This is a genomic window from Rahnella sp. ChDrAdgB13 (assembly GCF_017655185.1).
Classification (GTDB): Bacteria; Pseudomonadota; Gammaproteobacteria; order Enterobacterales; family Enterobacteriaceae; genus Rahnella; species Rahnella contaminans.
Map to the genome: position 1 here is coordinate 1 of NZ_JAEMGT010000005.1, position 57671 is coordinate 57671.

54 protein-coding genes and 1 pseudogene (1 of these 55 running past the window's edge) are annotated in these 57671 nt (G+C 52.1%); 17 read left to right on the forward strand and 38 right to left on the reverse strand.

Annotation, left to right across the window (positions count from 1 at the left end):
- Positions 1-57: 57 nt before the first annotated feature.
- From J8X26_RS02530 to dnaA, 10 genes and pseudogenes are all read right to left on the reverse strand, one after another.
- Positions 58-546: pseudogene (locus J8X26_RS02530) on the reverse strand (MFS transporter); the annotation flags it as partial.
- A gap of 218 nt (positions 547-764) precedes the next feature.
- Positions 765-1913 (reverse strand): galactonate dehydratase, encoded by a 1149-nt coding sequence (gene dgoD / locus J8X26_RS02535; RefSeq protein ID WP_208950077.1) that lies wholly within the window; start codon positions 1911-1913, stop codon positions 765-767.
- Positions 1910-2527, reverse strand: a complete 618-nt coding sequence (locus tag J8X26_RS02540; protein WP_152323737.1) for a 2-dehydro-3-deoxy-6-phosphogalactonate aldolase — start codon at positions 2525-2527, stop codon at positions 1910-1912. Before J8X26_RS02540 ends, dgoD begins: the two co-directional genes overlap by 4 nt.
- A complete protein-coding gene (locus J8X26_RS02545; RefSeq protein WP_152323738.1) occupies positions 2511-3401 on the reverse strand; it encodes a 2-dehydro-3-deoxygalactonokinase in 891 nt (296 codons plus the stop codon). The genes J8X26_RS02540 and J8X26_RS02545 overlap by 17 nt, the downstream gene beginning before the upstream one ends.
- Positions 3398-4096 (reverse strand): FadR/GntR family transcriptional regulator, encoded by a 699-nt coding sequence (locus J8X26_RS02550; protein ID WP_152323739.1) that lies wholly within the window; start codon positions 4094-4096, stop codon positions 3398-3400. Before J8X26_RS02550 ends, J8X26_RS02545 begins: the two co-directional genes overlap by 4 nt.
- Before the next feature lie 255 nt (positions 4097-4351).
- A complete protein-coding gene (gene yidA / locus J8X26_RS02555; RefSeq protein ID WP_208950078.1) occupies positions 4352-5167 on the reverse strand; it encodes a sugar-phosphatase in 816 nt (271 codons plus the stop codon).
- Between the two features lie 143 nt (positions 5168-5310).
- Complete coding sequence (gene gyrB, locus J8X26_RS02560) at positions 5311-7725, reverse strand: DNA topoisomerase (ATP-hydrolyzing) subunit B (protein ID WP_165060661.1); 2415 nt, start codon at positions 7723-7725, stop codon at positions 5311-5313.
- A 19-nt stretch (positions 7726-7744) separates the two neighbouring features.
- Entirely contained in the window at positions 7745-8833 is a 1089-nt protein-coding gene (recF, locus tag J8X26_RS02565; protein WP_152323742.1) for a DNA replication/repair protein RecF, read from the reverse strand.
- Between the two features lie 9 nt (positions 8834-8842).
- Positions 8843-9943 carry a DNA polymerase III subunit beta gene (gene dnaN / locus J8X26_RS02570; RefSeq protein WP_013573353.1) on the reverse strand — a complete coding sequence of 367 codons (1101 nt, stop codon included), beginning with the start codon at positions 9941-9943 and terminating at the stop codon, positions 8843-8845.
- Between the two features lie 4 nt (positions 9944-9947).
- Positions 9948-11339: a chromosomal replication initiator protein DnaA gene (gene dnaA, locus J8X26_RS02575; protein ID WP_208950079.1), complete on the reverse strand. Its 1392-nt coding sequence runs from the start codon at positions 11337-11339 to the stop codon at positions 9948-9950.
- A 685-nt stretch (positions 11340-12024) separates the two neighbouring features.
- On the opposite strand from dnaA, the gene rpmH reads away from it, so the two are divergent.
- The 5 genes from rpmH to mnmE all read left to right on the forward strand — a co-directional run bounded on the left by rpmH (position 12025) and on the right by mnmE (position 15875).
- Positions 12025-12165 carry a 50S ribosomal protein L34 gene (gene rpmH, locus J8X26_RS02580; RefSeq protein ID WP_009637487.1) on the forward strand — a complete coding sequence of 47 codons (141 nt, stop codon included), beginning with the start codon at positions 12025-12027 and terminating at the stop codon, positions 12163-12165.
- Between the two features lie 18 nt (positions 12166-12183).
- On the forward strand, positions 12184-12543 hold the full coding sequence (gene rnpA / locus J8X26_RS02585) for a ribonuclease P protein component (RefSeq protein WP_071823635.1): 360 nt from the start codon (positions 12184-12186) through the stop codon (positions 12541-12543).
- The gene (gene yidD, locus J8X26_RS02590; protein ID WP_095924029.1) at positions 12507-12764 is read left to right on the forward strand and encodes a membrane protein insertion efficiency factor YidD; all 258 of its coding nucleotides are present in this window, start codon (positions 12507-12509) and stop codon (positions 12762-12764) included. Before rnpA ends, yidD begins: the two co-directional genes overlap by 37 nt.
- 2 nt (positions 12765-12766) lie before the next feature.
- A complete protein-coding gene (gene yidC, locus J8X26_RS02595) occupies positions 12767-14401 on the forward strand; it encodes a membrane protein insertase YidC (RefSeq protein ID WP_165060657.1) in 1635 nt (544 codons plus the stop codon).
- A gap of 109 nt (positions 14402-14510) precedes the next feature.
- Positions 14511-15875: a tRNA uridine-5-carboxymethylaminomethyl(34) synthesis GTPase MnmE gene (mnmE, locus tag J8X26_RS02600; protein WP_208950080.1), complete on the forward strand. Its 1365-nt coding sequence runs from the start codon at positions 14511-14513 to the stop codon at positions 15873-15875.
- A 70-nt stretch (positions 15876-15945) separates the two neighbouring features.
- Here mnmE and J8X26_RS02605 read toward each other — a convergent pair whose 3' ends face one another.
- Positions 15946-16545, reverse strand: a complete 600-nt coding sequence (locus tag J8X26_RS02605; RefSeq protein WP_208950081.1) for a short chain dehydrogenase — start codon at positions 16543-16545, stop codon at positions 15946-15948.
- Positions 16546-16645: 100 nt separating this feature from the next.
- Here J8X26_RS02605 and J8X26_RS02610 point away from each other — a divergent pair, with 100 nt between their 5' ends.
- Positions 16646-17521: a LysR family transcriptional regulator gene (locus J8X26_RS02610; protein ID WP_208950082.1), complete on the forward strand. Its 876-nt coding sequence runs from the start codon at positions 16646-16648 to the stop codon at positions 17519-17521.
- A gap of 68 nt (positions 17522-17589) precedes the next feature.
- On the opposite strand, the gene J8X26_RS02615 is transcribed toward J8X26_RS02610, so the two are convergent.
- Positions 17590-19485: a methyl-accepting chemotaxis protein gene (locus tag J8X26_RS02615; protein WP_208950083.1), complete on the reverse strand. Its 1896-nt coding sequence runs from the start codon at positions 19483-19485 to the stop codon at positions 17590-17592.
- 323 nt (positions 19486-19808) lie between these two features.
- Between J8X26_RS02615 and J8X26_RS02620 the strand changes: the two genes are divergently transcribed.
- Together J8X26_RS02620 and J8X26_RS02625 are read left to right on the forward strand one after the other, a co-directional pair.
- Positions 19809-20534, forward strand: a complete 726-nt coding sequence (locus J8X26_RS02620) for a 4'-phosphopantetheinyl transferase superfamily protein (RefSeq protein ID WP_208950084.1) — start codon at positions 19809-19811, stop codon at positions 20532-20534.
- A gap of 93 nt (positions 20535-20627) precedes the next feature.
- The gene (locus J8X26_RS02625) at positions 20628-21197 is read left to right on the forward strand and encodes an NADPH-dependent FMN reductase (RefSeq protein WP_152323751.1); all 570 of its coding nucleotides are present in this window, start codon (positions 20628-20630) and stop codon (positions 21195-21197) included.
- Positions 21198-21287: 90 nt separating this feature from the next.
- Here J8X26_RS02625 and J8X26_RS02630 read toward each other — a convergent pair whose 3' ends face one another.
- Positions 21288-22625 (reverse strand): NCS2 family permease, encoded by a 1338-nt coding sequence (locus tag J8X26_RS02630; protein ID WP_165060642.1) that lies wholly within the window; start codon positions 22623-22625, stop codon positions 21288-21290.
- Positions 22626-22777: 152 nt separating this feature from the next.
- On the opposite strand from J8X26_RS02630, the gene yieH reads away from it, so the two are divergent.
- Complete coding sequence (gene yieH / locus J8X26_RS02635; RefSeq protein WP_152323753.1) at positions 22778-23443, forward strand: 6-phosphogluconate phosphatase; 666 nt, start codon at positions 22778-22780, stop codon at positions 23441-23443.
- Here the strand turns inward: yieH and J8X26_RS02640 are convergent.
- On the reverse strand, positions 23433-24263 hold the full coding sequence (locus J8X26_RS02640; RefSeq protein WP_208950085.1) for a sugar phosphate isomerase/epimerase: 831 nt from the start codon (positions 24261-24263) through the stop codon (positions 23433-23435). The genes yieH and J8X26_RS02640 overlap by 11 nt on opposite strands.
- Positions 24264-24373: 110 nt before the next feature.
- Between J8X26_RS02640 and J8X26_RS02645 the strand changes: the two genes are divergently transcribed.
- Positions 24374-25066 carry a TetR/AcrR family transcriptional regulator gene (locus J8X26_RS02645; RefSeq protein WP_152323755.1) on the forward strand — a complete coding sequence of 231 codons (693 nt, stop codon included), beginning with the start codon at positions 24374-24376 and terminating at the stop codon, positions 25064-25066.
- Between the two features lie 80 nt (positions 25067-25146).
- Here the strand turns inward: J8X26_RS02645 and phoU are convergent, their stop codons facing one another.
- The 23 genes from phoU to ravA all read right to left on the reverse strand — a co-directional run bounded on the left by phoU (position 25147) and on the right by ravA (position 49275).
- Positions 25147-25878 (reverse strand): phosphate signaling complex protein PhoU, encoded by a 732-nt coding sequence (gene phoU / locus J8X26_RS02650; protein ID WP_152323756.1) that lies wholly within the window; start codon positions 25876-25878, stop codon positions 25147-25149.
- A gap of 10 nt (positions 25879-25888) precedes the next feature.
- Entirely contained in the window at positions 25889-26656 is a 768-nt protein-coding gene (pstB, locus tag J8X26_RS02655) for a phosphate ABC transporter ATP-binding protein PstB (RefSeq protein WP_013577692.1), read from the reverse strand.
- Positions 26657-26756: 100 nt separating this feature from the next.
- Positions 26757-27644 carry a phosphate ABC transporter permease PstA gene (gene pstA, locus J8X26_RS02660; protein ID WP_152323757.1) on the reverse strand — a complete coding sequence of 296 codons (888 nt, stop codon included), beginning with the start codon at positions 27642-27644 and terminating at the stop codon, positions 26757-26759.
- Position 27645: 1 nt separating this feature from the next.
- Complete coding sequence (pstC, locus tag J8X26_RS02665) at positions 27646-28602, reverse strand: phosphate ABC transporter permease PstC (RefSeq protein ID WP_152323758.1); 957 nt, start codon at positions 28600-28602, stop codon at positions 27646-27648.
- A gap of 94 nt (positions 28603-28696) precedes the next feature.
- On the reverse strand, positions 28697-29737 hold the full coding sequence (gene pstS / locus J8X26_RS02670) for a phosphate ABC transporter substrate-binding protein PstS (protein ID WP_152323759.1): 1041 nt from the start codon (positions 29735-29737) through the stop codon (positions 28697-28699).
- A 216-nt stretch (positions 29738-29953) separates the two neighbouring features.
- Positions 29954-30826: a 23S rRNA pseudouridine(2604) synthase RluF gene (gene rluF / locus J8X26_RS02675; RefSeq protein WP_208950086.1), complete on the reverse strand. Its 873-nt coding sequence runs from the start codon at positions 30824-30826 to the stop codon at positions 29954-29956.
- 154 nt (positions 30827-30980) lie between these two features.
- Positions 30981-32810, reverse strand: coding sequence for a glutamine--fructose-6-phosphate transaminase (isomerizing) (gene glmS / locus J8X26_RS02680; RefSeq protein WP_152323761.1), 1830 nt, complete (start codon positions 32808-32810; stop codon positions 30981-30983).
- Positions 32811-33038: 228 nt separating this feature from the next.
- The gene (gene glmU, locus J8X26_RS02685; protein ID WP_152323762.1) at positions 33039-34409 is read right to left on the reverse strand and encodes a bifunctional UDP-N-acetylglucosamine diphosphorylase/glucosamine-1-phosphate N-acetyltransferase GlmU; all 1371 of its coding nucleotides are present in this window, start codon (positions 34407-34409) and stop codon (positions 33039-33041) included.
- A 271-nt stretch (positions 34410-34680) separates the two neighbouring features.
- Complete coding sequence (locus tag J8X26_RS02690) at positions 34681-35103, reverse strand: F0F1 ATP synthase subunit epsilon (RefSeq protein WP_101077831.1); 423 nt, start codon at positions 35101-35103, stop codon at positions 34681-34683.
- A 27-nt stretch (positions 35104-35130) separates the two neighbouring features.
- Entirely contained in the window at positions 35131-36513 is a 1383-nt protein-coding gene (gene atpD / locus J8X26_RS02695) for a F0F1 ATP synthase subunit beta (protein ID WP_101077832.1), read from the reverse strand.
- A gap of 32 nt (positions 36514-36545) precedes the next feature.
- Positions 36546-37409: a F0F1 ATP synthase subunit gamma gene (gene atpG, locus J8X26_RS02700; RefSeq protein WP_152323763.1), complete on the reverse strand. Its 864-nt coding sequence runs from the start codon at positions 37407-37409 to the stop codon at positions 36546-36548.
- A 71-nt stretch (positions 37410-37480) separates the two neighbouring features.
- Positions 37481-39022 carry a F0F1 ATP synthase subunit alpha gene (gene atpA, locus J8X26_RS02705; RefSeq protein WP_152323764.1) on the reverse strand — a complete coding sequence of 514 codons (1542 nt, stop codon included), beginning with the start codon at positions 39020-39022 and terminating at the stop codon, positions 37481-37483.
- Between the two features lie 12 nt (positions 39023-39034).
- On the reverse strand, positions 39035-39568 hold the full coding sequence (gene atpH / locus J8X26_RS02710; RefSeq protein WP_208950087.1) for a F0F1 ATP synthase subunit delta: 534 nt from the start codon (positions 39566-39568) through the stop codon (positions 39035-39037).
- A gap of 14 nt (positions 39569-39582) precedes the next feature.
- Positions 39583-40053, reverse strand: coding sequence for a F0F1 ATP synthase subunit B (gene atpF, locus J8X26_RS02715; RefSeq protein ID WP_104923890.1), 471 nt, complete (start codon positions 40051-40053; stop codon positions 39583-39585).
- Positions 40054-40118: 65 nt separating this feature from the next.
- Positions 40119-40358, reverse strand: a complete 240-nt coding sequence (gene atpE / locus J8X26_RS02720; protein WP_004093904.1) for a F0F1 ATP synthase subunit C — start codon at positions 40356-40358, stop codon at positions 40119-40121.
- A gap of 49 nt (positions 40359-40407) precedes the next feature.
- Positions 40408-41190 carry a F0F1 ATP synthase subunit A gene (gene atpB / locus J8X26_RS02725; protein WP_208950088.1) on the reverse strand — a complete coding sequence of 261 codons (783 nt, stop codon included), beginning with the start codon at positions 41188-41190 and terminating at the stop codon, positions 40408-40410.
- 22 nt (positions 41191-41212) lie between these two features.
- Complete coding sequence (atpI, locus tag J8X26_RS02730) at positions 41213-41611, reverse strand: F0F1 ATP synthase subunit I (RefSeq protein ID WP_152323768.1); 399 nt, start codon at positions 41609-41611, stop codon at positions 41213-41215.
- A 649-nt stretch (positions 41612-42260) separates the two neighbouring features.
- Complete coding sequence (gene rsmG, locus J8X26_RS02735; RefSeq protein WP_152323769.1) at positions 42261-42881, reverse strand: 16S rRNA (guanine(527)-N(7))-methyltransferase RsmG; 621 nt, start codon at positions 42879-42881, stop codon at positions 42261-42263.
- A gap of 130 nt (positions 42882-43011) precedes the next feature.
- Positions 43012-44901: a tRNA uridine-5-carboxymethylaminomethyl(34) synthesis enzyme MnmG gene (gene mnmG, locus J8X26_RS02740; RefSeq protein ID WP_208950089.1), complete on the reverse strand. Its 1890-nt coding sequence runs from the start codon at positions 44899-44901 to the stop codon at positions 43012-43014.
- Between the two features lie 379 nt (positions 44902-45280).
- Positions 45281-45724 (reverse strand): FMN-binding protein MioC, encoded by a 444-nt coding sequence (mioC, locus tag J8X26_RS02745; RefSeq protein WP_152323771.1) that lies wholly within the window; start codon positions 45722-45724, stop codon positions 45281-45283.
- 88 nt (positions 45725-45812) lie between these two features.
- On the reverse strand, positions 45813-46274 hold the full coding sequence (asnC, locus tag J8X26_RS02750; protein ID WP_095924057.1) for a transcriptional regulator AsnC: 462 nt from the start codon (positions 46272-46274) through the stop codon (positions 45813-45815).
- A gap of 20 nt (positions 46275-46294) precedes the next feature.
- Positions 46295-47764: an ATPase RavA stimulator ViaA gene (viaA, locus tag J8X26_RS02755; protein WP_208950090.1), complete on the reverse strand. Its 1470-nt coding sequence runs from the start codon at positions 47762-47764 to the stop codon at positions 46295-46297.
- A 2-nt stretch (positions 47765-47766) separates the two neighbouring features.
- The gene (gene ravA, locus J8X26_RS02760) at positions 47767-49275 is read right to left on the reverse strand and encodes an ATPase RavA (protein ID WP_208950091.1); all 1509 of its coding nucleotides are present in this window, start codon (positions 49273-49275) and stop codon (positions 47767-47769) included.
- A 267-nt stretch (positions 49276-49542) separates the two neighbouring features.
- Here ravA and kup point away from each other — a divergent pair, with 267 nt between their 5' ends.
- The 7 genes from kup (at position 49543) to rbsR (ending at position 57451) form a co-directional block, all read left to right on the forward strand.
- Positions 49543-51411, forward strand: coding sequence for a low affinity potassium transporter Kup (kup, locus tag J8X26_RS02765; RefSeq protein ID WP_208950092.1), 1869 nt, complete (start codon positions 49543-49545; stop codon positions 51409-51411).
- 214 nt (positions 51412-51625) lie between these two features.
- Positions 51626-52045 carry a D-ribose pyranase gene (rbsD, locus tag J8X26_RS02770; protein ID WP_152323775.1) on the forward strand — a complete coding sequence of 140 codons (420 nt, stop codon included), beginning with the start codon at positions 51626-51628 and terminating at the stop codon, positions 52043-52045.
- A gap of 7 nt (positions 52046-52052) precedes the next feature.
- Positions 52053-53558 carry a ribose ABC transporter ATP-binding protein RbsA gene (gene rbsA / locus J8X26_RS02775; protein ID WP_152323776.1) on the forward strand — a complete coding sequence of 502 codons (1506 nt, stop codon included), beginning with the start codon at positions 52053-52055 and terminating at the stop codon, positions 53556-53558.
- A 6-nt stretch (positions 53559-53564) separates the two neighbouring features.
- Positions 53565-54536, forward strand: coding sequence for a ribose ABC transporter permease (rbsC, locus tag J8X26_RS02780; RefSeq protein ID WP_208950093.1), 972 nt, complete (start codon positions 53565-53567; stop codon positions 54534-54536).
- A gap of 23 nt (positions 54537-54559) precedes the next feature.
- Positions 54560-55450: a ribose ABC transporter substrate-binding protein RbsB gene (rbsB, locus tag J8X26_RS02785; protein ID WP_152323778.1), complete on the forward strand. Its 891-nt coding sequence runs from the start codon at positions 54560-54562 to the stop codon at positions 55448-55450.
- 60 nt (positions 55451-55510) lie between these two features.
- Positions 55511-56440: a ribokinase gene (rbsK, locus tag J8X26_RS02790; RefSeq protein WP_165060610.1), complete on the forward strand. Its 930-nt coding sequence runs from the start codon at positions 55511-55513 to the stop codon at positions 56438-56440.
- Positions 56441-57451 (forward strand): ribose operon transcriptional repressor RbsR, encoded by a 1011-nt coding sequence (rbsR, locus tag J8X26_RS02795; RefSeq protein WP_152323780.1) that lies wholly within the window; start codon positions 56441-56443, stop codon positions 57449-57451.
- Here rbsR and J8X26_RS02800 read toward each other — a convergent pair.
- Positions 57434-57671, reverse strand: the 3' end of a protein-coding gene (locus tag J8X26_RS02800; RefSeq protein WP_152323781.1) for a FadR/GntR family transcriptional regulator. 452 nt of this gene lie beyond the right edge of the window; 238 of the gene's 690 nt are visible here — the last part of the coding sequence; its start codon lies beyond the right edge, outside the window; its stop codon occupies positions 57434-57436. The two genes, rbsR and J8X26_RS02800, sit on opposite strands and share 18 nt — an antisense overlap.

A 57671-nucleotide genomic window follows, 5' to 3' on the forward strand; every position in this document is an offset into this window, starting at 1 on the left:
GCTACAGGATCGGGAATGTGGTGATCTGATCCTGATTACGGCCAAAAGTTCGATTTATTCAACAAAGCCCAGCAGCGGCGTCAGGAAGGCTAATCCGACAAACTGGCCGGAGGTGTAAAAGCCCACGGCAGACGCACGCTCCTGTTCCGGGAACCAACTGGTCACCATGCGGTTATTAGTCGGGAAAGCGGGTGCTTCAAACATGCCCGTCACGGCGCGCAGGCCAATCAGTGACGCTAATCCGCCAGCAAATCCCTGTAAAAGGGTGACGACTGACCAGCCGAAAATGGCGATGAAATAGGTCATCCTCGAACCAAACCGGTCAAGGAACCATCCGCCTGGGATCTGGCAGGCGGTATAGGTCCATGCAAAGGCGGAGAAGATATATCCCATCTGCGTTTTGCTTATTCCGAATTCCTGCTGAATATGGGAAGACGCGACAGCCAGATTCGCGCGATCGACATAACAAATAACTACTGTAATGAATATCATGAATAAGGTGACGTAACGTCTTTTTGTCGGTCTGACTTGTAGGGTGGTATCCATTTTTATTTCCTGGTAATGGTTATTCTGACTAACAGGCGTAAGGGTGACTCAGAAATTGCCCTGATTATTTAATGTTTGTAATCACTTAAATTATTACCTTAAATCATTCGAACGTTATCAAGGCGGCAATGGAAAGAATCCCCGGAAACTTACTTAAGTAATTGACCTGGGTGAATGAAAGCAGCCAACGCAGAAAACGTTTGAAAGATGACAGGTAATTACCATTCAGCGACGGCACCGTCAGGATAACGCCACAACGGGTTACGCCAGTCAGGAGCATTTTTACTGCGTTCAATCACTAACTCTTCATTTATTTCCACGCCCAGACCGGGTTTATTTAACGGATAGAAATAACCGTCGGTCATTTTAAAATCGTCTTTATTAATGACGAAATCGAGTAATTCAGCGCCCTTATTATAATGAATGCCCATACTTTGTTCCTGAAGCACGGCATTGCGGGAGACGAAATCAAGATGCAGACAGGAAGCCAGCGCAATCGGCCCGAGCGGACAATGCGGAGCCAGCGCGACATCGTAGGATTCGGCCATCGCCGCAATTTTGAAGCATTCGGTGACCCCGCCAGCGTGCGAGAGATCAGGTTGCACGATCGCCAGACCACCATCGGCCAGCACACGTTTGAAATCGAAACGGGAGAACATGCGTTCACCGGCCGCAATCGGAATATGCGTTTGTGCGGCAAGACGCGGGTAATATTCGGCCTGCTCGGCCAGCACCGGTTCTTCGATAAATAACGGGCGATACGGTTCGAGTTCTTTGATCAGGATTTTCGCCATCGGCGCACTGACACGACCATGGAAATCCAGACCAAACTCAATTTCATTGCCGAACTCAGCGCGAATTTGCGCAGCCTGTGCGACGGCAGCATCCACCTGACGGGCGTTTTCGATAATGCCCATTTCTTCACAACCATTCAGTTTGAAGGTATCAAATCCGATGGCGCGCAGTTTGTTGATGCCATCAATCAGCTCTGATGGCCGGTCACCGCCCACCCAACTGTAGGCTTTGATTTTATCGCGCACCAGACCGCCCAGCAGCTGATAAACCGGTACGCCCAGCGCTTTACCTTTGATGTCCCACAGTGCCTGATCGATACCTGAAATCGCACTCATCAGGATCGGGCCGCCACGGTAAAATCCGCCACGATACAACGTCTGCCAGATGTCGTTAATACGCGCCGGATCCTGCCCGATAACGTATTCACTCAATTCATGGACCGCCGCTTCAACGCTGCGCGCACGCCCTTCGATAACCGGTTCGCCCCAGCCCGTTATACCTTCATCGGTTTCAATCTTCAGAAACATCCATCGCGGTGGCAGGCGGTAAGTGGTCAGTTTGGTGACTTTCATTGTCTTGCGTCCTTATAAGCCTGGATAAATGCTTTGGCCTGGAGCGACGTCGTTTCTGGCGTCTGCCCTGCGCGGTATAAATCGCTGCCGAGTCCTGCTCCGGCGCAGCCCGCATTGAGATAGATCGCCAGATTTTCAGGCGTCACACCGCCGACGGCAAATACCGGAACACGTGCGGGCAGCACCGCTTTCAGGGCTTTGATGTAGTCGGGGCCGAAAGCCGATGACGGGAAGATTTTCAGCGCCTGCGCACCGGCTTCCAGTGCTGTAAACGCTTCGGTGGCGGTCGCGCAACCGGCGCAAACCGTCATCCCCAGTTCGACCGCCCGGCGAATGACCTGCGGATTGATATTCGGCGTGACCACCAGTTTGCTGCCAAGCGAATGAAGTACATCAACCTGCTGCGGTTCCAGCACGGTACCCGCACCCAAAAGCGCCTGCGCGCCAAACGTGCTTACTGCCAGCCGGATACTTTCCTGCCAGTCCGGTGAATTGAGCGGGATTTCTACCGCGTCAAAACCGGCCTCCAGCAGGACGGAAATATGCTGATTCACTTCCTGCGGACGAATGCCGCGCAGAATGGCGATAAGCGGGATTTCAGTTGTCCATTGCATTTACGATCCTCCTTATTCCTGATTGAAAAGCCTGATCGCCGTCGAAAGCCTGCCAGCTGACTCCCGCCAGACGGAGTGCCTGCGCGTAACGCTCAGTCAGCTGCGGATTTCCGATGAGGGTGACCGAATGATGATGGCCAAAAAGCCTGAGCATCTGCGCGACTTCACTGCCAATCAGTAAGCCGGAAAGCCAGTCGCTGACGGCAGATTTGTCCAGCCGGTTCAGCACATGCGCCGCGCGCACTTCAAATAAGCGACCGGTGATGTCCGGCTGGCTGAAACCTTTGCTGAGCCCTTGCAGGAAGACATCGGCGGCAGGTTGCTGCGCGGGTAAACCTTTGCCGATCAGCGAATGATTCATCAGAAGATAGTGAAGTTCGCCGGTCATGGCTGTCCGAAAATCAAGAACCTGACTGCCGTCAGTCTCAACCCATTTACTGTGGGTGCCGGGCATCAGATACACGGAGGCAGGAGAATCATGAACCGCGCCGAGCAGCTGAGTTTCTTCGCCGCGCATCACGTTGCAGTTGTCGTCACGACTGACGCTGATCCCCGGCACAATCCATGCTTTTACCGGCAATGCGGCGTGGACAGGGTAAAGATGTTGCCCGAGCGCATCGAGGGAAAACGGTGCGGCAAGATAAGGTACATCCACCCAGCCAGCGTTACTGCCAATCATCCCCGCCATAATCACGGGGAGATTTAAGGATTGCCACGGCGCAATCACGTCGTTGAATACCTGCTGTGGCGTGGTGCCTTCCAGCCGGGTAATTCCCCGTTCTGAACGGACTTCTGCGGTGCATTCTCCCTGCTGATACAAAAAAGCGCGCAGGTTGGTGGAACCCCAGTCCAGCGCGATATAGCTTGCTGTCATGTAATGTCCTTGAGTCGTTTCGTCGAAGAGGCAATCATTTTCATGGCCGCCTGCTCCGCCGCGTTGGCATCCTGATGCCGGATTGCGTGGAACAATTCCTGATGTTCCTGCAAGGTGACCGGCATGTTGTTGTCATCTGGCATGTAGGTTCTTTCAAATACCGCACGTTGCAATGAGCTGATAGCAACACTCAGCTGCTGTAAAACCGGGTTATGTACCGCCGCCAGCACCGCTTCATGGAAGCCAATATCCGCTTCGTTAAACGCATCGCGGTCCTGATGATTAGCGATCATGTTGTTCAGCGCTTCTTCGATCACCGCCAGTTCACCGGAGGTCGCCCTTTCGGCTGCCCAGCGCGCAATCGCCGGCTCCACCAGATTACGTACTTCACTCATGGCAGCGATCAGTCGCGGGTCGTAATCACTGGCCAGTACCCACTGCAAAACGTCGGTATCGAGGTAATTCCACTGATTTCGCGGACTGACAAAAGCGCCGCGATAACGTTTGATTTCGACCAGCCGTTTCGCCGTCAGCGAGCGCAGCACTTCGCGGATAATGTTGCGCGACGTCTCAAACTGCTCGCAAAGTTCCATTTCTGAAGGCAGTGCCGCGCCGGGGATGTATTTTCCGCTGACAATTTGCTGGCCCATTTCCAGGACCAGACGGTCGGTTTTACTGAGTTCATGTGAAGGCATAACTTCTCCGGGGCTGAAGGATAAAACCCTACTTTACCGCTCAGACGCTTGCCGGTCTCTGGATTGCTGCACAATCTTATAAGCTTCCCTGCAGAATGCATGAGCATAGTAGTACCAAACAATTACTTTGTACTACAATCCAGATCACAAAACAGACAATCCAGGTATATTCATCAGGAAGGAAGGGATCAGGAGGGGGAGATGGTCGTGAACGGCCTGGTTTCAGAAAGACAGGCCGGGGATATCAGGAAGGATTTACTGACCTAACACGAACTTATTCACCGCAAACGCGACACCGTCTTCGGTGTTGGTTTTGGTGACGAACTGGCTGACGGCTTTGACGCTGTCCAGCGCATTGCCCATCGCGACGCCGATTCCGGCGTATTCCAGCATCGCAATGTCGTTTTCCTGGTCACCCAGCGTCATCACGCTTTCGCGCGCGATACCCAGTTTTTCCGCCAGCACTTTCACGCCTTCGCCTTTGTTGACGCGCTTATCGAGAATTTCGAGGAAATACGGCGAGCTTTTCATGATGGTGTAGTTTTCTTTTGCTTCTGCTGGCAGCTGGCTGATGGCGCTGTCCAGCAACTCGGGATCATCAATCATCATGACTTTCGGGAAGGTCAGCGCAGGATCCATTTCCTCTGCCGGACAGAATTGCAGCGGAATGCCCGTAGTGAAGGACTCGTGCACGCTGTATTTGCTGATAAAGCGGTTGGCAGTAAACAGGTCGGTTTTAGTCAGCGCATGGAAATGCACACCCAGCTCACGTGCCAGTTGTTCAAAGTAGTGATAATCTTCAATTGTGAGGGATACTTCGGCAATCACGCTGCCATCTTTCGCATTATGCACCAGCGCACCGTTATTGGTGATGCAGTAGCATCCGTCCTGCTGCAAATCCAGTTCCATCAGATAGCGCTGTACACCGACGAAGGGACGTCCGGTTGCCAGAACGATTTGCACACCTTTCGCCCGCGCTTCTGACAACGCTTTTTTAACGGCCGGTGTCACTTCATGCTGCGGATTGAGCAACGTCCCGTCCATATCAATTGCAATTAATTCAATAGCCATAGCATCCTCAGAGTTTGAAAAGTCTTCATCAATGCTAACGCGATTACCCGCTGTAAAGCCAGCCGGAATGCGGGCTGCGTCAGACGAAAAAAAAAGTCCGAAGCGGTTTCCCGGTTCGGACTCTTTATCAGCTTATGCCGTTATCAGATATCGATGTTGGCAGCTTTCAGGGCGTTCTCTTCGATGAAAGCGCGGCGCGGTTCAACCGCATCGCCCATCAGCGTGGTGAACAACTGGTCAGCGGCAATGGCGTCTTTAACGGTCACACGTAACATGCGACGTTGCTCAGGATCCATTGTGGTTTCCCACAGCTGATCAGGGTTCATTTCGCCCAGACCTTTGTATCGCTGAATCGACAGACCACGACGGGACTCTTTCACCAGCCATTCCAGCGCCTGCTCAAAGCTGGTCACTGGCTGACGGCGTTCGCCACGTTCGATGAAGGCATCTTCTTCGATCAGGCCGCGCAGCTGTTCGCCGAGCGCACAGATTTTGCGGTATTCGCCGCCCTGAATGAAGTCTGCATCTAAATCGTAATCGGTATCGACGCCGTGCGTACGGATACGCAGAACCGGTTCGAACAGCTGATGCTCACGGTTTTCACGGACGATCGCGCTGTAAGAACTGCCATGCTGCTCTTTCTCGTTAAGGCGCGCCACCAGCGATTCCATCCAGGCCTGAACTTTCGCCTGATCGGTCAGATCCGCGCCCGGCAGGGTCGGCTGATAAATCAGGTTATTCAGCAGCGCACGCGGATAACGACGTTCCATACGGCCAATCATTTTCTGCACGCTGTGATGTTCAGCCACCAGTTTTTCCAGCGGTTCACCCGCCAGGGCTGGTGCATGGGCGTTGGCGTGTAACGTTGCCCCGTCCATCGCAATGGAAATCTGATACTGATCCATCGCTTCGTCGTCTTTAATATACTGTTCCTGCTTGCCTTTTTTGACTTTGTACAATGGCGGCTGTGCGATAAATACATGGCCACGTTCTACAATTTCAGGCATCTGACGATAGAAGAAGGTCAGCAGCAAGGTACGGATGTGTGAACCATCGACGTCGGCATCGGTCATGATGATGATGCTGTGATAGCGCAGTTTGTCCGGGTTGTATTCGTCACGGCCAATGCCGCAACCGAGCGCGGTAATCAGCGTTGCCACTTCCTGAGAAGAAAGCATTTTGTCAAAGCGCGCTTTCTCGACGTTGAGGATTTTACCTTTGAGCGGCAGAATCGCCTGGTTCTTACGGTTACGGCCTTGTTTTGCAGAGCCGCCCGCTGAGTCCCCTTCCACTAAGTACAGTTCGGAATGAGCCGGGTCGCGTTCCTGACAATCTGCCAGTTTGCCTGGCAAGCCAGCCAGATCCAGCGCGCCTTTACGACGGGTCATTTCGCGGGCTTTACGCGCCGCTTCACGGGCACGCGCCGCATCGATGATTTTGCCGACAACGATTTTGGCGTCTGACGGGTTTTCCATCAGGTAATCCACCAGCTTCTCGTTCATCAGCGTTTCAACAGCCGTTTTCACTTCAGAAGAAACCAGTTTGTCTTTGGTCTGGGAAGAGAACTTCGGATCCGGAACCTTCACAGAAACCACAGCAATCAGGCCTTCACGGGCATCGTCACCGGTGGCGCTGATTTTGGATTTCTTGCTGTAGCCCTCTTTATCCATGTACGCGTTCAGGGTACGGGTCATTGCCGAACGGAAACCGGCTAAGTGAGTCCCGCCATCACGCTGTGGAATGTTGTTGGTGAAACAGTAAATGTTTTCCTGGAAACCATCGTTCCACTGCAACGCCACTTCAACGCCAATGTCATCTTTTACCGTGGAGAAATAGAACACGGTCGGATGAATTGGGGTTTTGTTTTTGTTCAGATATTCCACGAAAGCTTTGATACCGCCTTCATAATGGAAGTGATCATTCTTACCATCACGTTTATCCAGCAGGCGGATTGCCACGCCGGAGTTCAGGAATGACAGTTCGCGCAGGCGTTTCGCCAGAATGTCATACTCGAATTCGGTGTGATTGGTGAAGGTGTTAAAGCTCGGCCAGAAACGCACCGTGGTACCGGTTACGTCAGTATCGCCAATAACTTTCAGCGGATCCTGCGGCTCACCGTGTACGTAAGTCTGGGTATGGACTTTACCTTCGCGGCGGATAACCAGTTCCAGTTTTTCCGACAGGGCGTTAACGACGGAAACACCCACGCCATGCAGACCGCCGGAGACTTTATACGAGTTATCGTCAAATTTACCGCCGGCGTGAAGAACGGTCATGATGACCTGCGCAGCAGAAACGCCTTCTTCTTCGTGAATACCGGTCGGAATACCACGACCATCATCCTGTACGGAAACAGAGTTATCCGCATGGATCGTGACCTGAATCTCTTTACAGTGGCCCGCGAGGGCTTCGTCGATAGCGTTGTCCACAACCTCGAATACCATGTGGTGCAGACCAGTGCCGTCATCGGTATCGCCGATATACATGCCGGGGCGCTTACGCACCGCGTCCAGCCCTTTTAATACCTTGATACTTGAGGAGTCATAAGAATTCGACATCAACGTTTCTCGCTCATTTTTAGTCCTGTGATAGAACGGCTATTTTACCTTGTTCCACGCGGAACATCTTGCCCTTTTCACCCATCATGTCGGTCACTTGTTCAGCGCTAATCGCACTGACAAAAACCTGTGCCTGGGTGGCTTTAAGGCGATCGGCCAGCAACCGACGTCGGTCGGCGTCCAGCTCAGAGGCAAAATCGTCAAGAAGATACAGGCAACGCCGCCCGCTCTGTCGGGTGAGAAACTCACCCTGCGCCAGTCTCAGCGCACACATCAGTAATTTCAGCTGCCCTCTGGACAGTAAATCTTCCACCGGCGTGCCGTCGGCACGAATGCGGAAATCCGCCTTATGCGGGCCTGATGCGGTATAGGTTAAGGCTCTGTCGCGCTCAAAATTACGCTCCAGCAACTCGCCATACTCCGTTTCCTTGTCCCATCCACGCTGGAAAGAAAAACTGAGGGCGAATTCAGGCAGGAATTGCGCGCAGGTCGCGCTGATATCAGCCGCGATCGCGTCGCTGTATGCTGCCCGCCATTCGCTAATGCGCTCGGCTAACGGGATCAATTCCTGATCCCAGGCACGAATTTGCGCATAACGAGTCACCTGTCGCAGCGCGGCGTTGCGCTGCTTGAGTAACCGTCGCAGGTTGCTCCAGGCGATAAAAAAACCGGGGTCGTGATGAAAACAGCCCCAGTCGATAAATGCCCGCCGGTATTTCGGCCCGCCATTGAGCAGGGTGAAACCTTCGGGTGTGATCAGTTGCATCGGCAGCATTTGTGCAAGTTCAGACACTTTGTGGCCGTCACTGCCATCAATACGCACTTTGCTGTCACCCTGGCGGCTTTTGCTCAAGCCAATCGACAGCTCACGATCACCGCCATCATCCACACGGGCATGAAGAACAAACTCCGGCTGATCGTGACGGATAACACGTCCGGCCTGCAAACTGCGAAAAGCGCGGCCATGCCCCAGCGTATAGACCGCTTCGAGCACGCTGGTTTTACCGCTGCCATTGGGACCGACCAGAAAGTTAAAACCGGGCGACGGATCTAAATCCGCCGCCTCGATGTTGCGGAAATCTTTTATCAGTAAGCGCGTTAAGGCCATTAATTCAGACTAGAGCCTCATAGGCATAACAACGTAGGCCGCTGACTGACTCGCAGCGTCTTCGATCTGCACGCTGGAGACGGAGTCTGTCAGCAGCAGATTAACGTCTTCGCACTTGAGGGCATTGAGCACATCAAGTACGTAACTGACGTTAAAGCCGATTTCCATTTCGGTGCCTTCGTAACCGACATCCAGAATTTCTTCTGCTTCTTCCTGTTCCGGGTTATTCGCAGTGATTTTCAGCTGGTTATGGCTGACGTACAAACGCACACCACGGAATTTTTCGTTAGAAAGAATGGCCGCACGGGCAAAGGCCTGTTTCAGCAGGTCACAACCTGCCTGCAACGTTTTGTCCGGATTCTTCGGCAATACGCGGCGATAATCAGGGAAACGGCCATCAACCAGCTTGGAAGTGAAAATGAAGTCACCGACGTGCGCACGGATGTTGTTGCTGCCGATTTGCAGTTGCAGCGTGGTGTCGCCGCCGTCAAGCAGACGAACCAGTTCCATCACGCCTTTACGCGGCACGATCACCGAATGCGATGGCAGAGACTGGCCGATTGGCATAGAACAGACGGCCAGACGGTGACCGTCGGTCGCCACGGTACGCAGTTCTTCACCTTCGGTTTCAAACAGCATGCCGTTTAAATAATAACGAACGTCCTGATGTGCCATAGAAAACTGCGTGGCTTCAATCAGACGTTTCAACGTGGCCTGCGGCAAGGTGAATTCCACCTCGCTTTGCCAGTCGTCGAGATTAGGGAAATCTGTGGCCGGTAAGGTCGACAGCGAGAAACGGCTGCGGCCTGATTTTACCAGCATGCGGTCGCCATCAAGAGCGACGGAAATTTCCGCGCCTTCCGGCAATCCACGGCAGATATCAAAGAATTTACGCGCCGGTACGGTGGTGGCACCCGCTTCATGTGGCTGAGACAGCGCAACTTTCGCCACCATCTCCATTTCCAAATCCGTCCCGGTCAGCGACAGCGCGCCATCCGTCACCTGTAATAACAGGTTACCCAGAATAGGCAACGTCGGTCGTCCACCCAGCGGGCTACTGACCTGTTGCAGTGGTTTCAGCAAATGCTCACGTTCAACAATAAATTTCATAGCGCTAGGAAGATAATGTTCTGATTAAGTTGGAGAAATCTTCTTTGATGTCGTGACTTTCTTCACGCAGCTGCTCGATTTTACGGCAGGCGTGCAACACCGTGGTATGGTCCCGACCACCGAACGCATCGCCGATTTCTGGCAGGCTGTGGTTGGTCAGCTCTTTCGCCAGCGCCATCGCCATCTGGCGTGGGCGGGCTACCGAACGGGAGCGCCGTTTGGAGAGCAGGTCAGCGACCTTGATTTTATAATATTCGGCCACTGTTTTCTGAATATTATCGATAGTGACCAGCTTCTCCTGAAGCGCCAGCAAATCGCGCAGTGCTTCACGAACGAAGTCGATGGTAATCGCGCGGCCGGTAAAGTTGGCATTGGCGATCACGCGGTTCAGTGCGCCTTCAAGCTCACGCACATTAGAACGCAGACGTTTAGCAATAAAGAAGGCAACTTCGCCCGGCAGACGGATATCGTTCTCGTCGGCCTTTTTCATCAGGATCGCCACGCGGGTTTCTAATTCAGGCGGCTCGATCGCCACCGTCAGGCCCCAGCCGAAACGCGATTTCAGACGATCTTCAACACCGTTGATCTCTTTTGGATAGCGATCCGAGGTCAGGATGATCTGCTGATTGCCTTCCAGCAGGGCATTAAAGGTGTGAAAGAACTCTTCCTGTGAACGTTCTTTATTAGCAAAGAATTGAATGTCATCGATGAGCAACGCATCGACAGAACGGTAGTAACGCTTGAACTCTTCAATGGCGTTGTTTTGCAGGGCTTTTACCATGTCCTGCACAAATCGCTCCGAGTGCATGTACACCACTTTTGCATTGGCTTTACGCGCCATGATGCCGTTACCGACTGCATGCAATAAGTGGGTTTTACCCAGACCGGTGCCACCATAAAGGAAAAGCGGGTTGTAGGCGCCGCCCGGATTATCCGCCACCTGACGCGCCGCCGCGCGGGCCAGCTGGTTAGACTTACCTTCGACGAAGTTATCAAAAGTGTGTTTCGGATTGACGTTCGAGCGGTAGGAAAGCTCGGGCTGAGCAGGCGAACTGTCCCAGCTTGGACGTGAAGGTGCCAGACGCGGAATAGCGGGCGCAGCCTGAGAGCTGACGCTGGCCGCAACGGGCTGACTGGCGCGTTGCATCACCGGTTTGCTGCCGACTTCAAAACGGAGCAACGGTGCATCCGCCCCACAGAAATCGTTGAGCAAGCCGTTAATATTGTTTAAGTATTTGTCACGAACCCAATCAAGGACAAAACGATTCGGGGCGTAAAGCGCCAGCGTATTGTCGTTGAGTTCCGCCTGTAGGGGGCGTATCCACATACTGAATTCTGTGGCAGGTAGTTCATCCTGCAAACGGGCAAGACATTGCTGCCAAAGCGAAAGTGACACGGCGGACTCCACTCGAACAAGTATCAAAAAAGAAAAGGATCAGGATATTTTTTAAATCATGATTTTTGGCACACGTTCCGCCCATATAAGGGGGAAATTTCTCTCACCACCCTGTCAGTGGCGTAAAGTCACGTGCGAACCGCTTTTTGCGGTTTTTGTCGAAAGCCACCCAGCCGGGATCGCGATCGGAATGGCGGATCATAACGCAATCCGGCACAGAGATCCTCCCCTTCCTGACAGTTTAGATCCTTTTTATCCACAGGCAGCAGTCAGCGAGTGGGTAAGCTTAGCCGATCCTTTTAAAATTAGGCGATGTAATCATCACTCTGCTGAAAAAATAGGAGTCCGCTGAGCTAATTTTCATCACATTGAGAGAAAGATCTCAGCCCTGTGGATAAGGATCAGGCGAGGATCCTTGCGATTTGCGGCAGAGTCCGTATAATCCTCAGCCCTACGTGTGAAGCCTGTGTTCCTGATGGTCATAACCAGATGGATATTGCGGTGTGACCACGGGCAATTCTGGTAAACACTTGAACCATTTCTGGCAATGTAAATTGACTCAGGACTGTACAGTTATTACAATCCCGCTTCTTTATATGTTGCGACAAAGGCACCGGTCGTTTTTTCGCCGAAATGTCTTCGCGTTTACTGATCAGTAATAATTTAAGTTTAGGTAGAAATCGCCATGAAACGCACTTTCCAACCGTCCGTATTGAAGCGCAACCGTAGCCACGGCTTCCGTGCTCGTATGGCCACCAAAAATGGTCGTCAGGTTCTGGCTCGCCGTCGTGCGAAAGGCCGTACCCGTCTGTCAGCTTCTAAGTAATAAAAGCTAACCTATTTAGTGGTTAAGCTCGCTTTTCCCAGGGAGTTACGTTTGTTAACTCCCCGTCATTTCACTTTCGTCTTCCAGCAGCCACAACGGGCTGGCACGCCGCAAATTACGATACTCGGCCGCCTGAACGAGCTGGGGCATCCCCGCATCGGTCTCACCGTCGCAAAAAAACACGTCAAACGCGCACATGAACGCAATCGGATTAAACGCCTTACCCGCGAAAGTTTCCGGTTGAATCAGCATACGCTGCCGTCGATGGATTTTGTGGTTGTGGCCAAGAAGGGTGTCGCCGATTTAGATAATCGCGCGCTGACGGAAGCGTTGGAGAAATTATGGCGTCGACATTGCCGACAGGCTCCCGCATCCTGATAAAGCTGATACGTGGTTATCAGTTGTTCATCAGTCCGTTGCTCGGGCCACATTGCCGCTTTCGACCAACCTGCTCTCAATACGGTATTGAAGCAATTGGTCGTTTTGGCATGTTAAAAGGCAGTTGGTTGACTTTGAAACGCGTATTAAAATGCCATCCTTTGAACCCAGGTGGTGATGACCCCGTACCGCCGAAAACCGACAATAACAGAGAACACTAACGATGGATTCGCAACGCAATCTTTTCCTCATCGCTCTGCTGTTCGTGTCTTTCATGATCTGGCAGGCATGGCAAACGGACCACGCTCCGCAACCCGCCAACCAGACCACGCAACAGACTGCGAACACTGCAAACGGTGATGCTGCTAACCAGGCTGTTCCTGGTAGCGGACAGGGCAAATTAATTACAGTTAACAGTGATGTGCTGTCATTAACGATCAACACCCGTGGTGGCGACATTGAGCAGGCTCTGCTGACTGCTTACCCTACATCTTTGGGCTCTGACCAGCCTTTCCAGTTACTGGAAACCACTCCTAATTTCATCTATCAGGCACAAAGCGGTCTGACAGGTAAAAATGGTCCAGATAATCCGGCGAACGGCGAACGTCCTCTGTTCCAGGCCAGCTCGGATTCGTTCACTCTGGCAGAAGGCCAGTCTGAACTGCGCATCCCGATGACCTATACGGCTCAAAACGGTGCCATCTTTACCAAAACTTTCGTGATCAAACGTGGCTCCTATGCAGTGAATGTTGAGTACAACGTCAACAACACCACAGCTGCCCCGCTTGAACTGACCATGTTTGGCCAGCTCAAACAAACCACCGACTTGCCTAAGCACCGCGATACTGGCAGCAATAACTTTGCTTTGCATACGTTCCGTGGCGCGGCTTACTCTTCAAGTGATGACAAATATCAGAAGTATGCGTTCGATAAGAGCGAAGCGCTGAATGTCACCACACAGGGCGGTTGGATTGCTATGTTGCAGCAGTATTTTGCAACGGCGTGGATCCCGTCAGCGAAGGACACCAACACATTCTTCACGACCACCAACAACGGTATCTCATCGATTGGCTTTAAAGGCACACCGTTCACCGTTGCCCCTGGCGCACAACAACAGGTTGCTTCAATCCTGTGGGTGGGCCCGGAAATTCAGGACAAAATGGCCGCTATCGCGCCACACCTTGACCTGACAGTCGATTACGGTTGGTTATGGTTCATTTCTCAGCCGCTGTTCAAACTGTTGAAATTCATTAACAGCTTCGTCGGCAACTGGGGCTTCTCAATCATTGTTATCACCTTCATCGTGCGCGGTATCATGTACCCGCTGACCCGTGCTCAGTACACGTCGATGGCGAAAATGCGCATGTTGCAGCCGAAACTGGCCGCGATGCGTGAACGTATCGGTGATGACAAACAGCGCATGAGTCAGGAAATGATGGCGCTGTATAAGTCTGAGAAAGTGAACCCGCTGGGTGGCTGTCTGCCGCTGGTTATTCAGATGCCAATCTTCCTGGCACTGTATTACATGCTGTCTGGTTCCATTGAATTGCGCCACGCGCCGTTCATCCTGTGGATCCATGACCTGTCAGCGCAAGACCCGTACTACATTCTGCCGGTCATAATGGGTATCACGATGTTCTTCATTCAGAAGATGTCGCCGACCACCGTCACTGACCCGATGCAGCAGAAGATCATGACCTTCATGCCGGTCATCTTCACTGTGTTCTTCCTGTGGTTCCCGTCCGGTCTGGTGGTGTACTACATCGTCAGTAACCTGGTAACCATTCTCCAGCAGCAGCTGATTTATCGCGGGCTGGAAAAACGCGGCCTGCACAGCCGCGACAAGAAAAAGTCATAAGTGAATGTCAGGGCGGCTTCCGTCCTGACAGCTAAACTTGATGATAAAAACAAAGGCGATCATTTGATCGCCTTTTGCATATCCGTAAATACCCGATGGGAAAAACGTTATGAGCACCTCAGATACCATTATCGCCCAGGCCACCCCACCCGGCCGCGGTGGTGTGGGCATTTTGCGCATTTCTGGCCGTGCGGCGCGTGATGTTGCACAGGCTGTCTTAGGTAAACTGCCAAAGCCGCGTTACGCCGACTATCTGCCATTTCAGGATGCGGATGGCAGTACGCTGGATCAGGGCATCGCGCTGTGGTTCCCCGGCCCTAATTCCTTCACCGGCGAAGACGTGCTTGAGTTACAAGGCCACGGCGGACCGGTGATCCTCGATTTACTGCTCAAACGCATTATCGCGCTGGAAAACGTGCGTATTGCGCGTCCGGGCGAATTCTCTGAGCGTGCTTTCCTCAACGATAAGCTGGATCTGGCACAGGCAGAAGCAATTGCAGATCTTATCGACGCCAGCTCCGAGCAGGCCGCACGCTCAGCGGTTAACTCGCTTCAGGGCGCATTCTCGAACCGTATTCATCATCTGGTGGAAGCACTCACTCACCTGCGGATCTTTGTCGAAGCGGCTATCGACTTCCCGGATGAGGAAATCGACTTTCTGTCAGACGGCAAAATCGAAGCCAAACTTAATACGGTGATGGGCGATCTCGATGCGGTACGTGCTGAAGCCCGTCAGGGCAGCCTGCTGCGTGAAGGGATGAAAGTGGTGATTGCCGGACGCCCGAACGCCGGTAAATCCAGCCTGCTGAACGCGCTGGCCGGTCGTGAAGCGGCGATTGTGACCGACATCGCGGGCACCACGCGCGACGTTCTGCGCGAGCATATTCATCTCGACGGCATGCCTTTGCACATTATTGATACCGCCGGTTTACGTGAAGCCAGCGACGAAGTTGAGCGCATTGGTATCGAACGTGCATGGAATGAGATCGAACAGGCAGACTTAGTGCTGTTTATGGTTGACGGCACCACAACGGCTGCGACTGAACCTGCTGAAATCTGGCCCGAGTTTATGGCACGCCTTCCCGCTTCTTTACCTATCGTCGTGGTACGCAATAAAGCCGATATTACCGCTGAAGCACTGGGGAAAACCGAAGTGAATGGTCACTCACTTATTCGCCTTTCTGCCCGCACCGGCGACGGCGTGGATTTGCTGCGCGATCATCTGAAACAGGTGATGGGCTTTAATCACAACATGGAAGGCGGATTTCTTGCCCGTCGTCGTCACTTGCAGGCGCTGGAAGACGCGGCACAACATCTGGTTCAGGGTAAAGATCAGCTGCTTGGCGCATGGGCAGGTGAATTACTGGCGGAAGAGTTACGCCTTGCACAACAGTCACTGAGTGAAATCACCGGCGAATTCACATCTGATGATTTGCTGGGGCGCATTTTCTCGAGTTTCTGTATCGGTAAATAATTCCCTCCTGGCAACAAACAAAACCCACATTGTAAAATGTGGGTTTTTAATTTTTTTCAACGTATTAGCCTTACCAGACTTTATAAACGCGTCCGGTCTGCGCCCCTTCCACGCTGCGACGATAGGCTTTCGCCACGCGTGCTGCCGGTGCTGCTTCAAAACCCGGAAAGAATGAACCGTAAGCTTTCAGTGACTCTTCCACGACGGTCGGGCTAACCACGTTGATGCGGATACCACGCGGGAGTTCGATCGCCGCCCCCTGCACAAAACCTTCTACAACCGCATTTACCGTGGTGGCGTTTGCTCCCTGACGGATAGGTTCATCAGCAATAATCCCGCTGGTCAGCGTGATGGAACCCCTCTCGTTCAGGAATGACTGACCGATCAGCGCAATACGTACCTGCCCGAGCAGTTTGTCCTGCAAACCAATATTGAATTGTTCTGCGGTCATTTCAGTCAGCGGGCCAAAGTGCAGGCTGCCGGTGGTGGCGATAATCGCATCGACCTTCCCTGCGTTTTTGAAAAGCGCCCGGACGCTGCTTTCATCGGTAATATCGACCTGAAAATCACCGTGCGTTTTACCTGCAGTGATCACCTCATGATCATCGGCAAACTCACGCACCACAGCGCTCCCCAATGTACCAGTCCCGCCAATCACTAAAATTTTCATCACAGACTCCTCAATGTTGTTGGTAAGTTCATCTTTTACCAAACTCAGGGTTAGATATAGACTCGTATTATTCGTTCTGTTCTAACTCAGGGTTTGTAATGTGGATAAGCTGCGAAATATTGAAGTCTTTGTCAGCGTAGTAGAAACCGGAAATTTCAGTACTGCGGCCGAAAAGCTGGGGATCTCGGCAGTGATGGTCGGCAAGCATATCCAGCAGCTGGAAAAGCATCTGAATGCCCGTCTGTTGCAGCGCACCACCCGCAGGCAAAGCCTGACCGATGCCGGTGAAGTGTTTTATGAAAACGGCAAACGGGTGCTGGAGCAGATGAAATTAATGGAAAGCCTGCAAAGCGTTCCCACCGGATTGCTGCGCGTCAGTGCGCCAGTTTCTTTAGGCTCCAGCGTGATTGCGCCGATGCTCGCCCGTTATCTGAATCTCTACCCTCAGGTCAAAGTGGAACTGGTGCTGAGCAATGCCCGCGTCGATTTAATCGGCGAAAATTTCGATCTCGCCATCCGTATTGGTGAAATCGGGGATGACCGGCTGGTCGCCAGGCCACTGAAACCCTATGAAATGGTGATTTGCGCATCGCCGGAGTATTTGCAGCGCAACGGCACACCCGAATCGCCGGAAGATCTGAAAACGCATCCGTGCCTGATCCACTCCGTGTGGAATCAGAGTGAAGGCTGGCATCTGGCGAACGCCGGGCAAACCACGTCGGCGTGGCCGGTGAACAGCCGGTATGTCTCCAACGATGGCCATGCATTGCGCAATGCCGCGCTGGAAGGAGCCGGTTTACTGCTTCAGCCGAAGGTGCTGCTGGCCGAAGATATTCTCCGCGGCAGGCTTATTCCGGTTCTTGAGTCTTTCATTCCCACACCGCGTGCCGTGCATGTGGTTTATCTGCCCGATTTCCGCCCGCGGGCGAAACTGAACAGTCTGATTAACTACATGACAGAAAACGATTTCTACTGATTATTCCTTCCATAAAAAAACGGTAAGTGATCGCTCACTTACCGTTCGATTTACAGTGAAAAAAACAATCAGAGCTTAAAGCCCGCCACCACGGTTTCCAGCTGAACGGTCTGATCCTGCATGGCCTGAGCGGCCGCAGAAACCTGTTCCACCAGCGCCGCATTCTGCTGAGTGGCGTTATCCAGCTGGGTGATTGCAACGTTCACCTGCTCGATACCGAGGCTTTGCTCCTGACTGGAAGACATGATTTCGTTCATCAGCGTCGCTACGTTATTCACGCCGCCCATCACTTCATCCATCGTCGTTCCGGCGGTTGCCACCAGCTGGCTGCCAGTGGTGATATCCGCGACGGAATCTTCAATCAGTTTTTTGATTTCGCGGGCAGACGTAGCAGAACGTTGCGCCAGGCTGCGCACTTCCGAAGCCACGACGGCAAATCCGCGCCCCTGTTCGCCCGCACGGGCCGCTTCAACGGCGGCATTCAGCGCCAGAATGTTGGTCTGGAAAGCAATACCGTCGATCACGCTGATGATATCGACAATTTTGTGCGAGGAACGGGTGATCGAACCCATGGTATCGACCACCTGTTTCACCACTTCCGACCCTTTCTGCGCCACCGCAGACGCATCGCGCGCCAGCTGGTTAGCGCCTTCGGCGTTGGCGGCGTTCTGTTTCACGGTGCTGGTCAGCTGTTCCATGGACGCCGCCGTTTCAACAATCGAACTCGCCTGTTCTTCGGTACGCCCGGAGAGATCCATGTTACCGCTGGCGATTTCGCGCGATGCCGAGGTGATCGCCAGACTGCTGTCGCCGACCTGACGGAGGATCGATTGCAGGAATGACAGGAACTGGTTAAAGCTCTGATTTACGCGGTTGAATTCCGGACTGCGGCTTTCTGGCAGGCGGAGGGTCAGATCAGCGCCACCAGCGGAAAGCTGGCTGATATTTTTATGCAGCGCATCCAGCTGACGCATAAAGATTTTGATCGCCAGGATCAGCACAACCAGCAGCAAAATCACCATCGGAATTTGCACCAGACCCAGACTTTGCAGGATGCCATGCGTCCGCGTCAGCAACTGGCTGGTTGGCATATCGGTGGCGATATACCACGGCCCCTGAATGTTGCTCATGAACATCGTGTGAGACGTACCGTTGTTGTCGTAGTCGGCAACCAGATTCGCCTGCCCGTCAATCTGATCGAGACTTTTGCGGATCTGCACCGCCAGCGGAGATTGTTCGCCCAGAGAAGCCAGCTTCGGCAGCTTTTCATCCGTGGACTGGCTGGTACCGACGAGGGTGCCGTCTTTCTCGACGATATAAATCTTCGCGTGAACCTTTTTCTCCATTTCCGTCACCAGCTGGTTAAAGAAACCCAGCGTCACGTCGATGGTGGCAACGCCCCACTGTTTGTCGCCTTTATAAATCGGCATCGCGCAGTTGGTACGCGGCTGTGTACTGGCGTCATCAAAGTAGGCAGGCGCCCAGACACACTGGCCCTTTTCGCCTTTTGAAGCGGCAAGATACCAGGATTGCTCGAAGTAATTCGGCGATTCAGCACTGTTCCAGAAGGTATTTACCGTCAGTTGGTTATTACTGTTACGTGCAAAGAAAGTGCTGAATTTGATTTTTGCCGGGTCGCGCTGGTTCGGCAGCGGCCAGATACCGCCCCCAAATACGGCGGAATCACCGTATTGATCCACCAGCGCGGGCAGCAACCGGTCAATGCTGTCGCTGTCCATTTGTACGACGGTTTGAGTGATGGTACGCACCTGAGATTCCACTTTGTTCAGCCGTTCGTTGATAACGACGGCGATATCATCAACCTGATTCGCAACCAGAGTGCTTTCTGTTTGTTTCAGCTGAGGAGCAATAAAGACCTGGATCACGATGAGCGTAACGATGACCAGCACAATAAAAAACAAGCTGATCAATGCGATAAAGCGGGATTGCGTTGTTTTTAACATTTTAGGGTACTCACAGGCAAAGCAGCGAGATCGCTGCTTAACTTATAACGGCATTTTCTGAGGTTTCTTTATGAGGCTATAGTAGATATATCTGGCACCCGGATCATATGAGTGAAAAAACAGAACATCGTTCCGATGAGATTTTTTCTTAATATGCGGTTAATACAGTGATTCCTTTCGCTTTATCGTTATGAAAAACTTTCTGAAAAGTAAAAAGAGTGTGCGCGGACGCGGGGTTTAAGCGGTTTTTAATGATTTCTCTTAATGTTATTCTTCACGAATACAGAGAAAATACGGTCGAACCATTAATCATGGAGTGAACAATGGCGTGCCACTTTGCAAGATGGGCTGTGACGGAAGCTGAACCCGATACACATCGGTTGCTCAGAGAAATTGTTGTATCCGCAAAACACCTTTCCGAAAAACAACGAAAACGATTTTTAAACGGTCGTGTTTTACTGGCCGAAATGATTTTCTATCTTTACGGTATTGCGGAGCTTCCTAACGTCATCACCCTGCCGAGCGGCCGCCCGAGTTTTGAATCCTCCGATCTTCCCGATTTCAGCCTGGCATATGCAGGCAGCACCGTCGGTGTGCTGATCAGCAGCGAAGGAAAAGTCGGTCTTGATCTCGAAATTATTCACGCGCGCAGCGCACTGGTTAATCCCCAGCACCAGCTGCAACTTTCTGCCGTCGAAAAAACCTGGATTGCCATGCAGTCCGACCCGATTGAATCCTCCCTACAGCTTTGGTGCATACGTCAAAGTATGCTGAAAATGTCCGGCCTGAACGAACAAAGCCAGCTGACACTCAGCCTGAATCCGGCTTCCGGCCGCCTGCGTTCGACGGTCACGCCGGAGGCGCAGGTGATGAGTGATATTGAAGGGTCGATTACCTGGGCATGCGCGCAGTCTCCGTCGATTATCCGGTTACAGTGCTGGCGCTACGAACCGGAAAATGGTTTTACCCGCACACAAACGCTGTCCGTTGATCAGCAATCTGATTCACTGCATTACATGAAGTTCACCAGCCTGCCGCCTGCCAAATAAAACTTCACTCATGTTTTCAAAAACCTTGTATATCGACGTGCCGTTTTTCGTTTAAGGTAAGAATCAGAGAGTCATCCATAACAGGAGTTAACCATGTCAGCTAAGCCTCTGAAGTTTGTCACACTGTTAGGTAGTCTTCGTAAAGCGTCTTACAACGCCATGGTCGCGCGCACGCTGCCGAAAGTCGCGCCTGAGGGCGTCACCATTGAAGCGTTACCGTCTATCGGTACTCTGCCGTTGTACGATGCCGATATTCAGCAGGAAGAGGGGTTTCCGGCCGATTTAAACGCGATTGCGGAACAAATCCGCCAGGCGGACGGTGTGATCATCGTGACGCCGGAATACAACTATTCCGTTCCCGGCGGACTGAAGAATGCCATCGACTGGATTTCACGTTTGCCTGACCAGCCACTGGCGGGCAAACCGGTGCTGATTCAGACCAGTTCAATGGGACCGGTCGGCGGCGCACGCTGTCAGTATCATCTGCGTCAGATTCTGGTCTTCCTTGATGCGATGGTGATGAATAAGCCTGAGTTTATGGGTGGCGTCATTCAGAACAAAGTCGACGCCCAAACCGGTGAAGTTATCGATCAGGGGACGCTGGATTTCCTCAGAGGCCAGCTGACCGCATTTGCCGACTATACGCACCGCGTCAGCAAATAATTTTCAGCCGCTAAAATACAAACAGCCCGCCACTTTCAGAAAGTGGCGGGCTGTTTTTTTATCGTTCGCAGACGCTAAATCGCGTGCGGATTAATGCCCGTCAACAAACGCGATTTTCAGCACGAACAACAGGGCAACGACAACGACGCACGGGCTGATCTCTCTCCAGCGGCCTGTGCCCAGTTTCATCACCACATAAGAGATGAAGCCCAGCGCAATGCCTTCTGTGATGGAAAAGCTGAATGGCATCATTACTGCCGTCACAAAAGCAGGAACCGCTTCTGTCAGGTCATCCCACGAAACGCGCGCCAGGCTGGAGGTCATCAGAACGCCCACATAAATTAGCGCTCCGGCTGCCGCATATTCCGGCACCATGCCCGCCAGCGGGGAAATGAAGATCACCAGCAGGAACAGCAAACCGGTCACGACAGCGGTCAGGCCGGTGCGGCCCCCCACGGACACGCCGGACGTACTTTCGATATACGCGCCAACGGAAGATGTCCCGATGAAAGCACCCGCCACAGAGGAAATACTGTCGACGTAAAGTGCCTGTTTCATCTGCGGAAATTTACCCTTTTCATCCGCCAGACCGGCTTTGTCCGTCACGCCTATCAGCGTACCGGAGGAGTCAAACAGGTTGACCAGCATGAAGGAGAAAATTACGCCTGCCAGACCGATATTCAGCGCGCCTTTCAGGTCAACCTGACCGACGACGGTGGTGATGCTCGGCGGCATTGACCAGAAACCGTTGTAATGCACGTCACCGATCGCCAGACCAATGCCCGTGGTCACTACGATCGACACCAGAACGGAAGCGTGAAAGTTACGTGACGCCAGTACGGCAATGATGAAGAAGCCCAGCACGCCCAGCAGGACGTTGTGGGATGTCAGATTGCCGATGGTGACGATGGTATCCGGGTTCGCGACAATAATGCCGGCGTTTTTCAGCCCCATCATGCCGATGAACAGCCCGATACCGGCGGTAATCCCCACGCGCAGGCTGACCGGAATGTTCGCGATCATCCAGTAGCGGATACGGAAAATAGTCAGCAGCAGCAGGCCAACAGCGCCCCAGAAAATAGCGCCCATCCCGATTTGCCATGAAACGCCCATCGCACCCACCACCACAAAGGCGAAGAAGGCGTTCAGACCCATCGCTGGCGCCAGTGCAACCGGCAGGTTGGCAATCACGCCCATCAAAATGCTGCCAAACGCGGCAATCAGACAGGTGGTCACAAAGACGGCCTGTTTATCCATGCCCGCGACACCCAGAATCTGCGGGTTCACGAAAACGATGTAGACCATGGTCAGGAAGGTGGTTAAGCCTGCGATAGTTTCGGTGCGTACCGTTGTGCCGTGCTGCGTCAGTTTAAATAAACGTTCAGCCAGGCCTCTTCCGCCGTTAGCATTGCTGTGTGGTGTGCTCATCAGTGAGTTCCAAAATGGGGGAAAAACAATCGGGGGGTATCCTAAGGATTTTAGCCGTAAAGCGCCAGCACTGGATGTGTGGGATTAAATCTATCGTTCGGGTACAGTGCCATAAACCACGCGAATAGATGAAACACTCACAGGGAGAAAGTATGTCACAGGTTGAATGTGTCTTTTTTGATTGCGACGGTACGCTGGTGGACAGTGAAATGTTGTGCTGCGAAGCCTATGTCGAGATGTTTGCACATTTTGGCGTGACGGTTTCTTTTGACGAAATGTATAAGAAATACAAAGGCGTTAAGCTTTATGAAATCGTCGAGATCGTCAATAAAGAGCACGGTATCGACGTGCCAAAAGAGGAGATGGAAGTGATTTTCCGCCAGCACGTTGCGCGGCTTTTCGACAGCAAACTTGAGCCGGTTGACGGCGCACGGGAGCTGCTGGAGCAAATTTCCGTGCCGATGTGTGTGGTCTCCAACGGCCCGGTCACCAAAATGCAGCACTCGCTCGGCCTCACCGGTCTGCTGCCTTTCATGGGCGACAAACTGTTCAGCGGATACGATTTACAGCGCTGGAAACCCGATCCGGCGGTGTTATACAAAGCCGCCGAAGTGATGGACGTTCCGGTGGAAGCGTGCATTCTGGTTGAGGATTCCGTGGCGGGCGCACAGGCCGGGATCGCCGCCGGGATCCCGGTATTTTATTACTGCGCCGATCCGCACAACCCGCCGCTGAACAATCCGCTGGTGACCACTTTCCACGACATGCGCGAGTTGCCGGCGATCTGGCGTGAAAAGGGTTATCAGATTACGCGTTAAGGGTTTTGTCGTAAGCCTGCATGCGTCGTTCCAGTTCCGTCAGGGAACTCAGGCCCTCTGCGAGCGGCAGGGTTTTATCATTGAAGATTTCCAGCGACCACGGACCGGTAAAACCTTTCCGGTTCAGGGTGCTGACGAAATCCACCAGCGGCAAGTCGCCCTGGCCGGGATAACACCGGTAACTGCGGCTCCACTGCTGCACGTTCATGTCTTTGTACGGCGCATCCGCCAGTTGCAGGAAGCTGATTCTCTCCAGCGGCACTTCATCCAGACGGTCGAGGTTGTCGCCCACGGCGAGAATATGAAAGCTGTCGAGCACAATCCCCAGCGCCGGGTGGTTCACTTCACGCACGCGATCCCACGCCTGCCGGTAACGGTTGATGTGTTTCCCCCACGCCAGCGCCTCAAAGCCAATATGGATGTCATGAAGCTGCGCCATTTCTGCCAGTGCGGCGAGATCGGCAATCTGCACATCGCGCTCCGCTGAACTTTCAGGGTCGGTATTACTGCACACCAGCAAGCGGTCGCACCCCAGTTCATTCATCAGATCAAATTGCCGGCGCGCGCTGGCAAACTTCTCATTACGCTTTTCCGGCTGAACGCCTTCAAAGTCGCGGAAAGGTTGTAGCAGGAAAATCCGTAATCCGAGCGAATCCGCCAGATTTCGGATGGCGATGGGTTTGACCGGGCTTTTGAGTAAATCATCTTCAAAAATCTCTACGCCATCAAACCCCGCCGCCGCGATGGCGGTGAGTTTTTCGGGCAGAGTTCCTGGTACTGAAACTGTCGCAATAGAACGTAACCGGGTGGTAGCAGGCAAAATAGCGTCCTTTTTGTCAGGCTTCGAGACTTACAGTAGTGGACCTTCATACCGCATTCGTCAAGTGTTGGCGGCTTGTATGAACGCACAGATTGTAACTGATCGAATCAATGGTTAATCTCTGTGGCGAGATTGAGGTTATTAATGAGGATATGACGCTGAGCAGCCAAAGTTCCCCGGCGCCGGGACGTAAAAATGATCCGATAGGACTGAAACAGCGCATTTTCGACAGTGCTCTGGCTGAATTCGCTGAATCCGGCCTGATGGGCGCGCGTATGGAAAATATCGCCTCAAACGCCAACACCACAAAACGTATGGTGGTCTATCACTACAAGACCAAAGAAGCCCTGTACATGCTGGTTCTGGAGCACGTTTACCGCGGCATCCGCCAGCACGAGCTGGATCTGGATTTGTCGTCATTTCCCCCGGCGGAGGCGATCGTCAAACTGGTGGAAGCCAGCTTCGATTTTCACGTTTCTCACCCGGAATTCATCCGCATTGTGTCGACAGAAAACATGCTGCGCGGCCGGTTTATCCGTCAGTCCACCAGCATCCGCGAGATCAATAAAACGGCGTTAACGCTGCTGGAAGATATTCTCGAACGCGGAAAACAGAGCCATTTATTTAAGGAAGATTCCCAGGCGCGCGACGTTCACCGGCTGATCAGCAGCCTGTGTGTGCATCAGGTCGCGAACCAGTACACATTCGGTGCTCTGTTCGAAAACCCTGACGAAGTGGATTTGCAGGTTGCGCATTATCGCCAGCTGGCAGTGGTGGTGGCACTGCGGTATGTGATGAAATAGCGCGTCAGCGGACAGCAAAAAGGCCTCGTTAGAGGCCTTTTTTATGGCGAAGATTTTGTATGACGAGTATCAGTGACCGATCAGTCTTTCGCAGCGTCTTTGCCGTCTGTCAGCAATTTGTCGAGCGCATCGCCACCAACGTGACGGAAATCCTGCCCTTTCACGAAGTAGAAGATGAATTCACAAATATTCTGGCAACGATCGCCGATACGCTCAATGGAACGGGCGCAGAACAACGCGGTCAGGACGCTTGGGATGGTACGCGGATCTTCCATCATGTAGGTCATGAGCTGACGCACAATGCCTTCATATTCCTGATCCACTTTCTTATCTTCACGGTAAATACGCACCGCTTCGTCAAGATCCATACGCGCGAACGCGTCGAGCACGTCATGCAGCATTTCTACCGTATGGCGGCCCAGAGATTCCAGGCTGACCAGCAGCGGCTGATGCAGATGCGAGAATTTCTCCAGCGCCGTGCGGCAGATTTTATCCGCCACATCGCCGATACGTTCGAGCTCAGAAATGGTTTTGATAATCGCCATCACCAAACGCAGATCGCTGGCGGTCGGCTGGCGCTTGGCAATAATGCGCACGCACGCTTCGTCAATCGCCACTTCCATCAGGTTAACTTTGTCATCACCTTTGATGACGCGCTGCGCCAGTTCGGCATCCTGATTGTGCATCGCGGTGATCGCATCAGTCAGTTGCTGTTCAACCAGCCCACCCATCGCCAGAACCTGGGTACGGATGTGCTCGAGCTCGGCGTTAAACTGGCCGGAAATGTGTTTATTTAAGTTCAGGTTGTCCATCGTTCTTACCTCAACCGTAGCGGCCAGTAATGTAATCTTCAGTCTGTTTGCGCGCTGGCGAAGTAAACAGCGAGTCAGTGTCACTGTATTCGATCAGCTCACCCAGATACATAAACGCAGTGCGGTCTGAACAACGCGCAGCCTGCTGCATGTTGTGGGTCACGATCACCACGGTGTAATCAGATTTTAGCTCGGTGATCAGCTCTTCGATACGGCCGGTTGAAATTGGGTCCAGCGCCGAACATGGTTCATCAAGCAGGAGAACATCAGGGCGGATAGCAATGCCGCGCGCAATGCACAAACGCTGTTGCTGGCCGCCGGACAGGCTGTAACCGCTCTGGTGCAGCTTGTCTTTGGATTCATTCCACAAAGCGGCTTTGGTCAGCGCCCATTGCACGCGCTCATCCATGTCCGTACGGGAAAGTTTTTCAAACAGACGGACACCAAACGCGATGTTGTCGTAAATCGACATCGGGAACGGCGTCGGTTTCTGGAAGACCATGCCAACTTTGGCACGCAGCAGCGCGATATCCTGTTTATCGACCAGAATATTTTCGCCATCGAGCAGAATTTCGCCCTCTGCATGCTGCTCAGGGTAAAGCTGATACATTTTGTTGAACGTACGCAGCAGCGTGGATTTACCACAACCTGACGGGCCGATGAATGCCGTGACTTCGTTCTTAGCGATATCCAGGGAAATATTTTTCAGCGCGTGGAATTTACCGTAATAAAAATTCAGATCGCGAACCTGAATCTTGCTGTTGGATGCGTCAGTCATTCGACTCATTAAGACATCTCTCTTTTGCGCGCGCCGCTGTGCGACGCCGGGTAAACAGTGATGGCAGAGTGAAAAACTCTGCCATCAGTAATGAATTAACTTACTGCTTCTTCGTGGCGAAGATCACACGCGCCAGAATGTTCAGCAACAGCACACACACTGTAATCAGCAGCACGCCCGCCCAGGCCAGTTGTTGCCATTCGCCAAACGGGCTCATCGCAAACTTGAAGATGGTCACCGGCAGATTGGCGATCGGCTGCATCATGTCGGTGCTCCAGAACTGGTTGGAGAGCGACGTAAACAGCAGCGGTGCGGTTTCGCCGGCGATGCGGGCGATAGCCAGCAAAATACCGGTGATAATGCCGGAAACAGAGGCTTTCAGGGTGATCGCAGAAATCATTTTCCATTTTGGCGTTCCCAGCGCATAAGCCGCTTCACGCAGGCTGTCCGGCACCAGTTTCAGCATGTTTTCCGTGGTACGGATAACAATCGGGATTTGCAGCAGCGCCAGCGCCAGTACGCCCGCCCAGCCAGAGAAGTGCCCCATTTTCGCCACCATGATGGTGTAAACGAACAGGCCAACCACAATGGAAGGAGCAGAAAGCAGAATGTCGTTGATGAAGCGAATGAATTCCGCCAGCCAGGATTTACGGCCATATTCTGCCAGATAAATCCCCGCCATCACGCCCAGCGGCGTACCGATAACCGTCGCCCATAGAATCAGCAGTCCGCTGCCCGCAATGGCGTTCGCCAGACCACCGCCAGCCGTATTTGGCGGCGGGGTGTTTTGGGTAAACAGCGCCAGAGACATGCCGTCTACGCCTTTCACGACGGTCGTGAACAGGATCCAGACCAGCCAGAACAGGCCAAAAAGCATGGTCAGCATGGAAATCATCAGCGCCAGACGGTTCTTCTGACGGCGCCATGCCTGACGTTTGCGACGTGATTCCAGTAAGGCTGCGTTACTTTGCATTTCGAGTGTCGTCATCTTAACGGCCCTCTTTCTTAGCCAGACGCAGAATCATGACTTTCGACAGCGCCAGAACAATAAAGGTGATAACAAACAGGATAAGGCCCAGCTCCATCAGCGCGGACGTATGCAGACCTGCTTCAGCTTCGGCGAATTCGTTCGCCAGCGCCGAGGTAATACTGTTGCCGGGCGCGTAAAGCGAAATGCTGTCGAGCTGGTAGGTGTTACCGATAATGAAGGTCACCGCCATAGTTTCGCCGAGCGCACGGCCAAGACCAAGCATGACACCGCCGATGACACCATTTTTGGTGAACGGCAGCACGATGCGCCAGATCACTTCCCAGGTCGTACAACCAATTCCGTAGGCCGATTCTTTCATCATGACCGGCGTTTGCTCGAACACGTCACGCATGACGGAGGCAATGTACGGAATGATCATGATGGCCAGAATGACACCTGCCGCCAAGATGCCGATACCAAATCCCGGGCCGGCGAAAAGCGCGCCAACAATCGGAATACCGGAAAGCACATCACCGACCGGTGTCTGGAAATACTGGGCAAACAGCGGAGCGAAAACGAATAAACCCCACATGCCGTAAACAATGCTAGGGATCGCCGCCAGCAGTTCGATAGCAATACCCAGCGGACGTTTCATCCAGTTAGGTGCCAGCTCAGTGAGGAATAATGCGATACCAAAACTGACGGGAACGGCAATCAGTAAGGCGATAATCGAGGTCACGACGGTACCGTAAATAGGCACCAGTGCGCCGAACTGCTGATTCGGGGCATCCCATGTTTTCGTCCACAGGAAGGATAATCCGAATTTTTCAATGCTAGGCAGCGAAGCAATAAACAGCGAGACGATGATTCCGCCCAGCATTAATAACACGATCAGCGCAGCCAGTTTGACCAGCGCGCCGAAAAGGATGTCACCGTTTTTGCTTGGTGCTTTGATAGCCGGCTTGTATTCAGCCATACCACTCTCTTTTAATTAAGATTTAATTCCCTCCCCGGCCGGAGAGGGAATGAAGCAGAAGACTTGTACTCTATATCAGACGAGACGTCAGATCCTAGTAAAGTGCTTTGCCGCTGCTATCTTTGATATTTGCTTTCCAGGCTGCACGAACCTGCTCAACGACTGAAGGTGGAAGCGTTGCATAATCCAGGTCAGTCGTCAGTTTATTGCCGTTTTTGTAAGCCCAGTCGAAGAACTTCAGAACTTCAGCACCTTTGGTCGCATCCTGCTGATCTTTGTAAATCAGGATGAAGGTGGTGGAGCTGATTGGCCACGCGTTGTCGCCTTTCTGGAAAGTCAGGTCCTGAGCGAAGGTTTTGCTCCAGTCAGCGCCTTTAGCTGCTGCACTGAAGGATTCTTCTGTCGGGCTGATCGCCTTGCCATCCGCATCAACCAGCTTGGTATAAGCCAGGTTGTTTTGTTTAGCGTAAGCATATTCTACGTATCCGATTGAGCCCGGCAGACGCTGTACAAATGCGGCTACGCCGTCGTTACCTTTGCCGCCCAGACCGGTAGGCCAGTTAACTGTTGAACCTGAACCGATTTTCTCTTTCCACTCGTTGTTCACTTTTGCCAGATAGCTGGTGAACACGAAAGAAGTACCGGAACCGTCAGCACGACGAACAACGGCGATATTGGTATCTGGCAGTTTCACGCCCGGGTTCAGCTTAGTGATCGCCGCGTCGTTCCACTTTTTGATTTTGCCCAGGTAGATATCACCCAGCGTTGCGCCGTCCAGCGTCAGCTGACCTGATTTGATGCCCGGGATATTCACTGCCAGTACCACGCCACCGATCACGGTAGGGAACTGGAACAGGCCGTTTTTGTTCAGATCTTCTTCTTTCATCGGAGCATCAGATGCGCCGAAATCAACGGTCTTGGCGATAATTTGTTTCACGCCGCCGGAAGAGCCGATGCCCTGATAGTTAACCTGAGTACCGGTTGCTTTCTGGTATGCATCCGCCCACTTAGCGTAGACAGGTGCAGGGAAGGTGCCGCCAGCGCCAGTCAGATTACTAGCAGCGAAAGCAGACATTGCTGTGAGGGAGAAAGTCGCTGCTACAATACCGGCGACGGTGTTACGCATCAATTTCATGTTCCACTCCTAGTGGTTTTTTTTTGTTCGACCCAGGTCGAGATTTATAAAGTGTTTGGCACAGGAGGAAAATAGGACAGTTTGGTGACAGTAAAATGTACGTTATATGACAGTTTTATGACACTGGTCACAATTTAGGCGAGATGGGCAAACTGAAGCGGACCGATCAAATAAAAACCGGCCCAAAGGCCGGTGGCAGCGGAAAGAGATGCGGACTTAACGCCCTTTCTTTTTACGTCCTGGCTGTGCAAAACGTTTACGGGAAGCTGAATTTCCGTCGGGTTTCTCGGTATTTTTCGGTTTTGTGACAACCGGTTTTTTGGCCTGAGCAGGTTTAGACTGCGTTTTTTTGGCCGGCTTTTCTTCAGAAGTTGAGTTTTCAGTCAGTCTGAATAATTCGACCAGCTCATCGTCCGTCAAATCACGCCATTCCCCCAAAGGCAAGCCTTTCAGGTTGATGTTCATAATCCGCACACGCTCAAGCTTGGTGACTTCAAAGCCAAAATGCTTACACATACGGCGGATCTGGCGGTTAAGCCCCTGAACCAGCGTGATACGAAATACAAAGGGCGCTTCTTTCTTCACTTTGCACTTTTTGGTCACCGTTCCCAGCATCGGCACACCCGCGCCCAGGCCGGTAATAAACTCATCCGTCACCGGTTTGTTGACCGTTACGACATATTCTTTTTCGTGGTCGTTGCCCGCACGCAGGATTTTATTGACCAGATCACCGTGGTTGGTCAGTAAAATCAGGCCCTGAGAATCTTTATCCAGACGCCCGATAGGGAAAACGCGCTTGCTGTGGTTAACGAAATCACTGATGTTGTCCTGCTCACCGTCTTCCATCGTGGTGATGATCCCCACGGGCTTATTAAGCGCGATAAGCACTAAATCTTCTTCATCACGCGGTTCAATCAGCTGGCCGTTAACTTTCACCACATCACCGGCAAATACTTGTGCGCCCACGGAGGCGCGTCTGCCATTGATAAAAACGTTTCCCTGTTCAATGTAACGATCGGCATCACGGCGTGAGCAGATCCCGCTCTCGCTAATGTATTTGTTGAGACGAATGGAGGGGTTGGACAGCATTCAGCAAATCACCTTCGTAAAAAGGCGGACTATACCTTATCCGTGGCGGCTAACGAAGCCTGAGAGAGGAGAATCGTGACCACGCCTTAGCCTTTTAGAAATAAAAAAGCGCCCGAGATGGGCGCTTAGCAGGCAGTTTCAAAGCCAGCGTGGCTTATTCTACTGTGACCGATTTGGCCAGATTACGTGGCTGGTCTACGTCAGTGCCTTTAATCAGCGCGACATAGTAAGACAGAAGCTGTAACGGGACCGTGTAGAAGATCGGTGCGACGATTTCTTCGACATGCGGTAACTGAATGATTTTCATACCGTCGCTGTCGGTGAAACCGGCATCCTGATCGGCGAAGACATACAGCAGACCACCGCGTGCGCGCACTTCTTCGATATTCGACTTCAGTTTTTCCAGAAGTTCGTTATTAGGCGCAACCACAATCACCGGCATATCCGCGTCAATCAGCGCCAGCGGGCCGTGTTTCAGCTCGCCTGCCGCATACGCTTCCGCATGAATATAGGAAATCTCTTTCAGCTTCAGCGCACCTTCCATCGCGATCGGATATTGATCGCCACGGCCGAGGAACAGCGCATGATGTTTGTCAGAGAAGCCTTCCGCCAGCGATTCGATGGTTTTATCCAGCGACAACATCTGTTCGATACGCGCAGGCAGCGCCTGTAACGCGTGAACAATGTCATGCTCAACCTGCGGTGCCATGCCTTTCAGACGACCCATACGTGCCACCAGCATCAGCAGAACGGTCAGCTGCGTGGTAAACGCTTTCGTCGACGCCACGCCGATTTCCGTGCCCGCTTTGGTCATCAGCGCCAGATCGGATTCACGCACCAGCGAAGAACCGGCTACGTTACACACGGCCAGAGAACCGAGATAACCCAGCTCTTTGGACAGGCGCAGTGCAGCCAGCGTGTCGGCGGTTTCACCGGACTGAGACAGGGTGATGATCAGGCTGCCAGGACGAACGGCAGATTTGCGATAACGGAATTCCGACGCAATCTCGACATCACACGGCATACCGGCCAGTGATTCGAACCAGTAACGCGCCACCATACCGGAGTTGTATGACGTGCCGCAGGCAATGATCTGAACATGCTGAACGCGGGAGAGGATTTCATCCGCCTTTTCGCCCAGTTCGCTCAGATTCACTTCACCGTGGCTGAAACGTCCTTCCAGCGTGTTTTTAATCGCCAGCGGCTGTTCGTAAATCTCTTTTTGCATGTAGTGGCGGTAAGCGCCTTTGTCACCGGCGTCGTACTGCACTTTGGATTCGATTTCGGCACGTTCTACAGCATGACCATTTTTGTCATAGACACTGACGGAGCGGCGCTTAACTTCAGCCACATCACCTTCTTCCAGGAACAGGAAGCGGCGGGTCACAGGCAACAGCGCCAGCTGATCGGAGGCAATGAAGTTTTCACCTACGCCACGGCCAATCACCAGCGGGCTGCCGGAACGGGCTGCGACCAGAACGGACGGATCACGTCGGTCCATCACCACAGTGCCATAAGCGCCGCGCAGCTGAGGGATCACGCGCTGAACGACTTCCAGCAGTGTGCCGCCCTGAAGTTGTTCCCAATGCACCAGATGCGCAATCACTTCGGTATCCGTTTCGGAATCAAAACGGTAACCACGTTCAATCAGTAATTCACGCAAAGGTTCGTGGTTTTCGATAATGCCGTTGTGCACTACCGCAATGTAATCAGACACATGCGGGTGTGCGTTCGCTTCAGAAGGTTCACCGTGCGTTGCCCAGCGGGTATGTGCAATACCGGTACCGCCGTGCAAAGGATGTTGATCCAGAGCCTCAGCCAGCATCTGGACTTTTCCCAGACGACGCAGGCGCCCCATTTTCCCGTCGGTATCAATGACAGCCAGACCGGCTGAGTCATAACCGCGGTATTCCAGACGGCGTAAACCTTCCAACAAAATTTCAGCAATATCGCGTTGCGCTACAGCGCCTACAATTCCACACATCAGTTTTATTCCTATAGAAGGTCTTTCGGGACCTTTTTTGATGCCTGACCTGATTTATCCACACGCCCCGTTTTCCGGTGTACGTGCGGTTCCCCGAGCCTTGTAGAGAGTTGGGGATTATTATGTTTTGGACTGAGTTTCGACGACAAAACCCAGACCAAAACACAATGCAATAAACAAACATCAGGCGCAGAAAACTGCGCCTGAATACGTAAACTTCAGAATAGCTTACTTTTTCTTCACCGGTTTTTGCCAATCAGGTTTATGTACCTGCGGCACACGGCTTAGCAACAAGCCGTTATCCGGCACATCGCGCGTCACAGTTGTTCCGGCAGCGATGGTGACGTTATTGCCCACGGTGACCGGCGCAATCAGCTGGGTATCCGATCCGACAAAGACGTCATTGCCGATAATCGTTTTGCTTTTGTTCACGCCGTCATAGTTGCAGGTAATCGTCCCCGCACCGATATTCACGTTGTCGCCAATTTCAGCGTCGCCAAGATAGGAAAGATGTCCTGCTTTCGAACCTTTCCCCAAGCGCGCTTTTTTGATTTCGACGAAGTTACCCACATGAGCGCCTTCAGCCAGTTCGGCACCCGGACGCAGACGCGCGAAAGGTCCGACTGTACACCCGCTTTCCAGCACCGCATCTTCGAATACACTGTAAGGGCTGACTTCGCAGTCATCGCCGATCACGCAGTTTTTCAGTACGCAGCCCGCGCCGATTTTCACGCGATCGCCCAGTTTTACGTGGCCGTCGATAATGACGTTGGTGTCGATCAGCACATCAATCCCATGAGACAACTCGCCACGGAGATCAAAGCGCGCCGGATCCATCAGCATTACGCCTTCCAGAAGCAGACGTTCGGCCTGTTCGGTCTGATATACGCGCTCAAGACGGGAAAGCTGCAGGCGGTTATTCACGCCATCCACTTCGCTGTTTCTCGCCGGATGAACAGTGGCGATCAGATTGCCTTCCGCATGTGCCATCGCGATGATGTCGGTAATGTAATATTCGCCCTGCGCGTTGTTGTTGTTCAACTGACCGAGCCAGCGCTTGAACGATGCACCGTTGGCCACCAGAATACCGGTGTTAATTTCCTGGATTTTAAGCTGCTCAGCATTCGCATCTTTCTGCTCAATGATGCCGGTCACAATGCCATTTTCGCGCACGATGCGGCCATAGCCGGTTGGATTATCCAGCACGACGGTCAGCAAACCGATACCACCTTCAGGCTTAGCTTTCAGCAACTTATCCAGCGTTTCAACCGAAATCAGCGGGACATCGCCGTAAAGCATCAGGACATCTTCGTCATCCGCAAAGAAAGGCGCAGCCTGTTGCATCGCATGCCCGGTACCCAGCTGCTCAGCCTGCAATACCCAGTTCAGTTCACTGCCAGCCAGCGTTTTCTTCAGTAAATCGCCACCGTGGCCATAGACCAGATGCACGTTTCTGGCACCCACTTGCGTGGCCGCATCAATGACGTGTTGAACCATTGGCTTACCCGCCAATGTATGAAGAACTTTAGGGAGGTTGGAATACATGCGTGTTCCCTTGCCCGCGGCAAGGATCACCACACTCAGTGCGCTGTTTGACATAGATGACCTGACAAATCCAATTTGAGTGACAAAAGTAACCCGTTATGTGACCGAATTACTACATATTTCGCGTCAAAAACCGCCTGCAAACCGCAGCCCGCAAGGGTTGAACACGATATAGACTATAACAAAAAATCTGAGGGTAATATGTCCATTAATCACCCAAGTATTCCACCAGATGCCCAAATTAACCTTGGGGAAAATGCTGAAAACACCCTTTTTTAAAGGTAAAAAAAAAGCGACCCGAAGGTCGCTTTTCTCAATGATGTTGTTACATCGCTTTTCTGGTCAGTTCGATAACGCGAAGTTTCGCGATCGCCTTAGCCAGTTCCGCTGACGCCTGAGCGTAATCAACGTCGCCGTGAGAACCACTAATGTGTTCTTCCGCTTTGCGCTTAGCTTCAAGCGCGCGCGCTTCGTCGAGGTCTTGCCCACGGATTGCAGTATCAGCCAACACGGTCGTTGCATTCGGCTGCACCTCAAGGATGCCACCGGAAAGATAGATATACTCTTCTTCACCGTGTTCTTTAACAATGCGCACCATGCCAGGCTTGATGGCGGTGAGCAGCGGAGCATGCCCCGGGAAAATACCCAGTTCGCCTTCGCTACCCGTCACCTGGATTTTCTGTACCATGCCGGCAAACATACGTTTTTCCGCACTGACAACATCCAGATGGTAAGCTTTTTCAGCCATGTCATCCTCTCTCACAACAAACTAGCGTTACAGTTTCTTGGCTTTTTCCACTGCTTCTTCAATGGTGCCAACCATGTAGAACGCTTGCTCTGGCAGGTGATCGTAGTCGCCGTCCATAATGCCTTTGAAACCACGAATGGTGTCTTTCAGCGATACGAACTTGCCCGGAGAACCGGTGAAGACTTCGGCCACGAAGAATGGCTGGGACAGGAAGCGTTCGATCTTACGCGCACGGGATACGGCCAGTTTGTCATCTTCTGACAACTCATCCATACCTAGGATCGCGATAATGTCTTTCAGTTCCTTGTAACGTTGCAGAATAGACTGCACGCCACGAGCCACATCATAGTGTTCCTGACCAACAACCAGTGGATCCAGCTGACGGCTGGTGGAATCCAGTGGGTCAACCGCCGGGTAGATACCCAGAGACGCGATCTGACGGCTCAGTACCACGGTTGCATCTAAGTGAGCAAAGGTGGTGGCTGGAGATGGGTCAGTCAAGTCATCCGCAGGGACGTAAACGGCCTGTACGGAGGTGATAGAACCACTTTTGGTAGAGGTGATACGTTCTTGCAGAGCGCCCATCTCTTCCGCCAGCGTTGGCTGATAACCTACCGCTGATGGCATACGGCCCAGAAGTGCAGACACTTCGGTACCTGCCAGGGTGTAACGGTAAATGTTGTCAACAAACAGCAGTACGTCACGACCTTCATCACGGAATTTCTCCGCCATGGTCAGACCGGTCAGTGCAACGCGCAGACGGTTACCTGGTGGCTCATTCATCTGACCATAGACCAGGGAAACTTTGTCGATAACGTTGGATTCGGTCATTTCGTGGTAGAAGTCGTTACCCTCACGAGTACGTTCACCCACACCTGCAAACACAGAATAACCGGAGTGCTCGATCGCGATGTTACGGATCAGCTCCATCATGTTTACAGTTTTACCTACACCCGCACCACCGAACAGACCGACTTTACCGCCCTTAGCGAACGGGCACATCAGGTCCATAACTTTGATACCGGTTTCCAGCAATTCCTGGGAGTTTGCCAGCTCTTCATAAGAAGGCGCAGCACGGTGAATTGCACGACGTTCTTCTTCGCCGATTTCACCTTTCATGTCGATTGGTTCACCCAATACGTTCATGATACGACCCAGTGTTGCAACACCCACCGGAACTTCAATTGGGTGTTCCAGGTTGTTCACTTTCAGACCGCGACGCAAGCCATCTGATGTACCCATTGCGATACAACGAACAACGCCGCCGCCTAACTGTTGCTGAACTTCCAGCACCAGCTTGGAGGTACCGTTTTCTACCTCAAGAGCATGGTACACGTTCGGTACCGCATCCTGAGGGAACTCGACGTCCACCACGGCGCCGATTACCTGGATAATCTTTCCAGTAGCCATCTTGAATCCTCTACGTAATTCGTAAACCTAGCTTAAACCGCGGAGGCTCCCCCGACGATCTCGGTGAGTTCCTGAGTGATGCTGGCCTGACGAGCTTTGTTGTATACCAACTGCAGCTCTTTGATCAGGCTGCCGCCGTTATCGGTTGCGGCTTTCATCGCTACCATTCGCGCGGCCTGTTCGCTGGCCAGGTTTTCTACGACGCCCTGATAAACCTGAGATTCCACATAGCGGCGCAGGAGGGTATCCAGCAGTGCTTTAGGGTCCGGCTCATACAGGTAATCCCAGGATTTCTTCGCCAGTTCGCCGTCTTCTGCCGGTGGCAGAGGCAACAACTGAACGATGCGTGGTTCCTGAGACATGGTATTGACGAATTTGTTGCTAACAACGCATAACTTGTCTAAACGACCTTCGTCGAAAGCTTGCAACATCACTTTCACCGGTCCGATCAGCTCTGACAGGGAAGGGTTATCCCCCATGCCAGTCACCTGAGCAACAACGTTGCCCCCAACGGATCCGAAGAAAGAAGCTGCTTTGGAACCGATCAGGGCTAAGTCAACCTCAACGCCTTTCGCGGACCAATCTTTCATCTCTGTGAGCAGTTTTTTGAACAAGTTAATGTTCAGACCACCACAAAGACCACGGTCAGTAGACACCACCAGATACCCGACGCGTTTAACTTCACGTTCATCCAGGTAAGGGTGCTTGTATTCCAGATTCCCGAGCGCGAGGTGACCAATCACTTCACGAATGGTTTCTGCATAAGGACGGCTGGCCGCCATGCGATCCTGCGTTTTACGCATTTTGGAGGCGGCGACCATTTCCATCGCTTTAGTGATCTTTTGCGTGTTCTGCACGCTGCCGATCTTACTACGTATCTCTTTTCCGCCGGCCATCTCTGCTTCTCCTCATGACCAAACGGCCTGCTGCTTATCTGCTAAAAGCAGGGCAGCAGGGCCGTTTAGTATTACCAGGACTGGGTTGCTTTGAAGGTATCGAGGATATTTTTGAATTTACCCTCGATCTCATCGTTATACGCACCAGTTTGGTTGATTTGCTGCAGAAGCTCGCCGTGCTCACGGTCGGCGTAAGCCAACAGTGCCGCTTCGAAGCTACCGACTTTAGACAATTCAACGTCTTCCAGGTAACCACGTTCTGCTGCGAAGATGATCAGAGACTGCGCAACGATAGACATCGGAGCGTATTGTTTCTGTTTCAGCAGCTCGGTCACTTTCTGACCATGGTTCAGCTGTTTACGCGTTGCTTCGTCCAGATCTGATGCGAACTGCGAGAACGCAGCCAGTTCACGATACTGTGCCAGTGCGGTACGAATACCACCGGACAGTTTTTTCATGATCTTAGTCTGAGCAGCACCACCAACACGGGATACCGAAATACCCGGGTTAACCGCAGGACGAATACCGGCGTTGAACAGGTTTGATTCCAGGAAGATCTGACCATCGGTAATCGAAATTACGTTAGTCGGAACGAACGCGGAAACGTCGCCTGCTTGCGTTTCAATGATTGGAAGCGCAGTCAGGGAACCGGTTTTGCCTTTCACTTCACCCTTGGTGAATGCTTCAACGTAATCGGCGTTTACACGCGCAGCACGTTCCAGCAGACGGGAGTGGAGATAGAAAACGTCGCCTGGGTAAGCTTCACGACCTGGTGGACGACGAAGCAACAGGGAAATCTGACGGTAAGCAACAGCCTGTTTAGACAGGTCATCATAAACGATCAGTGCGTCTTCGCCGCGGTCACGGAAGTATTCACCCATTGCGCAACCGGAGTACGGTGCCAGGTATTGCAGTGCAGCAGATTCTGATGCAGTTGCAACAACAACGATGGTGTTTGCCAGTGCGCCGTGCTCTTCCAGTTTACGAACCACGTTAGAAATGGTGGACGCTTTCTGGCCGATAGCCACATAGATACATTTGATGCCGGAATCACGCTGGTTGATGATCGCATCAATAGCCAGAGCAGTTTTACCGGTTTGACGGTCACCGATGACCAGTTCACGCTGACCACGACCGATTGGGATCATGGCGTCAACGGACTTATAACCTGTCTGCACAGGCTGGTCTACGGATTGGCGTTCGATAACGCCCGGTGCGATTGCTTCAACAGCTGAGAAGCCGTCGTGCTCTACCGGACCTTTACCGTCAATTGGCGCACCCAGGGTGTTAACAACGCGGCCCAGCAGGCCACGGCCTACTGGAACTTCCAGGATACGACCCGTACATTTTACTTTCATACCTTCGGCGAGGTCAGCGTAAGGGCCCATTACAACGGCACCTACAGAGTCGCGCTCCAGGTTCAGGGCGATAGCGTAGCGGTTACCCGGCAGCGCAATCATTTCGCCTTGCATGACATCGGCCAGGCCGTGCACGCGGATGATCCCGTCACTGACGGAAACGATAGTACCTTCATTGTGAGCTTCGCTCACTACATTGAACTGAGCAATGCGCTGCTTTATCAGTTCGCTGATTTCGGTGGAATTCAGTTGCATGCTCCAGTCCCCTTAAGACTGCAAGACGTCTGCCAGGCGTTCAAGACGACTGCGAACGCTGCCATCAATCACCATATCACCTGCACGGATAATGACACCGGCAAGAACAGACTTGTCAATTTTGCAATTCAGCTTAACTTTGCGAGACAGACGTTTTTCCATCGCAGCAGCAATTTTTGCCTGCTGTTCTTCCGTCAGTGGATTTGCTGAGGTCACATCAACTTCAGCAATCGCCTCCAGTGAGGCACGCAGTTCGATGAACTGCTGCAACACTTCAGGAAGAACGCGTAAACGTCCATTTTCGGCCATTACCTTAATCAGGTTCTGGCCTGCGTTGTCGAGTTGTTCACCACATACGGCAATAAACGTTTTAGACAAAGTTTCTGGCGCGCTAGCACCGGAAAGCAGTTCTTCAATCTGTTCATTGCGCGTGACTTCAGCCGTGAACGCTAACATGGACTGCCAGCGATCTAAGCTTTGGTGCTCAACGGCAAAGTCAAAAGCTGCTTTGGCGTAGGGGCGAGCTACAGTTACAAATTCAGACATCAGCCCCTCCCTCCTTACAGTTCAGCGACCAGTTTATCAACGATGTCGCTGTTAGCAGCTTCATCCACGGAACGTTCGATGATCTTCTCGGCGCCAGCAATGGCCAAAATCCCGACCTGTTTACGCAACTCTTCACGGGCGCGTTGGCGTTCGGCGTCAATCTCTGCCTTAGCTTGCGCTACGATCTTGTTACGTTCCTGCTCGGCTTCGGTCTTCGCTTCGTCGACGATCTGTGCTTTACGCTTGTTCGCCTGGTCGATGATTACCTGAGCTTCAGCTTTGGCTTTCTTCAGTTGGTCGGTCGCATCGGCTTGCGCTAAATCCAGTTCTTTTTTTGCACGTTCTGCAGAAGATAAACCTTCAGAAATTTCTTTCTGACGTTTTTCGATGGCAGCCATAATTGGCGGCCATACGTACTTCATACAGAACACGACAAACAGGACAAACGCGATAGCCTGGCCGAGGATTGTTGCGTTAAGATTCACAGCACAATGCCTCTTTTAAAGTGAAATATTTGATGTAGTTCGTTTAACGCTGAGCGAACTCAGTGTTAGGCGACAGCAAACATCACGTACAGACCCAGACCAACAGCAATCATTGGGATTGCATCGACCAGACCCATAACGATAAAGAACTGTGTACGCAACAGAGGGATCAGGTCAGGCTGACGTGCAGCACCTTCCAAAAATTTACCACCCAAGATGCCGATACCGATCGCAGCACCGATTGCCGCCAGGCCCATCATCACAGCGGCAGCCATGTACAGCAGATCCATACTCAGGTTTTCCATGACAGTCTCCAGTTTGTTTCAGTTAAAACGCAGTAGTGTTGAAAGAAAATCAGTGTTTTTCAGATGCCATCGAGAGATAGACAATCGTCAGAACCATGAAAATAAAGGCTTGTAGCGTAATGATCAGGATGTGGAAAATGGCCCAAGGCACATTCAGGATCCACTGTGACCACCACGGCAACAGGCCAGCAATAAGGATGAAGATCAACTCACCCGCATACATATTGCCAAACAGTCGCAGACCCAGTGAAACTGGTTTAGACAGCAGGCTGACACCTTCAAGAATCAGGTTAATCGGAATGAAAACCGGATGATTGAATGGCTGCATTGTCAGTTCTTTAATGAAACCGCCAAAGCCTTTCATCTTAATGCTATAGAAAAGAATCAGAATGAATACGCCAAGCGCCATGGATAACGTAATGTTCACGTCAGCCGTAGGAACCACACGCAGCGCTGGCAGACCAAGGACTCTCTCACCGATAGTCGGCAGCAAATCGATTGGCAGCAAATCCATCAGGTTCATCATAAACACCCAGACGAAGACGGTCAGCGCGAGAGGTGCAATCACTTTGCTTTTGCCGTGATACATGTCACGCACGCTGCTGTCGACGAAAGCAACGACCAGTTCGACTGCAGTTTGCAGCTTACCCGGGACACCGCTGGTGGCGTTTTTGGCTACGCGATGGAAGATAACCAGAAAGAGTACTCCGAGGAACACGGAGAAAAACATCGAATCGATGTTAATCGACCAGAATCCCGTCCCGATCTGAAGCTGGGTCAGATGGTGACTGATATACTCTTGTGGAGTAGAGATTTCTCCTGATGCAGACATGATGCCTCTTACCCTTTAGTAGTTAAGTACGGTAACTGTTAATGACGGCCGGTGCCAAAATCTGAGTCATCAACACCGATAAATAGGCCAACCCCAACGGGGCAAAAACCGCCTTAAACAGGCCAAGTGCGACAATCATTAAGATCACCGTAACCAGAACCTTCAGCGCTTCCCCGATAGCAAAGGACCAGGCAACCCGTCCAGAGACCGTTGTTTGCGCCTGGTGGCGCCATGCAAACAGCATAAACAGTACATTTGGCACCCAGGCGGCCAAACCACCCATAAGGGCCGATGTGGTCCATTCCAGGCTTTTAAAGCCAAATACAGCGCTGAGCAGAACAAAGGTCAATAACTGCAGTATTAACAGCTTTCTGGCAACCTTCACACTATTGGCACTGTGTAAAATACCGGATACAGACATGACGTTTGTTCTCTCCGTATCAAGTACCTAGCTGGAGGTATTCTGAAGGCCGTATATCACTGCCTTTACTGTTTTGAGTCAAGCAGCAAAAACCGAGCAAATTATACGGGGCACTGGAACGAATTCAATGGATAAGTAGCGAAAAGGTGAACAATTATTTAAATTTTCCGCTTCATCACTATTTTGACCACCAAACTATAGCTGAATTTGTCCTTTTTACTTTGCTTCGGTTATTTCATCACCTGACAAAGAAGCGTGCACTGGATCACATAATTAACCCAGACCTCTTTATATACCTTGCGCTGTTTGAATGTCTTTAGCTAATCAGGCCTTTTAAAATATATAAAAATCAGCACGTTAAGAATTCTATGTTTGATAATCAATCTTATTTAAAAATAGGCACGATTTATTGATACAACAACCCAACAAATAACAACATTTTCATTACAAGTTGAATATCAGCAGGTTGACGATTGTTCAATTTCAAAAGTGACTATTACGTCCCGGATTAAAATAAAAACATCACTGAAATGCTATCAGTGTGTAAAAAATCAGTAATTGAGAGGCCGGTGACGCCATTTAATTAGCCTGCTCATTTTAACTCTGATAACACATACGTTTTTTAAGGATTATTTGATAAAACTCAACTTTAGTTTGCAGTCAGAATTACCAGATGACGTTCTCCGTCAAGTTCCGGAACCTGCAATTTTATGACGTTTTCCAGAGTGATACCTTGCGGCAGTGCGTTCAGCTCATCATCCGGCTGCACGCCTTTGAGAGCATAAAAACGCCCCTGCCCTTTCTGAGGCAGATGGTGGCACCATGACAACATGTCCTGCAAGGAAGCAAATGCCCGGCTGATCACGCCATCAAATGGTGGCGCTGGCTCAAACTCTTCAACGCGGCTTTGCACTGGCTCAATGTTCTTCAGACCCAGCTCATGCTGAACCTGACGCAGGAAGCGTACGCGCTTACCCAGGCTGTCCAGCAGCGTGAAATGTGAATCAGGGCGGACAATAGCGAGCGGAATGCCCGGCAGGCCCGGTCCCGTTCCCACATCAATGAAACGGCTGCCTTGCAAATGCTCGTTCACCACAATGCTGTCCATAATATGGCGCACCAGCATTTGCATCGGATCACGTACAGAAGTCAGGTTGTAAGCCTTGTTCCACTTATGCAGCAGCTCGACATAGCCAATCAGTTGATGTTTTTGCTGATCGGGTAACGCTATTCCTGCCGCAGCAAGCAGCGAGTCCAGTTTCTTTTGCACAGTGAAATCCTCAGACAGAGTCGATTTGCCGGGAACAACCCGGTTTAGAAATGATAAAACAGCCATAAAAGTGGGAAAAGCAAGAATTGACCGCTCTTCAAATTTAAAGAGCGGTCAGTAAAGATGTGATTCAGGCACTGCGGCGCAGTAAGCCCTGTTTTTTAAGCCAGATCAGCAAAATGGAAATCGCAGCCGGTGTAATGCCGGAAATCCGTGATGCCTGACCAATGGAGGTCGGCTTGTGATCGTTAAGCTTGGCGATCACTTCATTCGAAAGACCATTCACCTGGCGATAATCAAGATCTATTGGCAACACAGTGTTTTCGTTGCGCTGCTGTTTTTCGATCTCTTCCTGCTGACGGGCGATATAGCCTTCGTACTTAATCTGAATCTCAACCTGTTCTGCCGCCTGGACGTCAGGAACTGCCGGGGAAAACGGAGAGAGACGCGTGATCAGCTCATACGTCATTTCAGGACGACGCAGCAGCTCTTCCGCACTGGCTTCTTTCGAAAGCGGAGCAGAAAGATGTGCGTTGATTTCGTCAACCTGCGCATGATGCGGGTTCACCCAAATGCCACGCAGGCGCTGACGTTCCTGTTCTATCATTTCCAGTTTTTCGTTAAAACGCGCCCAGCGTGCATCATCAACCAGACCTAATTCACGGCCTTTTTCAGTCAGGCGTAAATCAGCATTATCTTCCCGCAGCATCAGGCGGTACTCGGCACGAGAGGTAAACATGCGGTACGGTTCTTTGGTGCCCAGCGTACACAGGTCATCAACCAACACACCGAGATACGCCTGATCGCGACGTGGGGCCCAGCCTTCCTGCTCGGTGGCGCAACGGGCTGCGTTCATCCCCGCCAGCAAGCCCTGTGCAGCAGCTTCTTCGTAACCGGTGGTGCCGTTGATCTGTCCAGCAAAGAACAGACCAGCGATAAATTTACTTTCCAGCGTCGGTTTTAGATCACGTGGATCGAAGAAGTCGTATTCAATAGCGTAGCCTGGACGAACGATGACCGCATTTTCCATCCCCTGCATTGAGCGGACGATTTGCATCTGTACATCGAATGGCAGGCTGGTCGAAATCCCGTTCGGATAAACTTCATTGCTGGTCAGGCCTTCCGGTTCGAGGAAGATCTGATGAGAATTGCGATCGGCAAAACGCATGACTTTATCTTCGATCGACGGGCAGTAGCGCGGGCCGATCCCTTCGATGATCCCCGCATACATCGGGCTGCGATCCAGATTATTACGGATCACGTCATGGGTTTTTTCATTGGTATAGGTCATATAACACGGGATCTGGCGCGGATGTTGCGACACATTCCCCATGAACGAGAATACCGGCGCCGGATTATCGCCATGTTGCTGTGAAAGAACGCTGAAATCAATGGAACGTGCATCAATACGCGGTGGTGTCCCCGTTTTCAGGCGGTTGACGCGTAATGGCAATTCACGCAGACGCTGTGACAAAGAGATCGCAGGAGGATCCCCTGCACGGCCGCCGCTGTAGTTCTCCAGACCAATGTGGATCTTCCCGTCAAGGAAAGTACCGACGGTCAGCACAACGGCTTTAGCGCGGAATTTAAGGCCCATTTTGGTCACAGCACCCACGACACGATCGTTTTCGACGATCAGGTCTTCAACAGGTTGCTGGAAGATCATCAGGTTTGGCTGATTTTCTAACGCAGTACGGACCGCCTGGCGGTAAAGCACGCGGTCTGCCTGAGCACGGGTTGCCCTTACGGCAGGACCTTTGCTTGCGTTTAGTATCCTAAACTGAATGCCCGCATGATCGATGGCAGTGGCCATCAGTCCGCCCAGTGCGTCCACTTCTTTAACCAGATGTCCCTTCCCGATCCCGCCAATCGCCGGGTTACACGACATCTGTCCCAGCGTGTCGATATTGTGGGTTAATAATAAGGTCTGACGTCCCATGCGGGCAGAAGCCATGGCGGCTTCAGTACCTGCATGACCACCACCTATGATGATGACGTCAAATTGATCCGGATAAAACATGCGACTGCACCTCAGCGTTCAAGCGAACTTTCTTTGTATGGCGTTGGGAGGAGGGATTCTACTCAAGTTTAGAGGTTCCACAAGTCCCCGGGGATCTTCACTAATTAAAAGAAGATCTTTTTTATTTAAAGATCTCTTATTAATACTTCTATTAGGATCGCGATCCTCTGTGCATAAGTCATTTTTGTTTATGAAGATCAGTATGCTAAGAAGGATCGAATGCTGTGAATGATCGGTGATCCTGGACAGTATAAGCTGGGATCAGAAGTGAGAGTTATACACAGCATGAAAAGCGTACAGGAGTTGTTAGAGGGATAACTACGGGTTTTACCCTGCTTTTAAGCATACTTATCCACATCTGATCGCCTGAAATTTACACTTATTTGATCAAATTAATCCAGTTGATCACCCAAACCTCGGCCGGATCCTCAGGAATTTCGTGTTGAGTCACGTCGATCTCAAGACGATCACCGATCCGTTTTGCCCCTAATGACGTCAGTTTTTGATCCAAAGCGCCGATCGCACCACAGAAAGTGTCATATTCGCTGCTGCCTAAACCTAAAGCACCAAAACGCACTTTGGACAGATCGGGTTGCTGATCTTCCAGCTGTTCCATAAAGGGCTGCAAATTGTCAGGCAGTTCACCCGCACCGTGTGTTGAACACACCATTAGCCAGATCCCGTCCTGCGGGACTTCATACAGCTCCGGGCCATGAAACATCTCGGTCGAAAAACCGGCTTCTTCCAGTTTCTCTGCCACGTGTTCTGCCACATATTCGGCGCTGCCAAGCGTACTGCCACTGATCAGGGTAATGTCTGCCATTTTGCTCTCACCCGGGAAAAGGAGGCTATTGTACGCTGTGAATGAGCTGGGATCTACCTGTGGATAATAGGGGTATAGAAATGGAGACTCAGGGTTGGATAGTCCGTGTGATGGGGTTCTGCAGGGAAATCAGAGTCTCCGTAGACTGGATCTCGTCAATGGTCTGGATCTTGTTGATAAGTACGTGCTGGAGGGAATCAATGGAGCGGCACATGATCTTAATGAAGATGCTGTAATGTCCGGTGGTGTAATAGGCTTCCACCACTTCTTCTATACTCTCGAGCTTTTTCAGCGCAGACGGATAATCCTTGGCACTTTTGAGAATGATGCCGATAAAGCAGCAAACGTCATAACCCAGCTGCTTAGGATTCACGGTGATATGTGCGCCGGTAATGATGCCTGCCTGCTTCATCTTCTCGACGCGTACGTGAATGGTTCCCGGGCTGACGGTAAACACTTTAGCCAGCTCAGCGTAAGGTGTGCGGGCATTTTCCATCAACGCGTTCAGAATCCCGCGATCCAGCTCGTCGAGCTGATAGATTTCAGTCATGGTTATCTTTCTCTTTAAGCTTAATTTCTCTGCCAGCGTCGCTGAACGCGGCTTTTAACGCCGGTATCAAAGCGCCAGATATGATCGAATATGCGCAGAATTCCGGGCTTTCCGTAGTGTGACATTGCCAGCGCGTGGAAGCGGTGCTGCTTTTCCCGTTGCAGCAATTTTACTTTTCTTTGCACCTCATCGGGTAAGCGCTGGGCGATAAAATCAGAGATGACGACCGCATCTGCGTCGTGCCATTGCGGAGAGGCCAGTTTGTCCAGCGTGGCATTCAGGCAGGCAGCCAGATCAGTACCGCCGCGGAAATGTTGCCCGAGAAAGCGTAACGCCTGATCCAGCCCGCCGGCAGAAGTCAGTTCGTAATGGATCACTTCGCTGGCAAACAGCATGATGTAACACTTACGGTTATCGGCAAGCGCTATTTTCAGCAGCGCCAGGCAGAACGCTTTCGCACATTGCTCATTGAAGCCGCCCATCGAACCTGACGTGTCCACGCAGACGACAAAAGGGCCACGCGGCTGTGGCTCCTGCTGCTGATAGACCACCGGACGCCTCACGACTTTTTCGCACCAGACGTCGCCTTGCAGCCGGTAGGTCATCAGACGTTTTTCCAGCAGACGCCGGTAAAATTCATATTCCAGTTCCGGAATTCCTAATGTGCCCAGCTCGGTGGGCATCAGACGCAAAATATCATCGCTCTGATGAATGCCATTCACTTCTTCCGGCACCGTCGCCGGCTCGCGAACCATCAGCCGGTGCGTTTCCATTTTGGCATCTTCATGCGGGCTGGTTTTTACCGTCTGGCTGCGCCCGAGCTGTTCTGCCAGTTTCATCAGTTCCGGCTGCTGCTGGAGGAAAGCGCCAAAACGTGCCAGCGACTGGATATCGCCCCGAAGACGCTTTCCTTTACTCATGTCCCATAACCGGCCTGCGGCGGTATCGTTCTCTGCCAGTAAAGGAGACAACTCGCTGCTCAGTTCGAGGCGTTGTAACAATTCTTCCTGTAGCTGCTCCTGCTCCTGTTCCAGCAACTGATGATGAACGTTCACCGTCTGGAATGTCAGGTTCAGGCGCCAGCGCTGGAGGAATAAGGTCTGAAAACTGTTACCGGTCTGCGCCGTGCGGGAGGTTTCATTATTTTCCCGCAAGGTACGGGCTTCGGTCGCAAACGGGGAATTCAGCCGCGCCAGCTCATCAAGCAGGGATCCCAGCTCTGACTGAAACGTCACGGCATCAGTTTGCTGACAATGCTGATAGAGATAAAACTCTTTTGCCAGATCCGGGGGCACCGGGGTTTCGTGGATCCTCTGGCGCAGACGTAATTTCCATTCAGGAAGATCCCGGGTCAGTGCGCGCTTCAGCCTCGGAAACTTCTCGAAGAAAATCGCCAGGGCTGGCGCGGCCAGTAACCCGACGATCAGTTCCTCGATCAATTCTCCTTCGCTGATCGCCAGCAGAAGATCCAGAGATTCCAGTGTAAACACGATCAGTGACCGCTGAAGGTTTGTTGCTGGAGACGGAGCTGTTCAGAAACCTGCAACAGGCTGGCTTCAATCGTTGCCATCCACGTCGCGGGAACAAACAGGCAGTTCTGCTGCTGGCCGAACTCATGTCTTTGTTGAGCGAGTTTTGCGTTCAGGTCATTCAGCGTATTTTTCATTTCGTCCGGCACCGCGATGTGTTCATTACCCGGCAGCGTCAGCGGCGTACTTTGGCGGCTGACATCCAGCACCAGTAATTGCTGCTTATCATCGATTTCGGCATCAACCGTTTGAACAAAACCAATCCCGTTAAGTTTGGCTTTCAGAACGCCACCTTTATTTAGCCACTCTTCCAGAACGCTGCGTTCAAAAAGCAGATGCGTGACTTTAATCTCGTGCAGATGCAAAGGCGTTTGCAGCAACAGCGTCACTCCGCTGGCAACGAGCGCATCCGGCAGGCTGTATTGTGGCTTACGGCTAAAAATACCGGCTTTTTTGCTCAGCTTAATCGACTGGCGGGAGCTTTGTTGCTGTTGGTATTGCATCCATTGTTGGTTGAGCTGCTGGATTTTCATCAGCAAGGTTTGCTGCTGATAAGCCTGTTCGGTGATCAGTTGCTCGATTTGGGTTTGCAGCAGCTGATAGGTATTCAGGTCATGCCACAGACAATCTTTCAGAAGAATCAGATCTATCGGAGTAATAGTGTCCCGGCCGCTGAAGAAGGCGCAGGCCTGCAACAGGCGGAGTGCCTTTTTCCAGCGACGGTCAGAAACATAAGGCGCCGTGTCGAGTGCATCAAGGCGCTGGCGAAGCTGAAACACCAGTTCAAAGCAACTGTCTGAAAGATTGACTTTATCGATCTCCGGCTGCCATTGTTGGTATTCTTCATCGCTGATACTCAGGGATTCCGCCACCGGATTGGTGCTTTCATTATTACGGCTGGTCAGCAGTAAGCGGAAATTCTGCTTATCCTGCACTTTATCCAGCCACAGGCGAATCAGCATGCGGTCATACAGCGCTTCCAGACCGCCGTCGGCTTCCGGTAGTTCGTTAGACGCACTGACCAGCAGACGCATCGGAATAGGGTCTTCGCGTTCGCCATTCCGGAAACGACGTTCGTTGATGGCGGTAAGCAACGTATTAAGGATGGCCGGTCCTGCTTTCCAGATTTCATCCAGGAAAACAATTTCCGCTTCCGGCAGATAACCTTCAGTCAGACGCAGATAACGGCCTTCATCTTTCAGGGCCTGAATCGACAGCGGACCAAAGACTTCTTCCGGCGTGGAAAAGCGCGTCATAAGATATTCAAAAGCGCGTGCGTGACGGAAAGCAAATTTCAGACGGCGGGCAATCAGACTTTTTGCAATACCCGGCGGGCCAAGCAGAAAAACGCTCTCCCCGCACAGGGCCGCCAGCAGGCACAGGCGTATGGCATCTTGCCTCTCGTACAGGCCATGTTCTAATGCGTTAGCAAGACGGGCTATCCGTTCTGCCAGAAGGGGGGATTGCGCCATACTGTCTCTTCCGGTTTCCATTTAGTTGTTGAATAGTGTACTGGCTTATGACGATATGCCACGTTTATTTTTAACGCTATAGCTTGTTGATTAGTAAAAATTTTCTATTATCAGAATTGTGACCGCGTTCATCTGAATGGCGGTTTAGCTGCACATTTAAGGGTAGGCAATCTGATTTATTCGTGCATACTGTGCGCCTTTTAGTGGGCATCATAAGACTGAGCGCACGCATCGCTTACGGATGTTCGAGCAAAAAAGAAACGAAATATGAGCACTGAACATAAACGGTCACTCCCAGCAGTAACCCTGGCCGCCATTGGTGTGGTCTATGGCGACATTGGTACCAGTCCTCTCTATACCTTAAGAGAGTGCTTTTCTGGTCACTATGGTTTCAACGTTGAACCCAGCGTCGTTTTTGGTTTTCTCTCTCTGATTTTCTGGATGTTAATCCTCATTGTTTCGCTCAAATACCTCACTTATGTGATGCGGGCAGACAACGCAGGTGAAGGCGGTATTCTTACGCTGATGTCTCTGGCGGGCAGAAATACGTCGGCACGTACCACCGCCGTTCTGGTCATTCTCGGCCTGATCGGGGGAAGTTTCTTCTATGGTGAAGTGGTGATCACGCCGGCTATTTCCGTTCTTTCCGCGATGGAAGGTCTTGAAATCGCAGCACCTTCACTCGATCCCTATATTGTCCCTCTTTCTATTACTGTCCTGACGTTGCTTTTCGTTATTCAGAAGCACGGTACCGGCATCGTGGGCAAACTTTTTGCGCCAGTCATGTTGCTGTGGTTCCTGACGCTGGCGGTGCTCGGTGTGAACAGCATCATGCAGAACCCGGAAGTGCTGCGCGCCATGAACCCGATGTGGGCGGTTAACTTCTTTATCGAGCACAAGTCGTTTTCCTTCCTGGCACTCGGCGCGGTCGTTCTGTCGATTACCGGTGTGGAAGCGCTGTATGCCGATATGGGCCACTTCGGGAAATTCCCTATCCGTCTGGCCTGGTTCACCGTCGTGCTGCCTTCTCTGGTGCTGAACTATTTCGGTCAGGGCGCGTTGCTGCTGAAAAACCCGGAGTCGATCAAAAACCCGTTCTTTCTGCTTGCACCTGACTGGGCGCTGATTCCTTTACTGATTCTGGCGACGCTGGCAACCATTATCGCGTCCCAGGCCGTTATCTCCGGTGTGTTCTCCCTGACCCGTCAGGCTGTGCGTCTGGGCTATTTGCCGCCGATGCGTATTATCCACACCTCAGAAATGGAAGCGGGTCAGATCTACATCCCTGCGATTAACTGGCTGCTGTATTTCGCGGTGGTTATCGTGATCGCCAGCTTCGAGCATTCGAGCAATCTGGCGGCGGCGTACGGTATCGCCGTGACCGGTACGATGGTGCTGACCAGTATTCTTTCCTGCACGGTGGCGCTCAAAAACTGGCACTGGAAACCGTTTCTGGTTGGGATTTTGTTGATCGGTCTGCTGTTTATGGATATCCCGCTGTTTGCCGCGAACGCCACAAAACTGTTCTCCGGCGGCTGGTTGCCGCTGACGCTCGGCCTGTGCATGTTTATCGTCATGACCACCTGGAAAAGCGAGCGCTTCCGCCTTATGCGCCGCATGAACGAACACGGCAATTCTCTGGAAGCGATGATCGCGTCCCTGGAAAAATCCCCGCCGGTTCGTGTTCCGGGCACGGCGGTATATATGTCGCGCGCCATCAACGTGATCCCGTTTGCGCTGCTGCATAACCTCAAACACAACAAAGTGTTGCATGAGCGTGTTGTCCTGCTGACGTTGCGAACGGAAGATGCGCCTTATGTGCATAACGTCCGGCGCGTCACCATTGAGCAGCTTTCGCCGACATTCTGGCGCGTGGTGGCGAGTTATGGATTTAAAGAAACGCCGAATGTGGAAGAAGTCTTCCACCGCTGTGGTCTGGAAGGATTGCCGTGCCGGATGATGGAAACCTCGTTCTTTATGTCGCACGAATCGCTGATCCTGACCAAGCGCCCGTGGTATCTCTACTTCCGTGGCAAACTCTTTATGGCGCTTAGCCGTAACGCATTGCGTGCACCGGATCAGTTTGAAATTCCGCCGAACCGCGTGATCGAACTCGGTACACAGGTAGAAATTTAACGCTTTTTTCTGCCGCTCACAGGGTGCCTTCGGGTGCCCTGTTTTATTTCTTCACCCCCTTTAATAATCACCAAACTCAAATTTCTGCGTGGTTTCTGAATCATTCAGCGAAACGTTTCGACGCTGATCACAATTCCATCACATCTTCGTTGCCTTGCCCGCTGAGTCTCATAAACTCATCCGTGAGCGAAACGTTTCGCTGTAGGAGTACACAATGAAGAAGTCACCGCTGTTAAATGCCGAAATCTCAAATGTTATTGCCCGGTTAGGTCACACCGATCAGCTGGTTATTGGCGATGCCGGACTTCCGGTGCCAGCAGCTTGCCAACGCATCGATCTGGCGCTAACTCAGGGAGTGCCCACCTTTTTACAAGTCTTAGAGGTAGTGACACACGAGATGCAGGTTGAGCGGGCTATCCTCGCAGAGGAAATCCTCACTAAAAATCCTCAACTCCATGAAGCGTTACTCGCCCGATTGACACAACTCGAACAACACCAGGGAAACACCATTGCTTTGGATTACGTCAGTCATGAGGCATTCAAAGCGCAAAGCGAAAAAAGTCGGGCTGTGATCCGCAGCGGGGAATGTTCGCCCTACGCGAACATTATTCTGTGTGCCGGCGTAACCTTCTGAGGTCTTTATGCAACCTTTGCTGCAACTGACAGGCATTGATAAAGCCTTTCCCGGCGTGAAAGCACTCTCCGGCGCGGCGCTCAGCGTCTATCCGGGACGTGTGATGGCGCTGGTGGGAGAAAACGGCGCGGGCAAGTCCACCATGATGAAAGTGCTGACCGGCATCTACCAGAAAGATGCCGGCTCAGTACATTTTCTCGGTAAGGAAGCGGCGTTTAATGGCCCGAAAGCTTCTCAGGAAGCCGGAATTGGCATCATCCATCAGGAATTGAACCTGATCCCACAGCTGACCATCGCTGAAAACATCTTTCTGGGCCGGGAGTTTGTGAACGGTTTTGGCCGCATTAACTGGAAAAAGATGTATGCCGAAGCCGATAAACTGCTGGCACGCCTGAACTTGCGCTACAAAAGCAATCGTCTGGTGGGCGAATTATCAATTGGCGACCAGCAGATGGTCGAAATTGCCAAGGTGCTGAGCTTTGAGTCCAAAGTCATCATCATGGATGAACCGACGGATGCCCTGACCGACACCGAAACTGCCTCTTTATTTAGCGTGATCCGCGAGCTGAAAGCTGCGGGTTGTGGCGTGGTGTATATCTCTCACCGTATGAAAGAAATCTTCGAAATCTGTGATGACGTGACCGTATTCCGTGACGGTCAGTTTATCGCAGAGCGTCCGGTCAGTTCGCTGGAAGAAGACTCGCTGATTGAAATGATGGTCGGTCGCCGCCTCGAAGAACAGTATCCGCGTATTAATCATCAGCGCGGTGCGCTGCGTCTGCAGGTACGTGATGTCAGCGGGCCGGGTGTGGATAACGTCAGTTTTGATCTGCACAGCGGTGAAATTCTCGGGATTTCCGGTTTGATGGGCGCAGGCCGTACCGAATTGATGAAAATTCTCTACGGCGCGTTGCCGCGTAAAAGTGGCTATGTGTCGCTTGATGGGCGCGAAGTCGTCACCCATTCACCGCAGGACGGGCTGGCGAACGGCATCGTTTATATCTCTGAAGACCGTAAGCGTGATGGTTTAGTGCTGGGCATGTCTGTGAAAGAAAATATGTCGCTGACCGCTTTGCGTTATTTCAGCCACGGCGGCGGACGACTCAAACATGCGGAAGAACAGCAAGCCGTCGGCGACTTTATCCGCCTCTTCAATATTAAAACGCCATCAATGATGCAGACCATTGGCCTGCTTTCCGGGGGTAATCAGCAAAAAGTGGCGATTGCCCGCGGATTAATGACACGGCCAAAAGTCCTGATCCTGGACGAACCGACGCGCGGCGTTGACGTTGGTGCCAAAAAAGAGATTTACCAGCTTATAAACCAGTTCAAGCGCGAAGGGCTGAGCATCATTTTGGTTTCCTCAGAAATGCCGGAAGTGATCGGCATGAGTGACCGGATTTTGGTGATGCATGAAGGTCATTTAAGCGGTGAATTCCCGATAGAACAGGCTACACAAGAAGTGTTGATGGCAGCCGCTGTCGGCAAGCAATACGGCGTGACGCAGGAGTAATCAGATATGAGTTCTCAGACATTGCCAGCCAAAAAGCGCTGGATCAGTAAAGAGTGGTTGTTGGAGCAAAAGTCTCTGATTGCACTGCTGGTGTTGATTGCCGTGGTTTCTTCCATGAGCCCGAATTTCTTCACGCTCAATAACCTGTTTAACATCCTTCAGCAGACGTCGGTTAACGCCATTATGGCGGTCGGTATGACGCTGGTGATCCTCACTTCCGGCATTGATTTATCCGTCGGATCTCTGCTGGCGCTGACCGGCGCGGTGGCGGCTTCAATTGTCGGGCTGGAAGTGAATGCTTTAGTTGCAGTGGCGGGCGCGCTGGCGCTGGGTGCAGGTGTCGGCGCTGTCACGGGTTTGATTGTCGCTAAAGGCAAGGTGCAGGCGTTTATCGCCACGCTGGTCATGATGTTACTGCTGCGCGGTATCACGATGGTTTATACCAACGGCAGCCCGATCAGCACCGGTTTTAACGATGTGGCAGACGTATTCGGCTGGTTTGGTATCGGACGTCCGCTGGGCATTCCGACGCCGGTCTGGCTGATGGCCATCGTGTTTATTGCCGCCTGGTACATGCTCCATCACACACGCTTGGGGCGTTATATCTACGCGCTGGGCGGTAATGAATCCGCGACGCGTCTGTCAGGTATCAGCGTCGATAAAGTCAAAATTATCGTCTACTCCCTGTGCGGATTGCTGGCGGCTCTGGCCAGTATCATCGAAGTGGCGCGTCTGTCTTCTGCGCAGCCTAACGCAGGTACCGGTTACGAGCTGGATGCGATTGCCGCTGTGGTATTAGGGGGAACCAGCCTCTCTGGCGGGAAAGGACGTATTGTAGGCACCCTGATCGGTGCTTTGATCCTTGGCTTCCTGAATAACGGTTTGAACTTATTAGGTGTTTCTTCCTACTACCAGATGATCGTAAAAGCAGTCGTCATTCTGCTGGCGGTTCTGGTGGATAACAAAAGCAACAAATAAACTCTCCTACAGGACTTATGACCATGAATATGAAAAAACTGGCTGTCTGGGTTTCCGCCGCAGCGATCACCGCTTCTTTCAGTGCTAACGTTCTGGCGAAAGATACCATTGCGCTGGTCGTTTCTACTCTGAACAACCCGTTCTTCGTTTCTATGAAAGACGGCGCGCAAAAAGAAGCCGATAAACTGGGCTACAACCTGGTAGTGCTTGATTCTCAGAACAACCCGGCAAAAGAACTGGCGAACGTGCAAGACCTGACCGTTCGCGGCACCAAGCTGATGCTGATCAACCCGACGGATTCTGACGCGGTAGGTAACGCCGTAGCGATGGCCAACCAGGCTAAAATCCCGGTGATCACCCTTGACCGTCAGGCGACCAAGGGCGTTGTCGCCAGCCACGTGGCTTCTGATAACGCCTTTGGCGGCCAGATGGCCGGTGATTACATTGCTAAGAAACTGGGCGATAACGCGAAAGTTATCGAACTGGAAGGGATTGCCGGGACGTCTGTTGCCCGCGAACGTGGTAAAGGTTTCGCTCAGGCCGCTGAAAAACATCACTTCCAGATCCTGGCCAGCCAGCCTGCTGACTTCGACCGCACCAAAGGTCTGAACGTTATGCAAAACCTGCTGACTGCGCATCAGGACGTGCAGGCGGTCTTTGCTCAGAATGATGAAATGGCACTCGGCGCATTGCGTGCCTTGCAGACTGCCGGTAAAACTGACGTGCTGGTTGTCGGTTTCGACGGCACAGAAGACGGCATCAAAGCGGTCAACGGCGGCAAAATGGGCGCTACTGTGGCACAGCGTCCTGAACAAATCGGCGTAATCGGCGTCCAAACCGCAGACAAAGTGCTGAAAGGCGAAAAAGTTCCGGCGGTTATCCCTGTTGATTTGAAACTGGTTGCTCAGCCGTAATATTGACGCTGTATCTGCGCGCCTCCTTACGGGGGCGCTATTTAACTCAGGGAGCAACACGTGAAGACAGGCAAACTGGTGGTTCTCGGCAGTATCAATGCCGACCATATTTTGAATATCAACCATTTCCCACAACCGGGTGAAACCGTAATCGGTAAGCAATACACCGTGGCTTTCGGCGGCAAAGGTGCAAACCAGGCGGTCGCCGCCGGTCGCAGTGGCGCTGATATTTCATTTATTGCCTGTGTCGGTGATGACGATATTGGCGAGCGTGTTCGCAAGCAGCTGGCGAGTGACCACATTAATACGCAACCTATCGAAGCTATCAAAGAGACAACCACCGGCGTAGCGCTGATTTTTGTGAATGCGGAAGGTGAGAATGTCATTGGTATCGATGCGGGGGCAAACAAAGCCGTCACGCCTGACTATCTTGAGCGTTATAAACAAAACGTAATCGGCGCTTCAGCCTTGCTGATGCAGCTGGAATCTCCCCTAGAAACGGTGATTGCAGCGGCGAAGCTGGCTAAAGACAATGACACGCAGGTTATCCTTAATCCGGCACCGGCCTGTAAACTGCCTGATGAATTGCTGGCGCGGGTGGATATGATCACCCCTAACGAAACCGAAGCCGAAAAGCTGACGGGGATTAAAGTCGAAAATAACGATGACGCCACACGCGCCGCCCGCGTACTGCATGATAAAGGTATCGCGACGGTCATTATTACGATGGGAAGTAAAGGTGTTTGGCTTAGCCAAAACGGTGAAGGCAAGCAGGTTGCCGGGTTCCGCGTGAAAGCTGTGGATACCATCGCCGCAGGCGATACCTTTAACGGCGCGCTGGTAACAGCATTGCTGGAAGGTAAACCGATGGACAGCGCCGTGCGTTTTGCTCATGCCGCTGCGGCGATAGCCGTAACACGTCCTGGCGCGCAGCCCTCGGTTCCGTGGCGTAAAGAAATCGACGATTTTCTTGCACAACAGGAGGCCTGATTGGCCACCATGAAAGATGTCGCCCGCCTTGCGGGCGTTTCAACCTCTACAGTCTCTCATGTCATCAATAAAAATCGCTTTGTCAGCGAATCCATTGCCGACAAAGTGAATGCCGCTGTTGAACAACTAAACTATGCCCCTTCCGCGTTAGCCCGAAGCCTTAAACTCAATCAAACCCGCACCATCGGAATGTTGCTGACCGCCAGCAGTAACCCGTTTTATTCCGAAGTTGTTCGTGGCGTTGAACGCAGTTGCTATGAACGCGGCTATAGTCTGATCCTCTGTAACACCGACGGGGACGCAGAACGCATGAACCGCAGCCTGGAAACGCTTTTGCAAAAGCGCGTCGACGGGTTACTGATCATGTGTACTGAAAACCATCGGCCTTCGAAAGAAGCTATCAGCCGTTATCCGTCATTACCCATTGTGATGATGGACTGGTCACCTTTCGATGGTGCCATCGACATCATTCAGGATAACGCGCTGCTGGGTGGAGAAATGGCGACGGACTATTTAATCCGTCATGGATATAGCCGCATTGCCTGCATCACCGGCCCGCTGGACAAAACGACGGCGCAGGAACGGCTGAACGGATATCGTCAGGCCATGAAAAAAGCCGGGCTGGAGATCCCGCCGGGTTATGAAGTCAGCAGTGACTTTGAATTTGGCGGCGGTCTGGTGGCGATGGAGCAGTTGCTTATGTTGCCCGAACCGCCTCATGCCGTTTTTGCCAGCAATGATGCGATGGCCGTGGGCATCTATCAGGCACTTTATCAGCGCGGATTACGCGTGCCCGATGAAGTCGCTGTCGTAGGATACGATGACATTCAGTTGGCGCAATATCTGATGCCTCCGCTAACCACCATCCATCAGCCCAAAGACTCGCTGGGCGAACTGGCCGTCGATGCATTATTACATCGTCTGCAAGAGCCTGAATCAGAGCCTCAGGTTTTAGTGCTGACGCCGGAACTGGTTGTACGCCAGTCCGTGGGATCACTCATCAGCAAGTAACAGACGGTGGCATTCCTGTAATGCGGCTTTCGCATTGCCTGCAAGGATTGCGTCCGTCAGGCGCTGATGATGTTCCAGCCTGATAACTTCATTCTCCGTGATGGCCCGGAAATAACTCTGGTAGACAGAACTGAACAAATTCGAAAATGAAGTCAGGAAAGGGTTTTTTCCTGCTTCATAGATTAGCTGGTGGAACTGTGTATCGACGGTTATCCAGCGT

What these genes read in the sequence shown, in the direction of transcription:
- yidC (WP_165060657.1), top strand. Translation starts at nt 12,767, where the DNA reads ATGGATTCGCAACGCAATCTTTTCCTCATCGCTCTGCTGTTCGTGTCT.
- yidA (WP_208950078.1), bottom strand. Translation starts at nt 5,167, where the DNA reads ATGGCTATTGAATTAATTGCAATTGATATGGACGGGACGTTGCTCAAT.
- pstS (WP_152323759.1), bottom strand. Translation starts at nt 29,737, where the DNA reads ATGAAATTGATGCGTAACACCGTCGCCGGTATTGTAGCAGCGACTTTC.
- glmU (WP_152323762.1), bottom strand. Translation starts at nt 34,409, where the DNA reads ATGTCAAACAGCGCACTGAGTGTGGTGATCCTTGCCGCGGGCAAGGGA.
- phoU (WP_152323756.1), bottom strand. Translation starts at nt 25,878, where the DNA reads ATGGACAACCTGAACTTAAATAAACACATTTCCGGCCAGTTTAACGCC.
- J8X26_RS02605 (WP_208950081.1), bottom strand. Translation starts at nt 16,545, where the DNA reads ATGAAAATTTTAGTGATTGGCGGGACTGGTACATTGGGGAGCGCTGTG.
- J8X26_RS02630 (WP_165060642.1), bottom strand. Translation starts at nt 22,625, where the DNA reads ATGAGCACACCACACAGCAATGCTAACGGCGGAAGAGGCCTGGCTGAA.
- recF (WP_152323742.1), bottom strand. Translation starts at nt 8,833, where the DNA reads ATGGCCTTAACGCGCTTACTGATAAAAGATTTCCGCAACATCGAGGCG.
- kup (WP_208950092.1), top strand. Translation starts at nt 49,543, where the DNA reads ATGAGCACTGAACATAAACGGTCACTCCCAGCAGTAACCCTGGCCGCC.
- mnmE (WP_208950080.1), top strand. Translation starts at nt 14,511, where the DNA reads ATGAGCACCTCAGATACCATTATCGCCCAGGCCACCCCACCCGGCCGC.
- gyrB (WP_165060661.1), bottom strand. Translation starts at nt 7,725, where the DNA reads ATGTCGAATTCTTATGACTCCTCAAGTATCAAGGTATTAAAAGGGCTG.
- pstA (WP_152323757.1), bottom strand. Translation starts at nt 27,644, where the DNA reads ATGACGACACTCGAAATGCAAAGTAACGCAGCCTTACTGGAATCACGT.
- J8X26_RS02620 (WP_208950084.1), top strand. Translation starts at nt 19,809, where the DNA reads ATGGCGTGCCACTTTGCAAGATGGGCTGTGACGGAAGCTGAACCCGAT.
- J8X26_RS02550 (WP_152323739.1), bottom strand. Translation starts at nt 4,096, where the DNA reads ATGCCTTCACATGAACTCAGTAAAACCGACCGTCTGGTCCTGGAAATG.
- rbsC (WP_208950093.1), top strand. Translation starts at nt 53,565, where the DNA reads ATGAGTTCTCAGACATTGCCAGCCAAAAAGCGCTGGATCAGTAAAGAG.
- J8X26_RS02545 (WP_152323738.1), bottom strand. Translation starts at nt 3,401, where the DNA reads ATGACAGCAAGCTATATCGCGCTGGACTGGGGTTCCACCAACCTGCGC.
- mioC (WP_152323771.1), bottom strand. Translation starts at nt 45,724, where the DNA reads ATGGCAGACATTACCCTGATCAGTGGCAGTACGCTTGGCAGCGCCGAA.
- J8X26_RS02690 (WP_101077831.1), bottom strand. Translation starts at nt 35,103, where the DNA reads ATGGCTGAAAAAGCTTACCATCTGGATGTTGTCAGTGCGGAAAAACGT.
- J8X26_RS02625 (WP_152323751.1), top strand. Translation starts at nt 20,628, where the DNA reads ATGTCAGCTAAGCCTCTGAAGTTTGTCACACTGTTAGGTAGTCTTCGT.
- J8X26_RS02645 (WP_152323755.1), top strand. Translation starts at nt 24,374, where the DNA reads ATGGTTAATCTCTGTGGCGAGATTGAGGTTATTAATGAGGATATGACG.
- pstC (WP_152323758.1), bottom strand. Translation starts at nt 28,602, where the DNA reads ATGGCTGAATACAAGCCGGCTATCAAAGCACCAAGCAAAAACGGTGAC.
- J8X26_RS02615 (WP_208950083.1), bottom strand. Translation starts at nt 19,485, where the DNA reads ATGTTAAAAACAACGCAATCCCGCTTTATCGCATTGATCAGCTTGTTT.
- J8X26_RS02540 (WP_152323737.1), bottom strand. Translation starts at nt 2,527, where the DNA reads ATGCAATGGACAACTGAAATCCCGCTTATCGCCATTCTGCGCGGCATT.
- rbsB (WP_152323778.1), top strand. Translation starts at nt 54,560, where the DNA reads ATGAATATGAAAAAACTGGCTGTCTGGGTTTCCGCCGCAGCGATCACC.
- rbsD (WP_152323775.1), top strand. Translation starts at nt 51,626, where the DNA reads ATGAAGAAGTCACCGCTGTTAAATGCCGAAATCTCAAATGTTATTGCC.
- atpI (WP_152323768.1), bottom strand. Translation starts at nt 41,611, where the DNA reads ATGTCTGTATCCGGTATTTTACACAGTGCCAATAGTGTGAAGGTTGCC.
- yidD (WP_095924029.1), top strand. Translation starts at nt 12,507, where the DNA reads ATGGCGTCGACATTGCCGACAGGCTCCCGCATCCTGATAAAGCTGATA.
- atpH (WP_208950087.1), bottom strand. Translation starts at nt 39,568, where the DNA reads ATGTCTGAATTTGTAACTGTAGCTCGCCCCTACGCCAAAGCAGCTTTT.
- atpE (WP_004093904.1), bottom strand. Translation starts at nt 40,358, where the DNA reads ATGGAAAACCTGAGTATGGATCTGCTGTACATGGCTGCCGCTGTGATG.
- yieH (WP_152323753.1), top strand. Translation starts at nt 22,778, where the DNA reads ATGTCACAGGTTGAATGTGTCTTTTTTGATTGCGACGGTACGCTGGTG.
- atpB (WP_208950088.1), bottom strand. Translation starts at nt 41,190, where the DNA reads ATGTCTGCATCAGGAGAAATCTCTACTCCACAAGAGTATATCAGTCAC.
- atpG (WP_152323763.1), bottom strand. Translation starts at nt 37,409, where the DNA reads ATGGCCGGCGGAAAAGAGATACGTAGTAAGATCGGCAGCGTGCAGAAC.
- dnaN (WP_013573353.1), bottom strand. Translation starts at nt 9,943, where the DNA reads ATGAAATTTATTGTTGAACGTGAGCATTTGCTGAAACCACTGCAACAG.
- mnmG (WP_208950089.1), bottom strand. Translation starts at nt 44,901, where the DNA reads ATGTTTTATCCGGATCAATTTGACGTCATCATCATAGGTGGTGGTCAT.
- rbsA (WP_152323776.1), top strand. Translation starts at nt 52,053, where the DNA reads ATGCAACCTTTGCTGCAACTGACAGGCATTGATAAAGCCTTTCCCGGC.
- rluF (WP_208950086.1), bottom strand. Translation starts at nt 30,826, where the DNA reads ATGCTGTCCAACCCCTCCATTCGTCTCAACAAATACATTAGCGAGAGC.
- rpmH (WP_009637487.1), top strand. Translation starts at nt 12,025, where the DNA reads ATGAAACGCACTTTCCAACCGTCCGTATTGAAGCGCAACCGTAGCCAC.
- glmS (WP_152323761.1), bottom strand. Translation starts at nt 32,810, where the DNA reads ATGTGTGGAATTGTAGGCGCTGTAGCGCAACGCGATATTGCTGAAATT.
- ravA (WP_208950091.1), bottom strand. Translation starts at nt 49,275, where the DNA reads ATGGCGCAATCCCCCCTTCTGGCAGAACGGATAGCCCGTCTTGCTAAC.
- pstB (WP_013577692.1), bottom strand. Translation starts at nt 26,656, where the DNA reads ATGACTGACGCATCCAACAGCAAGATTCAGGTTCGCGATCTGAATTTT.
- atpA (WP_152323764.1), bottom strand. Translation starts at nt 39,022, where the DNA reads ATGCAACTGAATTCCACCGAAATCAGCGAACTGATAAAGCAGCGCATT.
- dgoD (WP_208950077.1), bottom strand. Translation starts at nt 1,913, where the DNA reads ATGAAAGTCACCAAACTGACCACTTACCGCCTGCCACCGCGATGGATG.
- atpD (WP_101077832.1), bottom strand. Translation starts at nt 36,513, where the DNA reads ATGGCTACTGGAAAGATTATCCAGGTAATCGGCGCCGTGGTGGACGTC.
- asnC (WP_095924057.1), bottom strand. Translation starts at nt 46,274, where the DNA reads ATGACTGAAATCTATCAGCTCGACGAGCTGGATCGCGGGATTCTGAAC.